Raw genomic sequence first — 56,882 nt, 5'->3', positions numbered from 1 at the left:
ATAGGACAGGTCCCAGCGCTTCGGGACCTCCATCGGCCGGTACGCAGCGGGATCGACAGAGCAGTAAAGCGGCCGCGCCGCCGGGCTGCCATAGTCGCGCTCGATCCGGCGCAGCGTCGGCCCGCCGGTGAAGGAGAGATAAAGGTCGAATCCTGGGATCACTGCCGGCGAGAGATATTCGAAGTCACCGCGCGCCAGCTTGGCGAGGGTTACCGGCGTATCGATGTCGTAAAAGGCCGTGACGCCGCGGCCATGGCGCTGGACGTAGCGAGCGACCTCTACGCCGTCGGGCACGTAGGATCCAACGATCACCGCATCGGCGCGGAGGATTTCGCCGTTCCAGCGATTCAGGTCATCGAGGCTTGCATAATATTCGAGGCGGCAGAAATCCGGATCGACGAGATCGCGGTTGACACCCGAATACCAGGGCATTTCGCGCTCCAGGAACAGCACGTCGTGTCCGCGCGCAGCGAAAGCGGCGAGCAGCGCGCGGAAGGTGGTGGCATGACCATTGCCCCAGGACGAGCCGAGGCTGAGGCCGAGAACGACGAGCTTCATGCGGCCTCCCGCGTACGCGCTTGAAGGGACTGGAAGATGCGGTGCGCCTGCTCGCCGCGAAGCGCGTAGGTGTGCTCGGCGATTACGCGGCGGAGCGCCGCCTCGCCGATCGCTCTGGCGCGCTCGGGGGTGAGGGCGGCAAGGTGCTCGGCGACATCCTGGCCGTCGCGGGCAACGAGCACTTCCTCGTCGGGGGTGAGGAACAGCTCGATGCCTTCCCAGGCATCAGTGATCAGGCAGGCCGCGGCGCCGGCTGCCTCGAACACGCGGGTGGCCGGCGAGAAGCCGATATCCGCCATCGAATCGCGCGCGACGTTGAGCACGGCCTTGGGCGTGCAGTTGAAGGCATTGTGGTCGGCGGTGCCAACGTGACCGACCGCCCGAACGTTCTCGGGCATCGCCTTGTCGTGCCAGCCATTGCCGCCGAGCAGAAAGGTCTTGCCGGGCACGGCTGCGGCGGGGCGCAGGAAGAACTCCTCGATCCGTGCCTCGCGGTCGGGCAGCCGATTGGCGAGCAGCCCGAGATCGGCGGCGAAGCGCGGATCGGGGGGGGCGGGATGGTGTGTCTCCGGATCGAGCGCGTTGTAGACCGGAATGCACCGCGCCGCGCCGAAGCCCTCATATGCGTCGATCACCGGCGGCCCGCCGCCATAAGTGAGCACCATGTCGAGATCGGCGAGTGCGCAGCGAACCGGATGCGAGAGATCGCCGCGCATCTCCTCCAGCGTCGCGGCCGCGTCGACATCCCAGAAGACGCGCAACGCATCGGCGCGGGAGTGCGCGATAATGCCCTCCAGCAACTCGCGGTCGAATACACCGACGCCGCTGGCTTTGACGACGATATCCGCATTGCGGGCTTCGGTGAGCACGCCACGCAGCCCCGCCTCGGTCGCGGGATACACCACCGACCGCGCATATTCCGGCGGCCCGATGTCGCGGTGCTGCTGGCGCTCGAAGGCATCCGGCTCGTAGAAGGCTATGTCGTAGCCGTGGCCGGCCAGCGCCTTGAGGATGCCGCGATAATAGGTCGCCGCGCCGTTCCAATAGGACGACAACAGGCTCGATCCGTAGAAGGCGATCTTCATGCGGCGTTCCTCGCGGCTTGCGGTTGGGTCAGGCTCGCGACGATTTCGAGCAGTTCGTCCACACGGTGCGCGCAGCTGTGGCGGTCGCGGATGGTCTCCAGTCCGCTGGCGACCAGGGATGCGCGCAGATCCGGATCGCGGCGGATCGCGGCCAAATGGCGCTGCATCTCCTCGCCGTCGCGGGCGATCAGATAATCCTCACCGGGGCGGAAGAGTCCTTCCGCATCCTCCCAGGGAGCCGAGACCAATGGGATGCCGCAGGCCAGCGCTTCGAACACCCGGATCGTCGGTATGCCCGGCAGGATCGTCGCATAATAACGCCGCGGCACATGCACGGTGGCGAGGTGACGCGCGAATATTTCGGGCGCGGCGGCGTTGGGCGCCCAGCCATGATAATGCGCACCGTAGCGGGCGAGCATCGACTTCGCCTCGTCTGGATAGCGAACGCCGTAGATATCGAGCAGCATTCGCGCATCCCGCGCCGGGCGGAACATGAACTGCTCGAGTTCCTCGGTGCGCTCGCCATCGCCCCAATTGCCGATCCAGACGAGGCCGTTGCGCTCGCCTTCCTGTTCGGGAGGATGGAAGCGCCGCAGATCGGCTGCCTCATGCCAGGTCCAGACGCGTCCGCCCCAGCCCCAGCCGCGATAGACTTCCGTCAGCGCCTCGCCGAATGCCAGCACGCCGTCGTAGCTCGAAAGGTCATAGGCCTGCATCGCCTCGGGCTCGCTCACCGCGCGGTGGTGCGTGTCGTGGAAGAGCAAGGTGAAAGGCGCGCCGAGCCGGCGGAGCCCGCCGAGCTTGGCAATGAGATACGGCTCGTTCCATTCGTGCACGATCACCAGATCGGCGCCCTCGACCATCTTTTCGAGCAGGCACATCGGCGTGTAGGCTGCCGAGTGGAGCTCGGGATAGGAACGGCGCCACGGTTCGAGGCCCGCGTCGCCATGGTCCGCGAGCAGATTGGCCAGGCTCCAGGAGCCTTGCGGCTCCCAGACCTGAATGTCGTGCCCGCGTGCGACCAGCTCGCTCAGCACGCCGCGCAGGAAATGCGCATTGCCATGATTCCAGCAGGAGGCCAGCGAATGCGTGAAATATACGATCCTCACGCCGCCACCCGCCGGCCGGGAATGCCGTTCGCCAGTGCCCGGGCGTAGAGTCCCAGCATCGCGTCCGCCATCGTGCCCGGCGCGTATCGCTCCGCGCGCGCGCGTGCCGCATCGCCCATCTGGAGCCGCAGCGCGCAATCGCCGATCAGCGTCTCGATCGCTTCGGCATATCCGGCCTCGTCATCGCCGGCCACGAACAACGCCGCGCCGTTCCATAGCTCGCGGAAAGTGGGGATGTCCGACAGGACGAGCGCGCAGCCCGCCGCAGCGGCCTCGAGGATCGCGAGGCCGAACGGCTCGAAGGACGCCGCGGAGACGAACACCGGGCGCGCCGCCAGATGGCCGGCGAGTTCCTGCGCGTCGAGCTCGCCCAGCAGATGGAGGTTTTCCAAGGCGACGGTCTCGCCATGCGGGCCCGTAGTGGCGCCGGCGGCGTGGAAGGGGATCGCGAGCCGGCCGGCGACGCGGTCGAGCAGGGCGGCGCGCTTGACCTGGTCCCACAGCCGCCCGACCGTCAGCACGCAATCCTGCACCGGCGGGTGGTTGGGCGATATCAATGGTGTCCGCCCGTTATGCACCACCAGAGGGGTTTGCCCGAGCCCATAATGACGCGCGACCGTACGCGCATAACAAGTGCTCGGGGCGACCACTAGATCAGCGGCACGCAAGCCCTCCCCCGTCAACGTGCGATGCCAACGAAAAGCGGGGTCCAGCGGCACGCCCGGCCGCGCCGCCTGCCACCAGGTCGAGACGCAGCCATGCGTGACCGATATCACCGGCACCGCCAGCGGTGCGGCGGCGCCGAGCGTCGGCATATTGAGTTGGACGAGGTCGACATGCTCGTCCTGCGCCAGTTCGGCGATTCGCGCGCCCGCCGCCAGCACCGGCGCCGGACCGTCGCACAGCCAGTCGAGCGGAAGCCCAGTCTCGACCAGCCGCGCATGCGGGATCGCGCGCATCTCCGCCCGCTGCGCCGCGCCCGGTGACGGGCCGAGCACGGCGACGATCGTATCGACATCGCGCTCGCCCAACGCGCGCGACAGATCGAGGCAATATTGCCAGACGCCGCCCACGGAATCCACGGTCAGCAGCACCCGCATCGGAGCTTGCTTCACAGCGCTGCCGCCATGCGGAGCGGGATTACGCGCGCTTCGTCGTCGGGCAGCGGCAATTGTCGCTCGGCCGCGAGCCAGCGCGCCAGAGCTCCCACGCCGGCGCGCCACGGCACCTGCACGTCCAAGCCCAGCGCCATGCGCCCGGCCCGCGCGTCCGCCACGAAATAGCGCTGGTCGCCCGCTCGCCACTCGGCGAAGTGCACTTCCGGGCGTTTGCCGGTGATGTCGGCGATATGGCCCAGCAAGGTGTTGAGGCTCACGGCATTGGCCGGGCCGCCGCCCAGATTGAAGGCGCGGCCGGAGATACGGTCGATCCGCTGCCACGCCGCGACATAGGCCTCGACCGCGTTGCGCACGTCCAGAATGTCGCGTACCTGGTGCCCGTCGCCGTAAAGCGTGATCGGCTTGCCCTCGAGGGCCTGGATCAGGAAGTGGGCGACCCAGCCTTGGTCTTCGGTGCCCATCTGGCGCTGCCCATAGATGCAGCTCATCCGCAGCACCGCCGTCGGCACGCCGAAGCTACGGGCATAATCGAGGACGTACTGGTCGGCGGCGCCCTTCGAGCAGCCATAAGGCGTGTGAAAGTCGAGCGGGCGGTGCTCCCCGATGCCGTGCGCGCGCAGCGCCGCGTTGACGGGCTGGTAGCCATTGTCGGTCAGCGAGAAATCCAGGTCGGCGAGGTCGCCATAGACCTTGTTGGTCGAGGCGAAGATCACCGGCGGCGGAGTCTCGGACCGGCGCGCCGCTTCGAGCAGGTTGAGCGTGCCCGCGACGTTGATCTCGAAATCCTCGCGCGGCTCGTGAAGGCTGGTGGTAACCGCGACCTGCGCGGCGAGGTGGAACACCGCCTTGGCGCCGCGCGCCGCCTCCGCGAGCAGCGCGCCGTCGCGAATGTCTGCGACCACCGAGCGGATGCGGGCGCCGTGGCGGCTCTTGAGCCAGCCAAGGTTGCGCTCGACGCCCGGGCGGGTGAGCGCGTCGTACACGAGCACCTCATGCCCTTCCGAAGCGAGCCGGTCGGCGAGGTTCGAGCCGATGAAGCCGGCGCCTCCGGTGATCAGGATGGGGCGGCTGGCGGCTCCGATCATGCGACCAGCCCCCGCGCTTCGAGCTCCGCCCGGGCATGCTCGACGCGGTCGTCGGCGGTCTGCCGCTCGACCCATTCCGCAAGCTCGGCCAGTCCTTCGGCGAAATTCGCGCGGGCGCTGAAGCCTAATTGCTCCTCGGCCAGCGAAGTGTCGCAGAAGCAGTGGCGAATATCGCCGACACGGGCCTTACCCATGATTTCGGGAGCGATATGGTTCTTGCCCATCGCGCGGGCCAGCCCCTCGGCGACTTCTGTCACCGTCCGCTCCTCGCCTGATCCGACGTTGAAGGTGCCGCCCGCCGCCTGGGGCAACTCCAGCGCCTCGGCGAAGGCGCGGGCAACATCGCCGACATGGACGAAGTCGCGCTTCTGCTCGCCATCCTCGAAGATCAGCGGCGCCTGTCCGTTGAGAAGTCGCGAGGCGAAGATCGCGAGGACGCCGGTATAGGGATTGGAGAGCGCCTGGCCGGGGCCATAGACGTTGAACAGGCGCAGGCACACGCTCTCGATGCCGTAAGGAGCGCCCATGATGTGGGTGGTGCGCTCCTGGACATATTTGTTGAGTGCATAGATCGAGGCGAGGCTGGGCCGCTTCCACTCCGGTGTGGGCAGCGGCGCGAGGGCATGGCCGGCGAGATCGACGGGGTTCCACACCTTCTGTCCGTCGCGCACAATTCCGCGCTCGGCATTCTCGACGAACTGACCCGACATGTCGCGGTACAGGCCCTCACCATAGATCGACATCGAAGAGGCGGTGACCACGCGGCGCACCGGATGATCGATCAGCCGCTCGAACAGCACGGCGGTGCCGACGTCGTTGACCGAGGTATAGCGCTCGACTTCGTACATCGACTGGCCGACGCCGACTTCGGCGGCGAGATGGACGACGCTGTCCACCCCCTGGAGCGCGCGGGCGACGGCGTCCCCGTCGCGGACGTCAGCGACGATTAGCTCGGCATCGACGTCCAGCCCCTCGGGACGCTCGCTATCGCCGTGAACCTGGGGGAGCAGGCTGTCGAGGATGCGGACGCGGTGGCCGCGGTGCAACAGTTCGGTAGTGACCCGCCGGCCGATGAAACCCGCACCGCCAGTGATCAATACATGTTCGGGCATCGGCTATAATTCCCCGCATTATACTATGTTAATATGTATCGATACTTATATGGAACAGTATCGCTTCGCGCGCATTCGGTTCATGAGCGTAAGGAACACCTTCTTCTTCATCTTGTTCCGAGCCTAAATTATAATAAACATAGGTTAGTTATTAGTTTAATCTATGTTTATCTGGAACTAATTCACGTAAACCATCGTTACGCCAGCATCTATGTTGATGCTTGCAAGTAAAGGCCATTGGGCATGAGCGTGCGCCTGCACCTGGTGCGGCATTGCCCGCATGGCGATGTCGGGCGGGTTCTCAGCGGGCGCTGCGCCGGATCGCCGCTCACCGATGCGGGCCTAGCCAAGGCCCACCGGCTGGCGGCGGAACTGGCGCGAAGCGAGCAGATCGCGGCGATTCAGTCGAGTTCCCGGCTCCGCGCGGTGCAGACCGCGGAGGCAATCGCGGACGCCACCGGCGCGTCGGTGGAGATCATCGGGGCACTCGATGAGATCGACTTCGGCGACTGGACCGGCCGCAGCTTCGCCGATCTCGACGGCGATCCGCAATGGCGTGCATGGAACGAAATCCGCGCGTCCGCTCGTCCACCGGGCGGAGAGTCTATGGCCGAGGCTGTCACCCGCGCGGTCGCTCATATCGAGGCCCTCACGCGGCGCGACTGGGCGGGCGCGGTGGTGTGCGTCAGCCATTGCGACGTGATCCGCGGCGTGATCGCCCATTATCTGGGGCTCGGCCTCGACAATCTGCTCCGCTTCGATGTCGAGCCCGGCTCCCTGAGCACCTTGATAGTCGGAGCCTGGGGTGGCCGGCTGGTAGCCCTGAACAAGGAAGTTGCATGACCAATATCGGCGCGCGGCTCGACCGCACCCGGGACCTGAAGCGGCGGATCGAGGCGCTGGGACCGTGGTTCCAGAATATCCAGATCCACGGCGTGCCCACCGCGCCCGATCATTTCCTGGGCGATTATCCCGCCTTCAAGTTCGCGCGCTTCGCCGATGCGCTGCCCAAGGATCTGGCGGGCAAATCCGTCCTCGATATCGGCTGCAATGCCGGCTTCTACAGCTTTGAGATGAAGCGGCGTGGCGCGGGCGAAGTCGTCGGCATCGACAGCGACGAGCGCTATCTGGAGCAGGCCCGCTTCGTCGCCTCCGAACTGGGCTATGCAGACGTCGAATTCCGCAATCTCTCGGTCTATGACGTCGGCGCGCTCGGGCGGAAGTTCGATGTCGTGATCTTCATGGGCGTGCTCTACCACCTCCGCCATCCGCTGCTCGCACTGGATCTGATCCGCGAACATGTCGCGAGCAACCTGATGCTCTTCCAGACGATGCAGCAGGGATCGAACGACGTGTTGCTCGTCCCCGAGGACCACCCCTTCCACGTCGCCGGCACCACCCAGGCCCCAGCCTATTTCGACAATCCCGCGTATCCGAAGATGCATTTCGTCGAGCGCGAGTTCGCGCACGACTGGACCAACTGGTGGGCGCCGAACAAGGCGTGCAGCCAGGCGATGCTGCGCGCCGCCGGCTTTACAATCGAGGCGCAACCCGAGGACGAAGTCTATCTCTGCCGCGTCGCGCCGGTGCCCTATGCCGGCTGGGGCATCCCCAATGCGGTCTATCCGGCAAAGGAGGATACCAAATGATCGAAGCCGCGATGATCTGGAACGAGCCCAACAACAAATCGCATTGGGATCCAACGGTGGACCCGGATTGGGCCTTGTTCGGCGAGCATGTGATCCGCGCGGGCAACGCGATCCGCACGATCAATCCAAAGGTCACTCGCGTGCTCGGCGGCATGTCTCCGATCGATCCGCACTGGCTGCGCCGGATGGAGGCGCATGGCGCCCTCGACGCGGTCGATGCGGTCGCGGTCCATGGCTTTCCCCTCGATTGGAACCTGTGGCCGCTCGCCGCCTGGCCGGACAAGATCGCCGAGATCAAGGCAGTGACCGACAAGCCCGTCTGGGTGACCGAGGTGGGCGTCAGCTCGTTCGGCGCGGAGGAGGTTCAGGCGTTCGGGCTGGAGCGCACCGCATCGCTGCTGAAAGGGCTGGTGCCGCGCGTCTTCTGGTATTCGCTGTTCGACTTGCCGCAGAGCTGGGGGGCGGAAACGCGCCACCGCGAGGCCGAAGGCTCGTCTTATTACCGCCATTTCTACCTCGGCCTGATCCGCGAGGACGGCACGCCGAAGCCCGCGCTCGACATCTATGCGAACCGCGCCGACGAGATCGGCCTGATGCAGTGGTTCCACTTTCATGATCCGCGGCTTGACGAGGCTGTCGAATGGATGAAGCGGCTCGGAACGCGCCGCATCCGCACCGGCCTTTCTTGGGCGGACAGCTTCCGTCCCGGCGCACTCGACTGGTTCGACCGGCAGATGGAGGCGCTCGCCGACTTCGACGTGACCGTCACCTTCTGCTTCACCCCGGCGCATCTCGGCATCGAACCGCACCACACCAGCGCCGCGCGCGAGCCGCAGGCCTTTGCCGATTTCTGCGCCTGGATGATCGATCGCTATGCCCCCGGCGCTTACTCTTCACCAGTGGCCGCGCCGCAAATTCCACAGGACGCGGATCTCGCCGCCCCCGAATTGACTTGGAACCTGAACCGCGACGAGCGTCTCGCCGCCGAGCGGAGTGCCGCCTGATGCTCTCCCCCCACCAGCGCGGAATCAACGCCGCCATCGTCGGCATCGGCAATTGCGCCAGTTCGCTCGTCCAGGGCCTCGAACATTATCGCGAGGGCGCAAACGACACAGTGGGGCTGATGCACTGGGAGTTGGGCGGCTACCAGCCGAGCGACATCCGTGTCGTCGCCGCCTGGGATATCGACAGGCGCAAGGTGGGGAAGGATGTGGCGGAGGCGATTTTCGCCAAGCCAAACTGCACCGCCATATTCTGCCCGAAAATCGAGCACACCGGAACCAGGGTACGAATGGGGCGTGTCCTCGATGGTGTCGCGGACCATATGGCGGACTATCCCGATCACCGAACATTCCTGCCGGCGGAAGCCGAGGAAACCACGCGCGAGGAAGTGATCGCGGCGCTCCGCGAGACCAATGCTGACGTGCTGATGAATTACCTGCCCGTCGGCTCGCAGGCTGCGAGCGAATTCTATGCCGAATGCGCGCTCGAGGCCGGCGTAGCCTTCGTCAACAACATCCCGGTCTTCATCGCCAGCAACCCCGAATGGGCGGAGCGCTTCCGCGCCGCGGGAGTGCCCATCATCGGCGACGACATCAAGGCCCAGCTAGGTGCGACGATCGTCCACCGCGTACTGACCGACCTGTTCAAGAAGCGCGGCGTCAAGCTGGACCGGACCTATCAGCTCAACACCGGCGGCAATACCGACTTCCTCAACATGCTCGAGCGCAGCCGGCTCAAGTCGAAGAAGGAATCCAAGACCGAAGCCGTGCAATCGGTCGCCGAGCGCCGGATCGAGGACGAGAACATCCATGTCGGCCCGTCGGACTACGTCGCCTGGCAGAACGACAACAAGGTGTGCTTCCTGCGCATGGAGGGGCAATTGTTCGGCGGCGTGCCGATGAACCTCGAGCTCCGCCTGTCGGTCGAGGACAGCCCAAATTCCGCGGGCGTCGCAATCGACATGATCCGTTGCGCCAAGCTCGCCAAAGACCGCGGCCTCGCTGGCCCGATCAACCCCGCCGCCGCGTTCTTTTGCAAGCACCCGCCCGAGCAGATGCCGGACGATCAGGCCTACGCGGCCCTCGAAACCTTCATCCAGGGTTAGGCCACGCGAATGTCAGCGATCCAGCCCCTCCTCGCGGCGCCGCGCGTCCAGCGCGTCGAGCACCTCCACCGGCTCGATATCCTTCTCGATCTCGCGAAGCTGCGGGTCGTCGGTCGGGATATCGAGCTTGTCGGCGATCTTCTGAACGAGGCCCGCGAGCTTGGTGAGTTCGTGCTCGGCGAGCAGATTGACGTGCAGGTCGAGATCGGCGCGACGGTCCGCAGCGGCGGCCATGCGATTTTGGCTGATCAGCACGAAGGTGGAGAGGAAGATGGCCTCGACCGATGCCTCCATCGCCAGCACCACGAATGTCGGATCGAACGGGCGCAGGATCGGCAGCCAGCCAACGTTCACGGCGATCCACAGGCTGTAGGCCACCAAGTGGATGACCACAAAGGTCATCGATCCGGTGAAGCGGGTGATCCGGTCGGCGGCCCGCTCGCTGAGCGGCGCCTCGCAGGCATCGGCGCGTTGGCGGGAAGTGAGCTCCGCGATGTTGTCGCGCAGCGTGGCGGCCATTTCATTCGCAGCCATGAGGGTCTCCATTGAGTAACTGCCAAACCTCTGGGGACGCATTGGTTTCCACGAAATCATCCTCGATGCGCGCGGCGGTGCTGGCCGGGCCGGGTGAGATGCGGATCGCTCAGGCCCCGGTGCCCGAGCCGGGGCCGGGCGAAGTGCGTATCCGGCTTGAAGGATGCGGCATCTGCGCCTCCAATCTGGAGCCGTGGGCCGGGCAGGAATGGATGACCTATCCCGGCGAGGCCGGCGGACTCGGGCATGAAGGCTGGGGCATTATAGATGCGGTGGGTCCGGAGGTCACGGGCCTGGCTCTTGGCGACCGTGTTGCCGCGCTTTCGTATCGCAGCTTCGCCGAACGGGACGTCGCCCGCGCCGACATGGTGGCAAAGCTTCCGCCCGAGCTCGACGGCAAGCCGTTCCCGGGTGAGCCGCTGGGATGCGCGTTCAACATCTTACGCCGCAGCGATATTCGAGCGGGGCAGACGGTAGCGATCATCGGCATCGGCTTCCTCGGCGCGGTGCTGACCAGGCTCGCCGCCGACGCAGGCGCCCGAGTGATCGCGATCTCGCGGCGGCAGGAATCGCTCGATCTGGCACGCTCTTACGGGGCTGCCGAGACGATCCCGATGCATGACCATTGGGCGATCATCGAGCAGGTCAAGGCGCTCACCGGGGACGCGATGTGCGAGCGCGTGATCGAGGCGGTCGGCAAGCAATGGCCGCTCGATCTCGCGGGCGAGCTGGTGGGCTTCGGCGGCAGGCTGGTGGTGGCCGGCTATCACCAGGATGGGCCGCGTCAGGTCAATATGCAGAACTGGAACTGGAAGGGGATCGACGTGATCAACGCGCACGAGCGCGATCCGGCGGTGCAGATGCAGGGGCTGCGCGAGGCGATCGATGCGGTCGCCAGCGGCGGGCTGGATCCGGCGCCGCTCTACACGCACCGTTACCCGCTCGAACGGCTTGGCGAGGGGCTCGACGCGACGCGCGACAAGCCGGGCAATTTCGTCAAGGCGCTGGTGATGCTCGCATGAAGCCGCGCGTGGGGTTCCTCGGCACCGGCTGGATCGGGCGGCACCGAATGCAGGCAATGCTCGCCACCGGCGCGATCGAGGCCGCGGCGATTTGCGATCCATCGGACGAATGCCTTGCCGCAGCCAAGGGCATCGCGCCGGATGCGCGCGAAGTGCCCGATCTCGCCGCCATGCTCCAGCTCGGCCTCGACGGCGTGGTCATCGCCACCCCCAGCGCTATGCACGCGGAGCAGACGGTGCGCGCGCTGGTCAGCGGCGCGGCGGTGTTCTGCCAGAAACCGCTGGGCCGCAGCGCCGACGAAGTCCGCGCGGCGATCGGCGCGGCGCGCGCGGCCAACAGGCTGCTGGGAGTCGATCTTTCCTATCGGCATACCGAGGGAATGCAGGCGATCGCAGAGTTGGTTCGTTCGGGCGCCCTGGGGCGGATTTTCGCGATCGATCTGGTCTTCCACAACGCATACGGGCCGGACAAACCGTGGTTCTACGATCCGGCGCTTTCGGGCGGCGGCTGCGTGATCGACCTGGGCGTGCATCTGGTGGATCTGGCGCTGTGGACCCTCGACTTCCCCAAGGTGCGCAAGGTCTCCGCATCGCTCCTCGCCCAGGGTGCGCCGCTTGGTCACGGGCAGGTCGAGGATTACGCTACCGCCGCGTTCGAAGCCGGCGGCGCCCAGGTCCGGCTAGCCTGCTCCTGGCGGTTGCATGCAGGGGTCGAAGCCCAGATCGAGGCGGTATTCCATGGCAGCGAGGGCGGCGCGGCGCTCCGCAATGTGAGCGGCTCCTTTTACGACTTCACCGCCGATCGCTTTTCCGGAACCTCGACCGAGCGCCTGACCGCGCCGCCTGACGAATGGGGTGCGCGCGCCGCTGCCGCCTGGGCCAGGCAACTCGCCCTATCGCCCGGCTTCGACCGCCAAGCCGAGCAATTCGCAGCATCCGCCGAGGTGCTCGATCGCATCTATGGGCGCTGAAGCGCGTCGTTCGAGCAGGCCGTGAGGAGCGGGCCCAGCACAGCGGCGACCTTGTGGCTCTTGAAGGGCTTCTCCACGCGCGGCACGTCGGCGAAACGCGTCGGCAGCGCCCATTGGTCATAGCCGGTGGCGAAGGCGAAGGGCACTCCGCGATCCTGCAGCGCCTCGGCTACCGGAAAGATCAGGTCGCCGCGCAGGTTCACGTCGAGCACCGCGGCGTCGATCGGATCTCCGCCGGCAATGAAAGTCTGCGCGTCCTCGACGCTGGCGATCGGGCCCAGCACCTGCGCGCCCGCTTCGCTGAGCGCATAGGACAAGTCGTCCGCCAGCAGATATTCGTCCTCGACGATAAGGATGCGGCATCCCCGCAGGCTCTGCTCAGGCATCGGACTTCTCCATCTGGATGTCTTCGGACGGCACGGCCACTTCGATCGTGCAATGCACGCCGTCGGCCTCGAAAGCATAGCTGGTGCGTGCGCCCAGCTGATAGGGCAGCGCACGCTCAATCAACTCGCGGCCATAGCCGCCACCGCGCGGGCCTTCATCTGCTCCGGGTATATCAGCTACGCCACTCTCGCGCCAGTCGATCCACAGCGCGCGCTCGGCGGCTCCTTCGTCTTTCAGGCCCCATTCGACGCGCAGATGTCCCTGGCGTTCCGAAAGCGCTCCATATTTCACGGCGTTGGTGGCCAGCTCGTGCAGCGCGAGCGCCAGCGTCTGGACCGTTGCCGAGCGGAGCCCCACGCCCCCCGGCCCGCGCAACGAAACCTGCTGGCCATTGCCCGTGCCATCCAGCTCGACGTGCGTGGAAAGCTCTTCGCGGATCAGGGCGTCGAAGGCTACCCGCAGGCCGCCCTCGCGCCGCGACAACAGCCCCTGGACCCGCGCCAATGTCTGGAGCCGGTCATCGATGCAGCGTTTGAAATCCTCCAGCGTCTCCGCCCCCCTGAGCGTTCGCATCGTCACAGACTGGACGATCGCCATCAAGTTGCGCGTGCGGTGCTGAAGCTCGCCGACAAGCACCCCCTGCTGCTGCTGAAGCTGGAGGATATCATCGACATCGGTTGAGGTGCCGAGCCATTCGGCGATCTGGCCTTGCTCGTCCCGCACCGGTTCCGCGCGCGTGCGAAAATGCCGGTAACGCTCCTCGGCCGCATGGAATATCCGCCCTTCGATTTCGAGCGCGCCACTGTCCTGCGCCAGCTTCCAGGCAGCGCGCGCAGTCTCGCGATCGTCGGGATGGAAAGAGCGGAGCCAGCCCATGTCGCGCGCGGCCTCTTCGCTCTGGCCGGTATATTCGGTCCATTGCGGGCTGCACCACGTCCATTTGCCGGCCTCGACGGCGCGCCACACCAATTGGGGCATGCCCTCGATCAGCGTGCGGAAGCGCACTTCGCTCTGCTGGAGCGCTTCCATCGCCATGCGCTGGTCGTGGATGTCGGTGCCGGCCGCGAACCACAGCAGAATCCTGCCGCCTTCGTCGCGCAGCGGCTCGGCGCGCATCAGGAACCAGCGATAGTTGCCCGCCGAATCGCACAGCCGATGCTCGTGCTGATAGGGCTTGCCGCTGCTCACGGCCGCCGACCAGGACGTCCGCGACAGCGCACGGTCTTCGGGATGAATCGCCTCCAGCCATCCGAAACCGAGGGGTTCGTCGCCGCCCTGCCCAGTGAAATCGAACCAGCGCTGGTTGAACCAGGTCGCCTCGCCGCGCCGGTCGGCGCGCCAGAGCAGATCAGGGACCAGATCGGCGACCGTGCGGAACGAGGCTTCGGCGGAACGCAGGCTGGCATTGATCTCGCGGATCTCTCGGGTCCGCTCCTCGACGCGGAGATCGAGCTCCTGGTTCGTCTGGTGCAGGCTGGTGTTCGCCACTTCGAGTTCTTCGGTAAGCACCTGAAGTTCCTCGAAGGCGACGCGAAGTTCCTCTTCGGTCTGGCTCTGGCGCGATGCGGCCGCGTCGATTTCCTTCCCCGCATCGACAGTATGACGCGAGAAGGATTTGCTGTCCTGCAATTGGCGCGCAAGCTCGCTCACGCGGCGAAGCAAGCGATCGCGATCTTCCACCAGGGCGGTGTTTTCTTCGAGCGCGGTTTCGAGCGCCGCGCGAAGCTGCTCGTTCTCGTCGATTAATTCGGCGGCGAGTCTTGCCGATGTTCCCGCTGGTTCGCTCATTATTTCCCTGTTCGTCAGCGGACTAACGCAGATCATCGCGAATCGGTGCTAAAATATATCAAGACCCTCGCATCCTTGCACCGGAAGGATCGTTACGGCGGGGTAAGGAGTAGCTCATGGCGCTGAAGGACATCATCGTGGTCGGCGCATCCGCCGGAGGAGTCGATGCGCTCCAGCGTCTGTGCGCAGCTCTCCCCGCCGATTTTCCGGCCCCGATCTTCATCGCACAGCATCTGTCGCCTTCGGCTCGCAGCGTGCTGCCGCAACTGCTCGACCGCGTCGGCCCGCTCCGCGCGCTGGCGCCTGTCGATGGGCAGACGATCGAGCCGGGGCACATCTATGTCGCCGCGCCGGACCGCCATCTGCTGTTGCGCGACGGCAAGGTGCTGATGCGGCGCGGACCGGTTGAAAACCGCACTCGGCCCGCGGTGAACGCATTGTTCCGCTCGGCGGCGCTGCATTATGGCGCCCGTGTGATCGGCGTGGTGCTGACCGGCCTGCTCGACGACGGCACCGATGGGCTGATCGCGATCAAGGCGGCGGGCGGCACATCGGTCGTCCAGCACCCGGACGATGCCGAATGGCCCTCCATGCCGCGCAATGCATTGAAGCGCGATCACGTCGATCAGGCCCTGCCGCTGGCCGATCTTCCGGCGCTGTTGATGCAGTTGGTGCGAGAGGAAGCCGGCCCTAGCCTGCCCCTGCCCCAGGAATATCGGGTCGAGGATCAGATCGCCGCACAGGAGTTCGCCGTCATGGAACCAGAAATCATCACGCCGGGCCAACCCAGCCACATCTCCTGCCCCGATTGCGGAGGCGTGCTCAACCAGATCAAGGCGGAGGACGAAATCCGCTTCCGCTGCCAGGTGGGCCATGCCTACACGCCGCTGGGGCTCGCCGCCGCGCAGAATGACGAGCTGGAGCGCGCGCTTGGCATCGCGGTGCGCACTCACCGCGATCGCATCCGGCTATTCGGGCAGATGAGCGACAGCGCGGTGGCGCGCGGGCTCACCCTCGCCACCAGGAGGTGGAAGGAGGCATCGAAGGATTCGGAGCAGCTTGTCGCCGTGCTGGAGGAGGCGATGGCGAGCTTGCGCAAGCCCGTGAGCGACGGCGAAGGGTAGGATCGGTCGGCGCAACCGTTGCGAATTCAGTGCGCGATGGGAAAAACGCCTATTCCATCGAGCCGAGGAGCTTGCGGGAATGGGCGATAGCCGCGGCGGTTCGCGCTATGCGGCATTCCAACGCGGGCAGTGCGGCCAGCGTCCAGCGCAGCAATTGATCGGCACTCTGCACCATCGCGAGCTCCCATAAGGTGCCTGCCTTTTACAAAGGCTTCGCTTAACAGTGGGTTGGATGACGGTTCTGCTCGTGTTCATGCCGCATTGGAAAGCTGTTGGCGGTCGCTGGTGTCATGGACTACGGCGACCAGGATCGGTGGCACTTCATCGGCGAAATACTGCATGCAGATCTCGGCGGGATATTCGCGGCCATCGGCGGCGGCGATCATCGTCTCGAACACGATTTCCTTCACTTCTCCGCGCAGCAGCGGATCGATGAGCTCCCGTACGTCGTCCGCCGCGATGCCCGGGACCACATCCGGGAACGTCATCTGGGTGAGCTGGCCGGCGCTATAGCCAAGCTTCTTCTGCGCGCCTTCGTTGGTCAGCGTGAAGCGCAGGGTCGCGGGATCGAGAAAATAGATCTCGTTGAGCGCCTGCCCCATCACGCGGCCGAGATAGCGGACATATTCCTCGCTCGATCGCTCGTCGCTCAAATCCTGGAGCACCAGGACGAGTCCGTGGCCGTCCGAATTCTCGTCCCGCAACGCCGAGATCCGGATTCGGCACAGGATGCGCCGCCCGCGGCGGTCCACGCCTTCGAGCACCTTCTCGGCCAGCTCCTCCCGGCCGTTCTGCACCGCGGACATGATCTCGCGAAGCTTGTGCACCGGCAATCCGATGTCGAGCGCTTCGAAGCTGGTGCCGACGACTTCCTCGGCGCGCAGGCCCCAGGTGTTCTCGCTCCAGCGGTTCCAGCTCTGGATCGAATGCTTCTGGTCGAGAACGATGATCCCGCCGTTCATCGCGCGGAGCACCGATTCCAGATAGAGGCGGTAGCTCGATGCCTGCTCGGCCTGGATGCGCAATTCCTCGTTGACCGATTCCATCTCTTCGTTCGACGAGCGCGCCTCCTCGTTGAGCGTTTCCAGCTCCTCGTTGGTCGATTGCAGCTCCTCGTTGGTGGTCTCCAGCTCTTCGTTGGTCGACTGAAGCTCCTCGTTGGTGGTCTCCAGCTCTTCGTTCGCCGATTGCAGCTCCTCGATCGACTGTTCGAGATTTTCCTGCGACGCTTCCAGCTCGCGCTGGAGCGCGTGCATGCGGGTATAGTCGGTGAAGACCAGCAGCACCGCATGGACACTGCCGTCGGGGCGCTGGAGCGGGCGGATATCGATGGTGAGGCGCATCACCTCAGTCTGGTTGAGGCGGTATTCCTGATCCTCGAGCCGGATACCGCGGCGATTGCGGAAGGTTTCGTCGATCGGGCCGCGCAGCTCCATCGGTCGATAGGAGATGGGCAGATCCTGGAACGGGCGGCCGAGATCGGCTTCCCCCACGCCAAGCAGGTGCCGCGCCGGCGTGTTGGCGAGCGCGACCGAACCGGCGTCGTCCACCACGAGCAGCGCGGTGCCGGATTCGTTGACCACGGCATCGAGCAGCCGAAGGTCGGCGGCGATCGGCTCCCGCCGGGCAGTGCGCGCCGCGGCGAAGCTGCCGAGCGGGCGGCGCCATTCCTGCGGCACCTTCGCAAAGATGCGGTGCTTCATCTCCACGGGGCGGAACAGCGCCGATCGCGCGAGCTGGGTCTCGGCCTTGCCAAGGAACAGATAGCCATCGCGGTTGAGCGCGTAATGGAGGCGCGGGAGCACGACGCCCTGGGTCTCGGCTTCGAGATAGATCAGCAGATTGCGGCACGTCAGCAAGTCGATCCGGCTGATCGGCGCGTCATGGACGACATTGTGCCGGCCGAAGATCACGCACTTCCTCAGCTCACGCTCGAAGACATAATGGTTATTGGTGCGCTCGAAATATTTCTCGAGCAGCTCGGGCGGCACGCTCTCCACTTCACGCGGGCTATAGGTGGCGAGGCGGGCGATCTTGAGCGCTTCCTCGTCCAGGTCGGTCGCGTAGATCTTCACGCGGCGGCAGAATTCCTGGACGCCCATCTGCTCGGCGAGAAGCATTGCGATGGAATAGGGCTCCTCGCCGGAAGCGCAGCCGACGCTCCACACGCGGATCGTGCGGTCGTCCTCGCCATTGGCGAGCAGCGCGGGAATTACCTGGGTCTTCAGCACTTCCCAGGCGTCCGGGTCGCGGAAAAACGATGTCACGTTGATCAGCACCGTGTTGAGCAGGTCCTCGAACTCGCCGGGCTGTGCCTCCAGATGCGCGCGATATGCCGCGAAATCGTCGGCGCCGATCGCCTCCATCCGCAGGTTGATCCGCCGCCTCAGGCTCGTGCGCTTATAGCCGCGAAAGTCGAGGCCGCGGCTTTCCTGGATGTGGCGCAGGAGCGCTTCGAACTCGGGATCGGGGGCTATTTTCTCGGCCATCGCATCTCTCCGCCGCGGGGGCGGCACATCCAATCGCTTGCTACGCGCGGCGGCATCCAGCGTCCACTGGCGATCGCGCGCCGCGATGCGCTTGCCCGCCGGATTTTTTCTGCTCACTCTGGCACGAGAACGATGGTTCCCGCGTTCTTGGTGCACCATCGCTCCGGCGAAGGGGATTTTCGACGGATGGATAAAAGATTGCCACGGGCGGACAATCCCCGACAAAGCGCCTCGGCTGGCAACGAAACGCTGATGGCGGAGCTTCAGGCATCGCGTGATCGCGAGGCCGTGCTGCGCGGGGAGCTGCAACATCGCGTGCGCAACACACTCGCCATTGTCCGCTCGATCTTCTCCCGCACGGTCGAAGCCGGCGGATCGTTGGAACATGTCGCCGATCATTTCCGCGGCAGGCTGGAAGCGATCGCCCGCCACCAATTCTTCCCCTCGGCCGAGCCCCATGCCACTACCGATTTCGAGCAACTGGTGCGCGACGAGCTATTTGCATTTCGTTTCGGCGATGACGATCGGATCGAGGTCGAAGGGCCCGAGACGCGGCTGGCCCTCGATGCGGCTCGGCTGCTTGGGCTGGCAGTGCATGAACTCGTCACCAATTCGCTCAAGTTCGGTGCGTTATCGATCGAAAGCGGAAGAGCGCGCATCGCGGCGACCTGGTCCGTTTCCAAGCGAGGCCTGCGTTTCGAGTGGAGCGAAAGCGGGGTTCCCGCGCTTGTGGCCAAGCCGGCGCGGCGCGGATTCGGGCGCGAATTCATCGAGCAGGCCTTGCCATATCAGCTCGACGCCACGACCCTGTTTGAATTGCGGCCGGGCGGACTGTTTTGCGAGATCGAGTTCCCGCTGATATCCTCCAACGAAAACAAGCCCATCAGCAGAATTTGACGGACCCGAAAATGCCGATTGCGCGTTCAACAAAGATGAAGCCCAGACTCGATTCAGCCCAATCCGCGCGTGCCGCTGAACTTCGCCTCTCCAGGCTGGCGCGCCTCGATGACGACGAACTGCGGGCCGTTCGCCAGGCCGCGTCCTTTCCGCAGCGGCTGCCGGCCCATCGTGAACTGGTTGCGGAAGGCGCGCCGGCCGGCGAGCCGCATATCCTGCTAGAGGGGTGGATGGGCCGGATCCGCCACTTCTCCGATGGCCGCCGCCAGATTCTCAGCTTCATATTGCCGGGCGATCGCCTGGGGGTCGGTCAGCAAAACCAGCCCCGGGCTGCTGCGACGGTCACTGCGCTGACGCCCGTCCTGCTGTGCCGGGCCCCGCAGCCGCGCAGCGGTCGCGTGGGCGCCGGATTGGCCGAAGCCTATGCCATGAGTGCCGCGCTCGAAGAGCAATATATGTTGCGCCAGATCGCGCGGATCGGACGGCTGAGCGCCCATGAGCGCCTGATCGACTGGATGCTCGAGATGTACGACCGCCTCGAACTGGCCGGACTGGCTGAAGCCGACGCATTTCCGATGCCGCTTACGCAAGAAGCGCTTGCCGATGCCCTCGGGCTGACCAGCGTTCATGTGAACCGTACCCTGCAGTCGATGCGCCGCGAGCGCCTGATCGAGTTCCGTAGCGGCGTTATCCAGCTCTCCGATCCCCGGCAACTGGCGAACATGGTGGATTATCGGCCGCCGACTATGGCCGGTCTGAGCGCGCGCTGACCGCTTGGATCAGCCCGCCCGGCCTACACGCACCTTGCTGAAGTTGACGCCTACACACGCCGGGGCGAAGGTCGTGGCTAGTGGAAGATAGGCAATCCCTTGCGTCATGGCTCTACGCCAGTCGGAGCGTTCTGCCCGAGGATGAAGCTGACGTCGCCATTCGGCAAATCGTATCACATTCGAACAGAAGAAACGAAGGACTGGGGGATTATCGGTGCACTGGTTTTCACCGGCGCCCACGTGAAAGCGTCGGGATGGTCATGGTGAGCATCCTGGCTGACAACCGGCACAGATATCCGCACCATCTCCTCGGGCGCCACGGCCAACGCCCAATTCAGCGGCTGGGCGCTCGCGTTCTCCCCAGATGCAGTCCCCTTCGATCGCCTTATCGGGCTGGCGCAGCAAATGCCGGGCGGCGGCGGAGAGCGGCTGCTGATGGAGATGATCCGCCGCTTCTCCGCGGACGCCTCAGCCTAGCGCACCATAGCCGTCACATGGTCTTCAGCGTATCGCTGGCGCGCGGCCATCGAGAAGGCGTGCGGTTTCGATCGGTGCGGCGAACGAGGTTCCGGTTCCCGTGACAGCGCGGCCGTCCGCCGCCGCCGTAGGCACCTTAACACCCAACTGCCAGGCATAATTATAGCGCTGTTTTCCTGGCTCGGGCCGATTGGTGCCGCTCCACGGTTTCCCCGCCGCGTCGAGCGCGCCCACCAGAACCGCGTTTGGATAGGCTGCTCGCGCCGGGCCCAGATTGCCAGGGCGCCCCAACCCCTCATTGCCCGCAGCCATTACTACGCGAATGCCCTTCGCCGCCGCATCGCGGATTGCCGCGGTGATCTGCGGGTCCTTGTCGAGCGCGAGCGAGATGTTGATCGCATCCACGCCCAGGCCAATCGCGCGGCGGATCGCTGCAATCACCGGCGCGGCGCTGGGCTGGCATGGTGGGTTGGCCCCCGGCGGGCAGCCCGCGGGATCGTCGATACGTAGCGAGATGATGCCAACATCGCGGTGAACCGCGCGGGCAAGGATCGTGGCTACCATGGTTCCATGATCGAAGCGCGGATGAAAGGCGGGCCGGGCGGGATTGGTCGCCATGTCGTATTCGGCCACGAGCAGAGGCTCGAGCTCCGCCGTTTGCGCGACGCCGCTGTCGATGATCGCGACACGGAGCGGATGGCGATCCGGCGTGGCGGCCCCTGTCAGGAGCAATACGGCCAGCGGCAACAGCAGTGGTTTCAAGGACAGACCCCCCGGTCAGATCGAATGTGAAACAATTACTTTAACATATCTTGGCGTGTAGTTTGAATTTAAGATGAACGAAGGAACACCAAAGATTAGTACTCGTTTAACCACTCCCTCAGATACTTTAAGGAGACTAATCTATGTTCGGCAAACTTGCAATGGCCGGCGCGCTGGGCCTGCTCGCTGCGGGCGGCATCGCAATAGCGCAGAGTTCGACTGGCTCCGGTTCCTCGACCGGCACCACAGGCAGCGGTTCGATGAGCAACGGCGGCACTAGTGGGAGCGGCTCGATGAACGGGTCCACGGGCAACGGCACTACCGGCAGCGGCTCGATGAGTTCTGGCCAGACCGGCACGGGCAGCGGCACCACGGGCAGCGGTTCGATGTCGGGCCAGGGGGGCGATGCCGGCACCGGCGGCACGACGGGCGCGGGCGTGGCCGAGGCCGGAGAGCGCGGCTGAGCCAGAAGCCTGCACCCGACAGCGCCGCACCTCCACTCCTATCGGACGGCGCAACAATGACGAGTTCGGCCAAGCCCTCGGGACTGGCCGGGCTCGTTGTTACCAGCTTGGCGGTCGCGGCGCTGATCGGCTTCAGCGGCGATACGCCTGCGGCGACGACCACCACGCTCAGGGCCTCGCTTAGGGCGGGCAGTGTTGAGGCCAACATCGCGAGCGTTGTCGCGAAACACCCCGGCCTCGCAAGTGTATACCGCGAGCGTTCGTACCGGCCCATGTGGACTGCGGGTGCACCCGAACGCATCATCCAGACCTTGGCCGCCGCGGGTGCCGACGGGCTCGATCCCGCAAGCTACGGAATCGACCGCCTGAGAACGCTCCCCACCGACCCTGTCAGCGCCGCCGAGCGCGACGTGGCGCTGGCTCAGGCCTTTGCCGACTATGTCCGCGACCTCCGCACGCCAAGCCCGGGCTCGCGGATGACCTATGTCGATGCGGCGCTGGCGCCGGAAACTCGGCCCGCCGCAGTCCTTGCGGCCGCCGCGGCCGCGCCTTCGCTCTCGGCCCATCTTGAACGAGTGCAACGCATGCACCCGCTGTACGAGGGGCTTCGCGCGGCCCTGGCCGCCTATCGCACGCTCGGCGCGAATCCGTCGACACTAGCGGGCACCAGCTACGAACGCCTGCTTCTGGCGAACATGGACCGGCTCCGCGCACTCCCGGCCGATCCCGGGCGCCGCTATGCTCTGGTCGATACCGCGTCGGCGCGCCTGTGGATGTACGAGGACGGCGAGCCGCGCGACATGATGCGCGTAATCGTCGGCAAGCAGCGGCTGCCGACGCCCCAGCTCGCCGGGCTGATCCGCTTTGCGGTGCGCAACCCCTATTGGAACCTGCCGCCCGATCTGGTCCGCGCAAGGGCGGCTGAAGTGGTCCGCAACGGGCCAGGTATTATCGAACGCGAACGTCTCGAGCTACTTACAGACTGGAGCCCAACCGCCCGCATCCTCGATCCGCTCGAAATCGACTGGGCCGCCGTCGCGCAAGGGCGCCAGAAGTTGCGGATGCGTCAATTGCCGGGTCCCGACAACATGATGGGGCAGGTCAAGTTCATGCTGCCAAACCGGCTCGGCATCTATCTCCATGATACGCCGGATAAGGCCGCCTTCACCCGCGACGATCGCAGGCTCAGCTCGGGCTGCGTACGCCTGGAGGACGCCGCGCGCTTCGGGGAGTGGCTTTTCGGGAGAAGCCTGTTCGCAGGCTGGGCTGGCACCGAGGAGCGCGTTGACCTGCATCAAGCAGTTCCGGTCTATATCGTCTATCTTACTGCAATTCCACACCAGGCCGGGGTCGTGGTCCAACCGGATCGCTACGGACGCGACAAGGGGAAATAGCAGAAGGTTCAGTGCAGCATCGTGCCGAGGGACATCATCGGCGCAACCCTGACCATTAGCCCGTTCGTCAGCCTCCTCCCCCCGACAATACGTGAATGCGCGTCGGGAACGAATTGGACGACACGACATAGATTATAGCGCCTGCCCCAAGCCCCAGCCCCAGGCCCCAAGCCGCTGCCCTGGCCGGCTCGACAAGGCCGTAGGCGGAGGGTCGCGTCACGCCCGCGGCGGCGAGACCGAGGCGCGGTGGATCAGCGTGGAGGGGAAGAGCGACGGCTCTTCGCTTGCCAGGTCGTCGCCGAAATAGTCGGCCAGCAGCTTTAGCGCGGCCGAGCGCGCCATCGATATGATCGGCCAGTGCACCGTGGTCATCGGTGGCCAGATGTGGCGGGAGATCGCAGTGTCGTCGAAGCCGATGATCGAAAGGTCGTCCGGCACGGTCATTCCGCGCCGCCGCGCCGCGTGGAGAGTGGCCGCCCCCATCTCGTCGTTCGAAGCGAAGATCGCGGTTGGCCGGGGAGACAGGTCGAGCAAGCGATCGGCAGCAGCCAGCCCGGTATCGAAAGTATAATTGCCGTCCGCGATCAGGCTGCGCGGGAGCTTGATGCCAGCGGCGGCGAGCGCCTCCTCGAAACCCTTGCGCCGTTCGCGCGCCGAGCGGAATCCGTGCGGCCCGGCAATCAATCCGATCCGGCGGTGCCCCAGCGAAATCAGATGGTTGATCGCCGCCGTCACCACTTCGCAATCGTTCGAAGCGACCATATGCTCGGGCGTGTCGAGAGTCGCCGATCCCATCCGCACATAGCGAATCCCCAGATCGGTACAGAGCGTCGCCAGCATGTCGTTTTCGGATATAGGCGGCAGGATCATCACCCCGTGCGGGCGCTGGCGCTCAAGGAACGTGCGCACATCGGCCAGCATCGTCGATGATCCGCGATCGATCGGGCGGACGATCAACTCGAACTCGGTCTCGCGCATCGCCTCCAGCAGTCCGGCCTGCACGTTCATCACCATCTGGGCGTTGGGATTGTCGTGGATCAGCCCGATCAGGAAATTACGCCTCAGCGCCAGCGCGCGCGCCTGGACATTGGGGACATAGCCAAGGTTGGCTATCACTTCCTCGACCTTGGCCCGCGTCTCCGCATTCAGCAGCGGCGAGCGATTGATCACGCGGCTGACGGTCTTCTTGGAAACGCCGGCGATCCGCGCGACATCGTTGATCGTGGGCTTGCCGGTGCGTTGCATGCCGCCCGCTATAATGGCTTGCGGGCCATCATGATACTGTCTCGGAGACAATCATCGCTCAACTGCCCGGCTGGATATAGGGCACGCGGGCAAACAGCTCGCGCTCCCATTTGCGCGGATCGGCGATCACGCGGCTACTCACATCGAAGACCATCGTCGCACGGCCGGGCAGCGCATAGGGCGCCCATCCGGCCCTCCCCGTGCGCGCCAGCGATGCGAAGGCGCGCATCATGTGCCGGCTCAGCCTTTGCGCCGGCGGCCCGGTTCCGCTGATCGATTGCTCGGCATCGAGGGTGCCGAACACGAACGGAATGTCTCCCGTATGCGGCGCGCCACGCTCGGGCCTTAGCGGGGATTGAAAGTCGAACTGATAGACCCAGGTCGCCCTGGCGCCGGCCGCGGCGCGGGCATCCGCCTCGATCACCTGGCCCGGCCAACTGCGGCCCGCGGTGGTGGCGCGGTAAAAGATCTGCTCGGGCGTGGCGGCCGGAAAATGCGCGCGATATTCGCTGACGATCCATTCGGGCAGCAGGTCCACGCGCAATTCGGGCGCAATGCGCGCGGCCAGATTGTCCCAGCTCAGCCCTTTGAGGCGCTCCAACGGCACGAACGCGCGCGTCTCGTCACGCGTGTTGCCCAAAATCATCGGAATATGGTTGGATTGCGGATTGGCGTTGGGCCAAAAGGGATGGCGCGTGAGCCATTTCATGTCGAGCACCGGCCCGAAATAGACTCCGCCACCCAGAATCGGATCGGTCGCGTCGGTCGCCTCGATCAGCCGCTCCATCGGCATTTCCAGGAGCGGCTGGAGATTGTCATCCTTGACGCCTAGCCTGGCAAGATAGGCTTGCGCGCGCTTGTGCGCATTGAGCGGTCCGGAGGCAGTGACTTGCTGCCCGCTCATCGTCGCCGCCGAATGGAACAGGCCCCTGGCCGCAGGTATGCCCATCAGCGTGGCGATCTTCGCTCCGCCACCCGATTGGCCGAATACGAAGACCCGGCTCGGATCGCCGCCAAATGCCGCGATATTCGCCTTGATCCATTGAAGCGCCAGAATCAGGTCGAGTTGGCCCAGATTGCCGCTGTCGGCGAAGCGCGGGTCCATCCGCGCGAGATAAAGATAGCCGAATGCGTTGAGCCGATGGTTGACCGTGACGACGACGACATCCTCGGCAACCGCGAGCTTTCCGCCATGCGTCCAATCGTCGGTGACGCTGCCGTTCGAATAAGCGCCGCCATGGAAATAGACCATCACTGGGCGCTTCGCCTTGGGCCCGGCACCCGTCCAGATATTGAGGAACAGGCAGTCCTCGGACTTTGCCTCGGCATAGCCGCGCTGGGGCGCAAGCGGGCCGAACGCATCGGCGCGAACCGTTCCAGTGGCGCGCGGGATGGCAAGGGGGGCGCGGAAACGTTCGGCGCGACCGTAGCGGATGCCCTTGAAGGCCGCCACGCCACCTTCGCTTTGGCCCTGAAAGCGTCCTGCGGGCGCGTCGGCCACTGGGCTTGCCTGGAGCCCGCGCGCCTGGAGCGGAGCCGCCGCTAGCGCCATGCCGCCCGCCACCACAGAACGGCGAGATACCGGCGTCACCCGGTCACGCCGCTCATGAACTGACCCGCCGCATCCTCGATGCGCTGTAGCGCCTCGCCGGCGGCGGCGGCATCGCGCCCTGCCGCCTCGGCATCGCTGGCGAGGCCGCCGATGCGCGCGCTCATCGTGGAGATCAGGCTCGCGATTTCGCGCGAGGAGACCGCCGTCTGATCAATCGAGGCAAGGATCCCGGCGACGGTGGCGACCTGGCTCTCCATCGCCCCCGATATGTCGCGGACTCGCGCCAGCAGCTCGGATACCACCCCGAGAATCGCCTGATTGGTCTGCGCGACCACGCTGCCGGCCTCCTGCGCCTGGCGAATCGTGGCGGTGATGCCGCCGGTCGCGGACGCCGCCTGCTCCGCCAGGCTACGGACTTCCTGCGCGACAACGGCAAAGCCTCGCCCGCTTTCTCCCGCCCGCGCCGCTTCGATGCTGGCGTTGAGCGCGAGCAGCTTGGTTTGGGTCGCGATCCCGGCGATCAGCGTAATGACCGACTCGATCTGCGCAGTGTGATCCGCCAGCTTCGCGGCGTTCTCCGCCCCCTGCATCGCGATGGCATCGGCTCGGTCGGCGACTTCGGCCGCCGCCTGCGCATCGTCTCGCGCACGGTCATAGACTTCGATCAGGGCTCCAGCGCTTTCCGCCGAGGCTCCCATTGCCAAGGCCGCCTGGTCCGCCGCCGCCGCGACTTCGGTGGCGGGCGCGCGAAGCGACTGGAGCTCGGCCGCCGTCTGCCCGGTGAAGCGCGCGACCTCACGGCTGGCGCGGGCCGTGCCGGTAATTGCGTCGCGCAACTCGCTACGGGCGGCAGCGGCCTGGCGCTGGATTTCCTCCTGATTGCGGACGCGCGAGATCGCGCGCAAGCGGCTGACGATGATCTCGAATTCGATCACGGCTAGCTTTTGCGTACCTCGTGTGAGCCGCTCCAGTTGGGCGGGATCCCGGGTAAGCTCGAAGAACAGCGCGTGAATACGCGTCTGGGCGACCAGCATGGAGGCGGCGACTGTCGAAAAATCCAGATTGTTGCTCGATATCCTGTCAGCCTCGGCGACGATGGCATCCACCCATGCCTGATCGATGGGGCGGGCCAGCTTGGCGCGGGCATATTCGACTCGGCTGGCGACCAAATCGTCCGAGACTGCGCCTCCCGCCCGCCGCTCCAGCAAGTCGCGAGCCACCCCTGCGATATGTGCTTCGAGGAAGGTCCATACCTCGCCGAGCTCGCGCTCGAATACGGCGTCGATCGCATAGATCTCGCGCACCTTGCCGACATCGCGATGCGGCAAACCCGGGTCATCCGCTGAGCTTTTCTCCGCCATGGTCAACCCCCTCCTGCGGGACGATGGTTCGCCTCCGGTCGTTATCTGCGAACGTCGAGCCCGCCCTCCTCGAACGCCGCCAGATCGGCGCGCGTGAAAAGGCTGGCGTCGCCGGGCAGTGAATGCTTGAGGGCCGTAAGCGCCAGTCCCGCTTGCGCGGCGGCGGCGGCATCCCCCGTCTCGATCAATCCGTGCAGCACGCCCGCCGCGAAAGCATCGCCCGCCCCGATCCGATCGACGATGCCCGCGATCAGCGCCTCTTCGGTCTGATGCGCACCCGCGCGCGTATCGATCCGGGCGGCGACCCGGTGACTGTCGGCGTCCACTACGTGGCGCGCGGTCGAGGCGATCATCCGCAGCTTGGGGAACGCGGCGAAGGCAGCTTCGGCGGCTTCGCGGCGCCGGTCCGATCCGTCGCCCGAAAAGGCGCTGCCAAGCAGCAGAGAGATATCGCGGTGGTTGCCGAATAGGATGTCGGCATGGCCGATCAGCGTGGTCAGCACCGATTTCGGGTCGCTGTCCCACGCTTCCCAGAGCCGCGCGCGATAGTTGCCGTCGAACGATACCGGCACGCCGCGCGCGGTGGCGGCTTCGGCGGCGGCGATCGCGGCGGCAGCGGAATTAGGCCCGAGCGCCGGGGTGATGCCCGATAGATGGAGCCGCGTCGCCCCTTCCAGCGCGGCATCCCAATCCCATGCATGAGCAGCACGTTCAGCGAAAACCGAATGTGCGCGGTCGTAGACGACTTCGGAAGCGCGGAGCCCCGCTCCGGGGGTCAGGAAATAGAGGCCAAGCCTCCCCGGCTCGCTGGCCACGGTCGATGTATCGACGCCGCGTCGGCGCAACTCGCCGATAGCGGCCGCGCCCAGCGGATTGTCCGACACGGCGCTGACCATGCGAACCTTGTGGCCCAGGCAGGCCAGACCTGTCGCGACATTGGCTTCCGCGCCGGCGACATTCACTTCGAACTTGGGTGTCTGCAACAGCAGTTCGCGCCCGGGCGGGGAGAGCCGAAGCATCAGCTCTCCGAAAAATACTGCCGTCATCGCGCCAGCCAGCCGCCGTCCACGGCAAGGATATGCCCCTGGACATAGTCGGAAGCCGAAGATGCCAGGAACACCGCCGCGCCGCCCATGTCGTCTGGCCCGCCCCAACGTCCTGCCGGGATGCGTTCCATGATCGAGCGATTGCGCTGTTCGTCCGCCTGAAGCGCCGCGGTGTTGTTTGTGGCGATATAGCCGGGCGCGATCGCGTTCACGTTGATGCCCCTGGCGGCCCATTCGTTGGCGAGCAGCTTGGTGAGGCCGCCGATGCCCGATTTGGATGCGGTATAGCTCGCCACGCGTACGCCGCCCTGAAAGGTCAGCATCGATGCGATGTTGATGATCTTGCCATGGCCCTGGGGGATCATCTTCTTCGCCGCCGCCTGGCACAGGAAGAATACCGATTTGAGATTGGTATCGACTACCGCGTCCCAATCGTCCTCGGTGAAGTCGATGCTGTCGTTGCGGCGGATGATGCCCGCATTGTTCACCAGGATATGGATGCCGCCCAGCTTTTCCACGGCCTCGTCCACAACCCTGTTCACAGGCTCGATCGAAGACAGATCGGCCGAGACGATCTCTCCGCGACGGCCCAGGGCGCGCACCTTTTCGACCGTCTCCTCGGCGGGCGTGCGGCCGACGGCGGCGATATCCGCCCCCGCCGCTGCAAGCGCGAGCGCAATGCCCTGCCCGATGCCAGTGTTGGCGCCGGTGACGACCGCCACGCGGCCGCTCAGGTCGAAAGGTCCCGGCATCAGGCGAGCTGGCAGATGTCGAGGACGTTCATGTCGGTATAGTCCTGGTTCTCGCCGGCCATTGCCCAGATGAAGGCATAGGCCTTGGTCCCCGCACCCATATGGATCGACCAGGGGGGGCTGATCACCGCCTCTTCGTTTTTGAGCACCAGATGCCGCGTCGCTTCGCCCTCGCCCATATAATGGAAGACGCGGTCCTTCGCGGTGTCATCCAGCTCGAAGTAGAAATAGATCTCGCTGCGGCGCTCATGAATGTGCGGAGGCATGGTGTTCCAGACGCTGCCGGGCTTGAGCACCGTCAGGCCCATCACCAGCTGCGCGCTGTCGCACACGCCGGGGATCACGAGCTGGTAGATCGCGCGCTCGTTGGATTCCTCAAGGCTGCCACGGTCCAGCCTGTTGGCGTCGGCGATCGAAAGCTTGCGCGTTTCGAAGGCCTTATGCGCCGGACATGAGGCCAGGTAGAAGCGTGCGCCGTCGCCCATGAACAGCACTTCCCTGGCGCCCATGGTAACATAAAGGCAGTCCTTGTTGCCCAGCGTATAGCGGTCCCCATCGACTTCGACCGTGCCTTCCACGCCGCTCACGTTGACGATCGCCAGTTCGCGGCGCTCGAGGAACGGGTGGCCCGCTGCCGATGCCGGCTCGGTCTGGTCCGGAAGCTTCACGCTGCCGGTGCCCACCGCGACGCCGCCGATAACAAAGCGATCGGCATGCGTGTAGTTAAGCACGCATTCGCCCTCGCGGAACAATCCGTCGATCAGGTAACGGTCGCGCAGTTCCTCGTTCGAGACGCACTCCATCATATCGGGGTGCGTGGCGTAGTAAGTACGATCGAACATGGAATTCTCCGGTAGGGGTCAGGCCGCTTGCGCGGCCGGTTCGGTGACGGTCTGGTCGAGCTTATAGGCCTTGCGGACAAGGCCGTTGGTGAGTTCGTAAGCGAGTTCGGCGGCTTCCCAATCGAGCAACCGGCCCTCGGCTACAAGGCGCGCAAGGAAGGCGCAATCGACGCGCCGCGCCACATCGTGCCGCGCCGGGATCGAGAGGAAGGCGCGAGTATCGTCGTTGAAGCCCACGGTATTGTAGAAGCCCGCGGTTTCGGTGACCTGCTCGCGGAAACGGCGCATGCCCTCCGGCGAATCGTGGAACCACCAGCTCGGGCCCAGCTTCAGGCACGGATAATGGCCGGCAAGCGGCGCGAGTTCGCGTGCATAGACCGTCTCGTCGAGCGTGAAGAGAATGATCGAGAGATCCGCGCTGGTGCCGAAGCGGTCGAGCAGCGGCTTCAGCGCATGGACGTAATCGGTGCGCATCGGGATGTCGGCGCCCTTGTCGCGCCCATGGCTCGCGAAAAGCCCGCCATTGTGATTGCGGAAGCTGCCGGGATGGATCTGCATCACCATGCCGTCTTCGGCGCTCATCGCCGCCATTTCGGTGAGCATCTGCGCGCGAAACAGCTCGGCGTCAGCCGGCGTCCACGCATCGGTCAGGATCGTCTGGAACAGCCGCTCGGCCTCGTCCTTCGAAAGATCGGCGGTCAGCGCGGTCGGATGCCCATGATCGGTCGCCGTGGCGCCCGCCGCCCGGAAATCGGCCCGGCGCTTGCGATGGGCCGCCAGATAGCCCTGCCAGGAATAGACGTCCTCGCCGGTCTTGTCGGCGAAGATGCGCATCGCCCCGGCAAATTGCTCATGCTCCACATCGATCACGGCATCGGGGCGATAGGTCGTGACTACCCTGCCCTTCCAGCCGCTGGAATGGATCTCGTGATGCGGCGCCAGATCGTCCTGCGGCCCTTCGGTAGTCGCGAGGAATTCGATGCCGAAGCGATCGAACAAAGCCCGGGGCTTGAACGCCTCGCTCGCCAGCTTCTCGTTTATCCCGTCGTAATAGAAATCGGCGGTGGAGGCATCGAGGCTAACGTCGAAGCCGAACACTTCGTCAAACACATGGGACAGCCACATGCTCGAAGGTGTCCCGCGAAACAGGTGGAAATTCTCGGCGAACGTCCGCCACGCCTTCCGCGGATCGGTCGCGGGCATACCGCGCTTGTCGGGCACGCACAGATCGTCCAGCGCCACGCCCTGCGAATAGAGCATGCGGTACAGATAATGATCCGGCGAAAGCAGCAGCTCGGTGGCATTGGACCAATTGGCGTTGGTCGAAAACCAGGTCGGATCGGTATGACCGTGCGGGCTGATAATCGGCAGCCCCGCGACCTCGGCATATAGTGCCCGCGCGATGCCCCGCATGCGCTCTTCGGGCGGAAACAGCCGATCCGGATCGAGCTTTAGCGGGCGGGGCATGCGGCGTGGACCTCGCTTTAGACGGTTACCGGCGCGAGGCGCGGGCTGAGCAGATGAATGGCGAGCACCGCGATGAAATAGACCGTGGTGCAGGCCGCGAAGATCAGCGTGTAATTACCCGCTGTCGCATCGAGCACAAGGCCGGTCGACTTGGCCATGATCATTCCGCCCACGCCGCCCATGAAGCCGCCCAGCCCGATCACCGAACCCACCGCGCGCTTGGGAAACATGTCGGGCGGAATCGAAAGGATGTTGGACGAGAAAGCCTGATGCCCCGCAAGCGCAATCCCGATCAACACGATGGCGAGCCACATGTTCTGAAGGCCGCTGACGAACAGCAAGGGCAGTACGCAGCAGCCCGCGATGAGCATCGTCACCTTGCGCGCAAAATTGACCGTATACCCCTTGTGAATCAGCTTCGATGACAGCCAGCCGCCCGCGATGCTGCCCACGTCGGAGAGCAGATACATGATGATCATCGGCAGCAGGACGACTTTCAGGTCCACATTATAGGTGGAGGCGAAATATTTGGGTAGCCAGAACAGCATCAGGAACCAGACCGGATCGGTCAGGAACTTGCCGATGGCAAAAGCCCATGCCTCGCGCTTGGTGACGATGCGGCCCCAGCCCAGCCGCTCGATCTGCTCGGGTGGATCGTGTTCGATCCAGGCCAGTTCGGCCTCGCTCACTTTCCCGCGCTCGCGCGGGTTGCTGTAGACGCGGAGCCACAGCACGAGCAGGACGACGCCGAAGAGGCCGGTGTAGATAAAGGTTTCGCGCCAGCCCAGGCCAAGCCAGGTCATGAACAGCCACAAGGTTGGAGCGGTCAGGACCACGCCGATCGTCGTCGCGCTGTTCACCCAGCCGATGGCATAAGCGCGCTCCTTTTGCGGGAACCACTCGCTGCTGGCGCGGACCACCGAGGGGAAATGCCCCGCCTCGCCCGCGCCCAGCACGATCCGCGCAGCCATGAAAGACACGACCGAACCGGCGAAACCATGCGCCACATGGCCGATGGTCCAGATCGTGATGGCGATGGAATAGCCGATCTTCGGCCCGAAACGGTCGATCAGCCAGCCCATGACCAGGAAGCCGCACGCATAAGCGGCCTGAAACGCGGTGACGATGTTGCCATAGTCATTCTCGTTCCACTGCATCTCCTTGCCCAGGCTGGGAGCGAGCAGGCCGAGCATGGTGCGGTCGATATAGTTGATCGTCGTCGCCACGAAGAGGAGCGCCACGATCATCCAGCGTGACCGACCCGCGGGCGTTGCCTTGCCGTGGGCGGTAGCCGCCTCCCCCGTGCTCGCCATTAGCTACTCTCCCAAGTTTTCTTGCTGAAACCGGATTCTTGGTCAGGCCAGATCGCCTTACCTTAACGTGCATCCAACCGCGTAGCTATCCCCGAAGCGCGCTTCCACCGCCTGGCCCACGCGCACCGGATGTACACCGGTTATCGCTCCCGTCGATATCCATTGCCCTGCGGCAAGCGCAAGCCCGTGATCGCGCGATCTCTCAAAGAGGAAACGAACTGCGCCGAACGGCCCGTCGAGCATCCCCGCCGCGGTTCCCCTGCCCGCCACTACGCCGTCGATCGCCAAAGCTACCGGCCAATCGTGAAACTCCACGCCGCGCGCGATATCCGCGCCGATCACCAGCCCGTTATTGTTGCCGAAGTCCGAAATGGTGACCGCGGGGCCATGGTCGTTGATGCCGGGAAAGGGCGAACTGGCGACTTCGATGCCCACCCGGATCTCATCGACGAACCGGGCCACGTCCCCATTGGTCCATTCGCGGTCGAAGCTCCCCGGCAAAGCGCCCAGGCGCAGCAGATATTCGGCCTCCGCCGCTCCGAATCCTTCCGGGAACATCGGCATGGCGGGAATTTCGCCCGAATGCGCTTCGACGATGCTCCCCGCGAAGATCGGCCCGGCAAGGCGGTCGCTGCCAAAGGCGGCGACAAGACCGTCCGGGATGCGCCCGACTTTCCAGCCCGCGATGTTTTGGTCCGTCATGGCAATGGCGCACGCCTGGATGCCATATGCCTCATCAAGCGATTGGGGCACCGATCCGGGGTAGTCGGGCAAGGGCGCACCCGTGCGGCGCGCATCGACAAAGGCCCGCGCGATGGCTTCCGCCGATTCCCGTGTTTCGATCAACCCGACTTCCTTATATCCCACGCCTGCACCCTCATACATCGCCGCAGCCACCGTCGCGGAATGCTTTCGCACCGCGCCGGCTGCCATCGAAACCGAGGATCGGCTTCCCCTCACATCCCTCCAGCCCGCTTGGCCCACTGGCCCGCTCGACTGGTAAGGCCAAACGAATGCTACCGGTGTCACGCATATCCGTCAACGCGCTACATCGAGAGGATGCCCCGGATTCCTACTCTCGCGCACCTGAAAGTGCCCTGACGGCAAACGGCCCAGCTTCAGTGGGCCGACGGCAGCGCACCCAAGTCCGGCCGTCCGAAATCGCTTTGACAGCGCCATGAGCGGCCGCAGGGATACCGGGTAGGTGCGTGTGACGCCTTGCTGGGGCGACGTTACGAAATCTCAGAGCCTTTCCTATGGCAGTAGCGCCTGGAATGCCTTCTCATGACACTCTCCACTACTCGGTGGCGGCCGCTTGCCGCCGGATGCCGAACAGCGCGATTGCCGCTATGGCCGAGCCAAAGCTCATAAGGATCGCGACGCTGTCGAGCATGTAGCCCGCAGCGAACAATAACCCCGCCAGTGCGGGCGCCAGCGCCGATCCGCCGCGCCCAACACCGATGACGAAGCCGGTCGCGGTCGCGCGCAACCGAGTCGGGAAAACGCGGGCGAGCAGCGCATACAGCCCGACCACGCCGGCATTGGTGAAGAAGCCCGCGGCCGTTGCGACCATCGACAAACCCCGCAGATCGGTCTGCGCCCGGCCGAACGCGATGACCAAAGCGACCGACGCGATCATCGCGCCGATCGTCAGCGCGAGCAGCCGCACCCGCGCGGTGAGCAATCCCAGCAGCAGCGAGCCGGTAGCGCCGCCTACGCTTGCCCACACCAGCACGCCCGCAGCCGCGGCGGGCGCGAAACCCATATCGACGACGATCTTCGGGATCCATTTCAGGATGAAGTAGAAGGTCATGATGTGCATCAGATAAGCGACGGTTAGCAGCAATGTGGCGCGCGCCATGCCGGGCGCGAACAGTTCGGCGGCTGCGGCGGCGCGCGGCTTCGCCTCGGGCTCGGGCAGCCCATCCACGGGAGGGTGCCCCATCCGCGCGAGCGTCTTGTTGACGCGCTCGAGCGCATTCGCCGGGCGCCGATGCGTCAGGAACGAGATCGATTCAGGCGCAAAGAACAACACCAGTGGAATGAAGCAGGCTGTCGCCACCGCGCCGAAGACAAACACGGATTGCCAGCCATACATGCCCAGCAGTACCGCAGAGATCGATCCGCCGATGATCGTGCCGATCGGATAGCCGCCTGCCATCAGCACCACCGCGAGCGCGCGGCGCTTGCCATTGGCGGCCTCGGCGACTGCGGCGTTGGTCGCGGCCAGCATGCCTCCGATGCCGAGTCCGGTAAGCACCCGCCATGCCGAGAGCGTAACCAAATCGCGCGAAGTCGCCGCGCCCGTCATCCCGATCGTCATCAGCACCAGACAGCCGAGGATCGTCGCGCGCCGCCCCGCGCGGTCTGCCACTCCGCCCAGGATCAGCGAGCCGACCGCCATGCCGATCAATTCCATCGAGAGGACGAGGCCCAAGGCGGCGCGGTCGATCCCCCAAGCCTTGGCAATTCCGGGCGACGCGAAGCTGATCGAAAGCACGTCGAAGCCATCCAGCGCGTTGAGCCCGATCATCACGGCGACGACGCCCCACTGGAATCTCGACATTGGCGCGCGGTCGATCAGCGCCCGGGGGTCTTCGCTTGCCATTTCACCCTCTTCCGCATTTTTCCCGTTTGATGCGCAATTTTGTTATGCGGCGCAACAATCTCAGCGGTGAATCCGCCGCAGCAATTCCATCAGCACCCCAAGCTCCTTGGGGCTGAAGCGCTTCGTCAGCCATTGCTCGTGCTCGGCGATGGCGCCTTGCGCCTTTTTTAGCAGCGCGCGGCCTTCGCCGGTCAGTGCCAGCGCGACACGACGGGCATCGGTCAGCCCCTTGGCTCGCTCGAGCAGCCCGCGCTTTTCCAGCGCATGGACGATCGCCATCGTCGTCGCGCGGTCCATGTCGAGCGCTCGCGCCAGATCGGTTTGCGCGATGCCTGGATGATCCCCCGCCAGCCACAGCACCGAGACCTGCTTCTGTGTCAGCGCGAGATCGGCGAAGCGCTCGCCGAAATGCCGCTGCACTGCGCCGTGGGCCAGCCGAATGTTGAGGCCGAGAATGTCCTCCAGCGGCCCCAGGCCGACCGGAAGTTCAGCCCGCGGCATCGGCAGCGATCAAACGGTTGATGATCGCCCGCGCGCGGACGGCGCCCAAGTCTATCGAATAGCCGCGTAGCTTCATGTGGGGATTGGCATCGATCGATTTCTGCTGCGCCTCCAGCACTTCGACATCCTCGTCAAAAACCTGTCCCTGCTGCGCCTTGAAGCGCGCAGTGAACCCGGCATCGTCGATATCGAAGTTGCGCGCCATCCCCCAGAAATAATGCGTCGCGGTCTCGCTCTCGGGCGTCATCGCATCGACGACGAAGCCGCGCACGCCCTGATCATGCTGCTCGGGCGTCGCGCCGGCCTCGACAGGCGCCACACCGACATCGATCAGCACATTGCTGGGAAGCAGAAAATGGCAGATCTGCCAGCGATCGACCGGCCCGTCGGCCTTCAGCGCGTCGCGCCAGAAGGGCGGGGGATCGATTCCAGCCATCCAGCGCCGCACGCGCACATCCTCGCCTTCCACTTCGGTCTCGATCGGGGTCTCGTTGATCTCGGGCTGCCCGATCGATCCCTGGTGCACATAGGTTTCGTGGCTGAGGTCCATGAGGTTGTCGATCATCAGCCGGTAATCGCAGCGGACATGATTATATCCGCCGTCGAAGGTCCAGCCCGGCGTGCTGCATGGCCAGAAATCGGGGATCAATGCGGTATCGGCTTTCGCCGCGTCGCCGATCCAGATCCAGACGAAGCGGTGCCGCTCGGCCACGGGATAGATCTTGGCGCAGATGGCCTTTGGCACCCGCTCGTTCTTGATCGGCATCTCGGTTGCGTATCCATCGGGGCCGATAAGGAGTCCGTGGTAACGGCAACGCACCGAGTCGCCTTCCTTATACCCCATCGACAGCGGCAATAGCCGGTGCGGGCAGGCGTCGCGCATCGCGACCACGCTGCGGTCGAGCTTGCGATAGAGCATTACGGGCTCGCCGCAGATCGTGCGCGCCAGCGGCGCGCGATCGACTTCGCTATCCCAGGCGGCGACATACCAGCGGTTGGGAATCCAGGTCATGCACGCTCTCCTTGCCCGCTTGCGATCGGGCCCAGATGATTGTATGCAATACATACAAATAGAGTCAATATTGTAAGTGTTGCATATAAATGTGGCCCGAGGAGAGGACTATGGGACAAAGCCCCCCTTCGCGCCGACATGTCGGCAGCTTCCTGCGCCCCAATGCTGATCGATGCGGCTTCTCATCGACGGTGCACGGCAACGACATCGCCATGGAGCAGCAGTCGGCCAAGATGCGGCTGGTGATCGACGTCGCCAAGGATGTCTGGGGCGAGCTCTGATCTCTCCGGGGGGGTGACGGTCGAAGCTAGGCCAGTTCCTCGCCCGGGAGAGTCTCGGTATCGATCTGTGCCTGCATCGGCGCGGTGTAGCGCGCCCCGCGGATCGTCCCGTCGAAGATCGCGCCGACCCGCTCCACCACCCGCGTATCCAGCACGATCGCGGCAGCGCCCACGTCTTCCTCGAGATGCGCCACGCTCCGCGTCCCCGGTATCGGCACGACATGCTCGCCGCGCGCCAGCACCCAGGCGAGCGCGAGTTGGGCCGGCGTGTGCCCCAGCTCCGCCGCCAGCGCCGCGAACGCCCGCACCGCCACCAGATTGTGCGACAGGTTCGGCTCGGTGAAGCGCGGCATGCGTTCGCGGATATCGCCAGGCACATAGTCCGCCTCACGCACCGCTCCGGCCAGCATTCCGCGCGCCACCGGTGAGAAGGCGACGAAGCCGATCCCCAGCTCGCGGCATGTCTCCAGAACAGCGACTTCCGGATTTCGCACCATCGGCGAATATTCGGTCTGCACTGCGGCGATCGGATGCACGGCGTGCGCGCGGCGGATCGTCGCGCTGGACATTTCGCTGAGGCCGATCGCGCCGATCTTGCCGGCTTCCTTGGCCCGCACCAATGCACCGACCGATTCCTCCACCGGCACGTTCCGGTCGAGCCGGTGCATATAGTAGAGATCGATGTGATCGGTGCCCAGGCGCACCAAGGCGGCATCGAGCGTCTTGGCAATCGCCCCCGGTGAGCCGTTCAGGCAGCGCTCGCCATCGACCATATCGAGCCCGCATTTGCTCGCCAGCGCGAACTCCCGGCGGCGATGCATTATAGCGCTGCCGATCAGCCGCTCGTTACCGCCATTGCCGTATAACGCGGCGGTATCGAAGAAGGTCATGCCAAGATCGAGTGCCCGGTTGAGCAGCTTGGCGCCATCGTCGGGGGTGGGCGGCACGCCATAAGCGTGGCTCAAATTCATGCAGCCCAGCCCGATGGCCGAGACGGAGAGCGGACCCAATCGGCGGACGGGCAACATGGTCAGAGCGGCAATCCCAAATATTCGACAATGGCGAGCTGCATGGCACGCGATTGCGCCACCTAGTCAAGCTCGGCCTGCTGCATGCGGCTCGACCGGGCGATCTTAGGGAAAGCGGTGCATCAGCTTGGTGAGATGCCAGCTGAAGCGCTCCGCCTTACAAATGCCGATCTGGGCGACCTCATCCGTCGTCGATCCGCTCATGCGCGTCGGCCTGGCCGCGCTTCCAGTATCCGGCGGCCTTCGTCCACTGCTTGGGATGACCGCGGGTGTCCGTCAGATAGGTTCGTGCGGCCCGCGCGACCGAACTTTCCGCTGCGATCCATACGAAGCCCTCGCCTTCCGGAAGCACGTAACTCTCCAATGCCGCGACCAGTATCGAGGCGTCGCTCTCCCCGGGGCAGCGCTCGACCCAATATGGCGTCCACACGGCCCGCGTAGATATCTGCTGCGCATCCTCCGGCCCTTTGACCAGCACGAAGCTGCTCACCGGCACGCCGGGGCGGAGATCCTCCAGCCGCCGGCCGATGGCTGGAAGCGCCGTCTCGTCCCCGACCAGTAGATACCAGTCGAAATCGTCGGGAATCACCATCGATCCACGGGGGCCGCCGATCTCGATCGTATCGCCCACGCGCGCCGACGTCGCCCACGCGGTCGCCGGCCCCGCATCGTGAATCGCGAAGTCGATATCCATCGTGCCGCGCGCGGTGTCGAAGCGGCGCGGCGTGAAATCACGCATGCACGGCCGCCCGCCTTCGGCCAGCGCATCGCCTGTCGGGAAGAACAGCTTGATATGGTCGTCGCACGAGGCGCTGACGAAATCGCCGAAGTCAGGGCAGGTGAAGCTGAGGCGGAGCATATGCGGGCTCAGCCGCTCGATCGCGGCCACCGTCAGGGTGCGACGTCGCGTCTCGTGGCGGATTCGGGTCGATTGGTGTCGTTCCACTTTTTTTCCTGTCATTGTCGATGCCTGTGGTTCGGCAATGCCGAGGCGGCGTCGCATGAGATCGAGCCGCCCCACCTAAAGCCGCTCGATCTTCTGCGCTGTCTCGTCGATCAGCGCGACCGCGGCATGGAGGCGATCATCGTCGAGGCCGCTGCCGAGCTTGTGCTGCAAGACATTGCGCAGATTGTGCATCGCGCGTCGGATAGGCGCCGAGTCCGTCTTCTGCTGCAGGTCGCCAAGCGCCGCGAGCCGGGCGAGCAGGCCGGCGACTTCGGCCGAACGCTCTTCGAGATGCGCGACGCCTTCCGGCGTGATCGCGAAGAGCTTGCGCGTGCCGTCGGCGGCGTGCTCACCGATCAGACCCATCTCGCCGAGCAGCGTCAATGTCGGGTAGACGATGCCCGGGCTGGGTGCGTAAGCGCCGCCGGTCAGTTCCTCGATCGCGCGAATAAGGTCGTAGCCGTGCCGCGGCGTCTCCGCAATCAGCTTGAGCAGGACGAGGCGCAGCTCGCCGCCGTCGAAGATCCGCCGCCGCCCGCCACGGCCGTGCCCCGGCCCGCCGCCGCCCCTGGCGCCGCGGCCATCCTGGCCCAATCGCCCAGCCCCCCGCATGCCAGCGCGACCGCGCAAGTGGCCTTTGCCCTTTAGCGTTTCAGTATTGAACATATATATCCTTGGTTCATTGTGACGCACTCAAGATATATCTTTTATCACTCTTTGCAAGATCTTTTTTGAGATTGCCTCGGGGATTGGTTGGGCGACTTACGGGGTGGGCTTCCTCGGGTGGCCGTTCGCGGGCCCGGAAGCATCGTGTCCTGTGACGACCGCCGGACCGGCTCTCCACACTCATCCTACGCCTCCTGCGCGCACGACCCGCTGGTCGATCACGCCGAACAGCACACCGCCGTCGGGGCCGCGCGCCTCCATCCGCACGCGGTCGCCGAAGCGCATGAAGGGAGTTTTCGGCGCGCCTTCGTCGAGCATTTCGATCCCCCGCCGTTCCGCGATGCAGGACGAGCCGACGACTCGATAATCGGAGTTGGAGACGGTGCCCGATCCAATGATCGTGCCCGCCGGAAGCGACCGGCTGTGCGCCGCGTGGGCGATCAACTCGTGGAAGCCGAACGTCATCGCATCGCCCTTCGCGGCGCCGAAGCGCACACCATTGAGATCGACAGTCAGCGACAAGGCCACTCGCCCGTCCTGCCAGGCTTCGCCGAGCGCATCCGGAGTCACCGCGAACGGCGCCGCGCTGCATGCGGGCTTGGCCTGGATCCAGCCGAAGCCGGTTTTCATTTCCACCGGCGCGATCACGCGCAGCGACCAGTCGTTGATCTGGACGATCAGGCGGATTCGGGCCATCGCTTCGTCGGCCGAAACACCCATCGGGACCGCATCGGTGATGACTCCGAACTCGCCTTCGAAATCGATACCCTCATCCTCCGAGGGGAGGGGTACATCGTCGATCGGACCGAGGAAGCGGTCTGACAAGCCTTGGTACATTAACGGCAGGCTGGTCTCGATCGGCGGCAGCTTGAACGCGGTCTGCATCAGCGCGCCGTGGCTGGAAAAGGCGGATCCATCGAGCCACTGCCAGGCCCGCGGCAGCGGCGCACGGCATTGGGCAGGATCGAGCGGGTTCCCTTCACCGTCCGCCAGCCGCGTCGCGAGGGCGCGAAGCTCGGGCTCCATGTTCGCCCAATCCTCCAGCGCCGCCTGCAACGTAGGAGCGGGCGCCGCGAGGAAGCGGGCGCCGTCGGGAGAGACGACGACGAGCTGTCCGTCCGAACCGCCGGAGGCGATGGTCGCGAGTTTCATGGCTAAACCCCTTGTGCGTCGAGAATCTGCAATGCGGCCGCGACCGCCTGCGCCCGATGAAGCCGCCGGCTCCGAAGCCGCCCGCCGGCGAGAGCAGGGACGCGACCGCGCCTGCCATCTCGGCCGCGTCACCGGGCCGGCGCATCGCGTCATTGCCATGCGCCGTTCCAAAAAAAGGGCCGGTCATTCCTCGAAGATTGCGACGGCGCGGGTCCAGCCGGCCGACGCTCCCTTGATCTTGGCGGGGAAACAGCTGACCGTGAAGCCCGTTGGCGGCAGTACCTCGAGATTGCCCAGCTTCTCGAGGTGGCAATAACCGATATCGCGCCCGGCCTTGTGCCCTTCCCAGATCAGGCTCGTATCGCCCGTTTCCCGTACCCGCTCGGCCGTGTAGCTGAACGGGGCATCCCAGGACCAGGCGTCGGTGCCGGTCACGCGCACCCCGCGCGACGTGAGGTACATCGTCGCCTCATAACCGATACCGCATCCTGCCGCGAGGAAGGCGGGGCCGCCATACGCAGCGCCAGCGGCGGTGTTGACGAGGACGATGTCCAGAGGCTGGAGATCATGCCCGATCCGCGCCAGCTCGGCGGCAATCTCGCCTGCGGTTACGACATGCCCATTGGGCAGATGGCGAAAGTCCAGCTTGACCCCGGGGCGGAAGCACCAGTCGAGCGGCACCTCGTCGATGGTGATTGCCCGCTCGCCGCCGTTCATCGTGGGATGGTAATGCCACGGCGCGTCCAGATGCGTGCCGTTATGCGTCGTCAGCGTGATCGTTTCGGACGCTGCGAAGCCCGCTCCGCCTGTCACCTGCTCCGCCGTCACCCCCGGGAAGAACTGGTTCAGTTCCGGCATCGTGTCGGCATGGTTCTGGTAGGTGATCGAAGGCCGCATGAAAGGCGGATCGGCCACCGTTTCATTGTCGAGCGTCACCGAAAGGTCGACGAAGCGGCGGGTCATGGCCGGACGGGCTCCGCCGCCGTGCGGCCGCCCAGCGTTTCCGCGAACCAGTCCGCGATATATTCGCGGCCGAAGCTCATATTGTCGGCGCCGACATGCTCGACCCCGCCCTCGCGCGCGGTGAATATCTTCAGCTCCGCGCGAGGGCTGTTGGTCAGTTGCGCGTGGCTCTTATGCGCATAATCGAGCGCGATCTGGCGATCGTTCTCGCCATGCGTCACCAGGAACGGCACCCGGATCCGGTCGAGCACGCCTTCCAGAGTCATGCCCTTCGATTTTTCCAGGAAATCATCATGATCCTTCGCGCCGAAAACCCACCAGACATGGCTCCAATAATGCGGCACCGGATTTTCGCCTTCGCGCCGCATCCTTTTCTGCTGCACCTCCGCCCAGTCATGATTAGCGCCCCACACCGCGCCGCTCGCGAAGCGCGGCTCGAATGCGACGGCGCGCGGCGCATAATGGCCACCGAGCGAGATGCCGGTCATGCCGATGCGCTTGGCATCGACGTCCGGCTGCGCCTCAAGCCAATCGACCCAAGCCGACGCCCAGCGCTCGGCCTCGGCGACGGCCGGCAGCCCCTGAAGACGGAGCGCTTCCCCCGTGCCGGGCTGGTCCACGCACAATGTCGAAATGCCGCGCTTCGCCAGGGCATGCGGCAGCCAGGAGACCCAAAGCAGTTCCTTGGTGCTGTCCAGCCCGTTGCAATAGATCACCGCAGGCTGCGGCCCTTCGCCCGGCGCACGGGTCCACAAGGCCGACAGCGTCTTGCCCTCGTAGGGGATCTCGACCCGTTCGACGACATCATCGGCGAAGCCCGTGCCGCGCTGGAAGGAATCCAGCGCCTTGTCATAGGTTTCGGTTCGCCCCGGATGCCCGTGGCCCTGCATTCGCTCGGCCATCTGGTAATAGAGCGCGGCGCGTTTCAATTTGTCGCCGGCCGAGAACAGCCGACCCTTTCCCTCATCCTCCGCGGCGAGCCCCGTCAATTTGTCGGCCATCTTGACCCACTCGGCCATGAACGCGCCGGTGCCGGCATCCTCACCGCGCTCCGCCGCATCCCTGATGGGCGCGCACATGTCGATGATCTCGCCGATCTTGGCGCCGCTTTCGAGCGCTATCGAAACGCTCAAATTCCAGACATAATTGGGAAAATAGTCGAACAAAGCCACCGGTCAGACCTCGACCGGCTGAAACAGGCCCTTGTCCGCCTCGGGATGAGGCATGGTCTGCGGCCCGCCGACGCCGGTCTCCCACTGGTCCATCACGCCCGGTCCCGGCTCATGCACCTTGGGCTGGTGCGTCGCGTCGTCCACCGCTTCGAGTTCGGACGTATATTCGACCGCGAAGCCGCTCGGCGTCGTGAAATAGCTGAAGGTGTTGTTGCCGGCGGTATGCCGGCCGGGGCCCCAGCGGATATCCGTGCCTTTCTTGCGCAGGCTGGCGATCCCCCGCATCATGTCGTCCACCGTCAGCATGTCGTAGGCGACATGGTTGAGGCAGGGCGGCCCGGGTAGGAAGGCGATGCGGTGATGCCACTCGTTGCACCGCAGGAAACTCATAAAGTCGCCCAGCCAATCCGACAGGCGAAAGCCGAGCACTTCGATAAAGAATTGAGTCGCCGCTTTATGGTCAGGCGAGTGGAAGACGATGTGGCTGATCTTCTGCGGAACTGCGTCCCAGCGCAGCATCGGCCGTGACGTGCCGCGCGTGACATCGCTCGAGATTTCGAACGAAAGCCCGTCCGGCGAGAAGAAGCGGAAGCCGTAGCCGCCGCCGAAGCCGGTCAGCTCGCGCGGCGGGAAGATGATGCGCGCTCCGGCCGCGTTCACCTTATCGAACAGCGCATCGACATCGGCCCGCGTATCGGCCTGGAGCCCGACCACGTCGATCCGCTTTTCCTCCGATTGGCGAAGGCGAACGACGTACAGCTCATCGCTTCCTTCTGCGGCGAAATAGACCATTCCGTCGGATCCGTCGGACTCGCCTACTTCCTTCAAGCCCCAGCAATCGCGGTAGAAGGCGCGCTCGGCGTCAACGTCGGGCGTGCCGTAGCCGACGAAGCGGATTTCGGTCACTCGGCTCATGGTTGAACTCCCGGTAATAAAACATAGTGACGCAGCCGCCGAAAAATCGGCGGCCACGCCATTGAGCAAGCGAACGTCTCCGCCAGGGTCATAAGACGCGTGGAGCAGTCTTCATCGTTCTAACGCTGTTTCACCATGTAGATGTCGGCCACGTCGAACATCTCCATCTTGAAAGGCATCAGCGCGGACGCGTATATTTTGCGTGCGGCGAAATCGATTACCAGCGCGACATGGCCGATACGGCCGGGCACCATCCAGTGCACCAGCACCTGGTTTTCGCGCAGGGTCCGCGCGAAATAGGGGAGCGAAACGGGAATGGCATATTCCGGCTTGTACGCGGGCGAATCCAGCATCTCGAACGTCACCTGATCCGTGGTGAAGGTCAGCCGGTATTCGCGCCCCGAGGTGTAGCGGTATTCCAGCGTCATCCCGTGCATGATCGAATTGTCGGCGCCGGCAACGACATCGGCAGGCGGCGGGCCATCGATCGGCTTAAGATGATAGGGGACGTGCGCTTCGGCGGTCTGGGGTTCCTGGCTCATGCTTGGTTTCCTTGTGGAGTGATCAGTCTGTCATAGTCGTCGAATGGCGCGCGGAGGGCCGGGACTTCGGGCAGCCGCGGCAGCCCGACGGCGCTGACGGCGTCGATCTCGTCCTGGTGATGGTGCTTCGCGGCGAGGGTCAGGATCGAATGGCTGCGTCCTTCATCGGACACGATCAGCCTCGGCCGTCCGTCGGTGTAGACGAGTTCGCCACGCGCCGCGCAGGTCGCGCACTCGGCGTGGTTCATGTGCGGCACGATGAGATCGCAATGGCAGACCGGGCACACGCCGGGCTCGCCATGATACGTGGCATCGGCAAAGCTCTTGCCCACCTCGGCGGCGACGTGGCGTCCGATGGCGGCGGCGCGCTCCATGGCGTCGTGGTCGAACAATATTGTGCCTGGCAGCGCGGCGCCCATGAACTGCACTTGGTCAATCACAGCGATGTGCATGGGGAAGGTGGCCGTGTGCATCAGCGGCAATCCGAAAGTCACCCAGTCGAGCGAGGTGGCGCCGCCGACCGAGATCAGTCCAGCGACGCGCGGCTTGAGCAATCGGTCATCGATAACCGTTGTATTGTAGCGGGGATCCTCCCCCTGTTTGCCGGCCTTCATGCGCAGCACCGCGGCGACATCGACCCGCGGTCCAAGCGCGCGATCGACCATCAGTTTCAATGCCACGGCCGGGCTGCGCGCGGTGACCGGAGCGGCAATGATGAGCGCATCGCTTTCGAGCAGCGCATCGGTCAGCCACGGCCGGTCATCCGGAGTCCCGGGCGGCAGAGTGCCGGGTCTGCCCGCGGGAAATGCCAGTGTCGTGACGCGGATAAGCTGGGCCTCGTGCCCCGCCGCTTCCGCCGACATCAGTGCCGCCTTCAAGAGAAGTTCGGAATTGCCGCCTGGGCTGCCGCAGTTGAGGCCAACGATCTTCATCAGCCGACCCGCCGCGCGGGTTCGGTCGAATTCACCGCCGCGATCCCCATCGGGCCGCCGAGCGGGCCGGAGACGGGAAGCGGGCCGGCCACCACGTCCGCCTGGATCTCATTGCGTTCGGGTTTGGGTATCGGCGTACAGGCGACGTGCGGCAGGACGTTCTCGACGAACATACGATAGTTCCGATCCCACAGGTCAGGGTTGTAGGCGCCGAAGCCGAAGCGCGTATGCACCATTTCGAAGCCGGCCGCTGCATGCGCGTTCAGCGTGTCGATCACCGTTTGTGGACTACCAGCCACCATCCAGCCGCGAACGATCGTCTCGTTCGCCTTTTCCACGGGCGTGCCAGGGCGATCAGCGATCGAATCGGCATGCATTTGAGCGTAAGGCCGCTTGTCGTCGCGGCGGTCGATCAGCGGGTGGAATGGCGTCATCCGCGACATCTGCTCCCACGCCGCCTCATCGCTGTCAGCGACGACGAACTGGTGATGGACCATCGACTTGCGAGTGCGATCGGCGATCGTCGCTGCATCGTGGCCGCCCTCGGCCAGCCCCTCGCGGAACAGCGCAAGCTTGGCGGCGGCATCGTCAAGCGGGCACGGCCCCAGGAACAATATGTTCCCTTCGACCCCCGCCTGGCGGACCAACGGGTCGGTATTGGTGCCGATCGCGAGGTGCGGGTGCGGCGCGCGGTAGGAGATCGGCATCAGCCGTCCGTGCACCCCGCCCTTCACCCACGGCCCGTCGAAGGCGAGCGGCCCGTCATCCGGCCGATGCCCCCACAGCGCCTTCAGCGCCGCCATCTTCTCGGCGAAGATGGGCCGCTGCTGCTTGGGATCCAGGCCGAAATTCTCGAAATCGGGCGAAAATCCGATGCGGCCCGCGCTCATCCCCGCAATGAACCGCCCTTCGAGCAGCTGGTCGAGCGCATTCAGATCCTCGGCCAGCCGGATCGGATTATGGTAGGGCAGCGGCAGGACGGTCGTGGCGAACCAGGCGTCGCCAAGCACCGGCGACAGCCGCGCGCCCATCAGCAGCGGATTGCAATAGGGTTCATAGTTGTTGAAGTGCTGCTCGCCAAAGGTGATCATGGAGAAACCGTCGCTGGCGGCGGTTTCGGCGCCTCTCAGGCACCAGTCGATCAATGGCTTGTCGTCGCGGGCCCCGCGCGCGAATGGACCCATGAAGATCGCGATATGCATGTTGCTGTGTTCCTTCCCTACAGCTTGAACAGCGCCTGAGCGTTGTAGTCGAGGATCGCGCTCTTCTCGTCGGCGGAGAGGTACGGGTTGGTCTCCAGATAAGTGACCGCCTCGGTCAGGCTCCCGAAGATTTCGTCCGAACCGAGCAGTAGCCGGTCGGTGCCGTAACTCTTCTGCACGAGAAGCATTGCTTCGGGGATGTCCTGGACCGACGTGTCGTACCAGAATTTGCGAAACGGCTTCATCGGGTCGTCGAGCGTGATCGGCGAGTGATCCATCCACTCGTAGAAATTCGCCGCGACCGCACCCGACGCGCGCGTCGTGAGCCCGCGGACAAGGTTCCGCTTGGTCCGCTCCCACACATAGGGAAGATGACCGCCACACACCGCGAAGATGAATTCGATGTCCGGAAAGCGCATGGACAGGCCGGAATATACGATCCGCTGCGCGGTGATCTGGAGCTGTGCCAGCGATCCCGACGCCAGCGACAGGTTATAGTCGGCCATGCCTGGATGCGTGCAGCTATGCGCGCCCACCGGGTGAATATAGGCCTTCGCCTTGCGGCGGTTGAGTTCCGCCCAGAACGGTTCGAACTCCGGGTCGTCGAGCGGCCGGCTCTGGAAGAAACAGGGAAAGCAGATCCCTTCGAAGCGCAGTTCATCGAGGCATCGGACGGCTTCGGCGATCGCCTCGTCGACATAGGGCAGCGGCACCCAGCCGAACGCGCGGAAGCGCCCTCCGCTGCTGGTAACCGTATCTGCGTAGATGTCGTTGATCAGCCGCGCGCCCTCGACCGCGCCCGCCAGGTTGGGAACCTGGGTCTCAAGGCCGACCGCCGACAGGATCTGGTGGTCGCAACGATTGTCATCGAGAGTCTTCAATCGTCCGCTCAGATCCTCGGACTGCCCCGATCCGCGCGCGTGGTTCAAGCCGAGTGTGACCAACTTATCGGTATAGGATGTCGGAAAATAATGGGCGTGCACGTCGATGCGCATCGCTAGGCCTCCCCCGGTTTCTTGTTGTCCGACATGTCCGATATCCATCGCCAATTGCCCAATGAGAACGGGCAATGCTTCCATGCAGGGACTTTATCGGAAGCTTTCACGGGCGAGTTTGGGGCCCGCCAAAGCGATGGTAATGAGCCATCACTAGATGCGAGCAGCGCGGCCATTCGGCTTCGAGCCGACTCCGCAAAACCTTGGCTCGTCGGGAAGCCAGCGCCCGAGGCGGCGCCCGCAAAGGTCACCGTTGCCCGCAAGGCTGAAACAGTGACTGAAGTTGGTGTGATATCGCTGTCGTACGTCGGCTATCGCCACCACATCCGACGTAACATTGCATGATCGCGATCGATCATGGCGTGTTTCAGCACGCCCAAGACATGCAACGCCAATGCGGCGAACAGCGCGAGTTTGAAAACGACCGTGTGCAAAATCCCGCCGGCCATTACCCAGGGGCGCGCAGCCGTCGCCGGCAAGGCCGGATCGAAAGGCACAATCTGAGGCAAAGGCCCGATGCCCCACAGCGCGACGGGCCTACCCACGGCTTGCGACAACAACATGCCGGTCAGCGGCATCGCAAACATCATCACCAGGAGAAGCTTGTGGACTACCGACGCCAGACGGCGCTCCCATATGGCGAGCCGCGCGGCTGGCGGGGGCGGCGGCGAGCGCCGTATCCACAGCACGCGCGCGAAGGCCAGCAGCAATACGGTCAAGCCAATCGACTTGTGGAACGCGATCACCGCGTCACGCGTCGGATGCCCCCGGGGCCAGTTGTCGAGCGTGAGGCCTAGCACCACAGCCGCGATCACGAGGGCCGCGATGCTCCAGTGGAACGCCTGGGACAGGCGCCCGTAACGCTCCGTGTCGTTGCCAACGCCGTGCGCCTGGATAACCGTTGACGTCGCCATGATCTACCTTTCTTGATCGATCCACATCGTCAGGTCGGGGCACGCCCGCGCCCCGACCTTTTATGCTTCTCTCTTGAGCAGAAGCGGCTTGATCTGCCGCACGGGAGTATCCGCCGCTTTGATAAGTCCAATGCGGCGATCTTGCCGAGATCGCCTCTAAAAATGGAAGCCCAGGTTTAGGCCGTAAGTCCGGGGCGGGTTGAGTACGCTGAAGAATATCCCGGTCGCTTGATTGGGGGCTGCGCCTTGCGTGACCGTTGCCTTGTCTTCCAGATTGCGAACGAACGCCTTGACGCTCCACCGGCCTTCCGGCGCTTCATAGCCGAGTGAAAAATCGGTGCGCGTATAGCCTTCCTGATATTGTGACGGGAGCTTAGTGTACCAGATGAACTTGCCGTCGCGATATTGGGTTCGCGCAGTCGCGATGATGCGGGCGTCATTCTCCAGCGGAAATATATGGGTGTACCCCGCGCCGATGGTCCATTTATTGACGGCGGGCAGCTGGACGCCAGCATAGCTCGTGATCGCGCCGGTAAACGGGTTGGCGACGTCGAAGCTGCGATATCGGCCATCATTGTACAGCACGTTGAGATCGAGCGTCCCATAGTCGAAGACGCGCCAGGTCAGATCAGCCTCGATACCGCGGAGCCGCGCGCCCCGGGCATTGTCAGTCCGTATCGACAAGGGGCAGGCGGTGCGAATCCCGGCGCCGGAGCAGGCCGATGAACCGTCGTTGATGTACCCCAGCGAATTGAACTGATAGTTTTTGTAGTCGAGCCAGAAGCCTTCGACGTTCAATTGAAGCCGGTTGTTAAAGAACCGATTTTTGATCCCGATTACATAGCTTTTGACCTGTTCGGGATCGTAGCGGTAACGATTGGGGCCGGCTTCAACACCCAGGTTAAACCCCCCTGCGTGAGAGGCCGTCGAAAAGTGCCCATAGAGCATCGACTGCGGGGCGACATCTACCTCAAGCCCGGCCCGGTAGCTCGTGTCGTCGAACGCCGCAAAACCTTGCGATGGGTAGGTCCGCCTCAATCCCGCGGGGAAACTGTAGACCGAGGTCACGGTCCCGTTCAGTGCGGCCTTGGATTCGTGGGTAAAGCGGATCCCCCCGGTCACGCGAAACCAGTCGGTGAGTGAAAACGTCGCCTGACCAAAGCCCGCATAACTTTCGTTGACGGTGTCAGGATCGGCGATTTCCGTCTGGAGCTGGATCAGAGTTGGTCGGGCAAGGCAGATGCCGGCGACGGGGGCCGTTGCACAAGTGATGGTCGGAACGGGGATCGCCTGGTTGTTACTCGCAACTATGCCGGAATTGATCTGGTGCTCTCGCAGATAAAAGCCTCCGATCACCCATTTGAGCGGTCCGGTGTTATTCCGACTGGAAGAAAGGCGAACTTCGGAAGTGTACTGGTCCGCATCGGTCAGCAAAAACGTCCGGCCGACTTCATTGCGCTGAAGCGTGTCGATGTCGGTGTGCCGATAGCCGGCGATCCCGGTAAGTTGGGCAAACCCTAGATCCGTCTCGATCGTTACATTGGCGCCGTAAAACTGGTTGTCGATATAGCCGTCGCCAGTGATCTGGTCGATTCCGAACGGATATGTGCAGAGCAAACGTGCCGGGACACCGCCGGGCGTCGGGGCGCCGGTCACCTGTGCGCGGCAAAAAGTGCCTGCGGTGGGCCCGGGGACCGCCTGCGGAGGCGCCGCCGCCTGCAGCACTGCGTTCACGCGGGGATCGGACGGGCCGACAAATGGATCGTCGGGGACCACGAACCGGGTGGTCAACGAAGTGTTTCCGGCACTCGGCCCGATCGGGATGTAGCCAGGCCCCATCCCTCCTTGCGCTGCATAGTCGACCGATGCGAACACCGAGACAAGGCTCGATGGTTCCCATACAAGGCTCGCGCGTCCGGATTTTACATTCCTGTCGTTGTGGCCGTCGCTCAAATACCCCGTATTATAGTCCGATTGGCCAGCAAGGCGGAGCGCCGCGTTGGAGCCAAGTGGCAGGTTCACCGCTGCGGTTGCACGCACCGCGTCATAGTTGCCGACCTCGATCTCTCCATCTAACGACCTTATGCCGATCTTCGGACGATTGGTGATGAGGTTTACTGCGCCACCTGTGGCATTCCGGCCATAAAGTGTCCCTTGCGGGCCCTTGACGACTTCGACACGAGCCACATCAAAAAATGTCGCGCTGATGCCGGCGGACCGTGAATAATAGATGCCATCGACGCTGAACGCGATCGCGGGATCGGCGGTCGGTGTAAAGGTCCGTGACCCGACCCCACGAATGAAAATTGCTGAATTCGAGCCGTTGGATTCGACATTCAAACCAGTCACCAGCTTGCTCAAATCCTGCGCGGAGGAGACGCCGGCGCGAGTTAGCGCTTCGCTGTCCAGCGCGGTGATCATCTGCGGCGTACTTTGCAAGGTGGTCTCGAACTTGGTCGCGGTGACGATGATGTCCGCCAGGCCGGACTCCTCCGCTTCCTGGCTCTCCACGGGCTGATTGGTTACCGGCGGTGCGCTTTGCGCATATGCGGTGCTGCTGATCGCCATGGCGCTTGCGCCGATCAAAACCGAACGAATCATATGGTCCCTCCCCTATAGCGCGGGCGCATTCGCCCTTCGCAGTCGCAGCCAGTCTTGGCTCAAAACCACTGCTCCGTGATTATGCGTGCGCGGGCGAATGAAAAACGCCTATGGCGGCATAAGCAGCAATTGAATCGACGCCGGGCGCTGAGCGTCTCGGGCAACGCTCCCATGAAGGCGGACTTTATCCGGAGCTTTCTCTGGACAAGTTGGTGCCTGCCCTAAGCGACGGTAATGTGCCCATGACCAGATACGATTGGCGCTGCGTTTCTGACGCAGGTCAGGTGGCAACGAGTCGCTGCAAGCGCGACCGCATGGGGAGGCACGAGATGGCGACAACAGTAACGACCCCGCAGGTGACGAGCGGGCGCGCCTATGCTGGTTATGTCCTGTTCCTGTTGATCCTCGTCAACATGATGAACTCCGTCGATAGGGCCGTGGTCAATATTCTGGCCGAGCCGATCAAGAGGGACTTGGGCTTCAGCGATACGCAGATCGGCTTGATTGGGGGCCTGGGCTTCGCGCTCGTTTATGGCTTGCTTGGAATCCCGATCGCCCGCTTCGCAGATCGCGGTAACCGCAAAATCCTGCTCGCCACCGGGCTCGCGGCATGGTCGGCGATGACCATCGTCACTGGCCGGGCTACCGGCTTTTGGTCGATGCTGCTTGCGCGGTTCGGCGTCGGGGCGGGCGAGGCGACCTGCTATCCTTCTTCCTTGTCACTGATCGCCGATTATTTCCGACCGGCGCAGCGGCCGCGCGCCATCGCGCTGTTCCAGATCGGCCTTCATTTAGGCTTCATCGTGGGTGCAGCGGTGGCCAGCTTGGTCGCTGAGCGCCATGGCTGGCGGGCGGCGTTTACAGTGCTCGGTCTGCCCGGCATCGTGTTGGCCGGGATCATGCTACTGACCCTCCGCGAACCTACGCGCGGGGGACTGGACGGGCCCAGCGCATCCCGCGGCAAGGACGCGGGATTCGCCGAGACGATCCGTCTGCTGTTTGCGGATCGCCCGTTCCTGTTGCTGGCGCTCGCCGGGACCTTCATGTCACTGGGCACCGCGTCGATGGCGAACTGGGGCGCGCCCTACATGATGCGCTCGCACGGGATGACGCAGGTCGAGGTGGGGGTGATACTCGGGCCGGCAATGGGCGGCGGCGGCCTGGTGGGTACTCTCATCGGCGGCATACTTGGCACGATGGTGGCCAAACGGGACGCGCGGCCCTACGCGCCATTGCTGGTCATGCTCTTCACGGCGCTTCCCGCCATTCCTGCGATCACGTTGTTCCTGCTTGCCCCGACCGTGCCGCTTGCGGTCGTCGGCGGACTATTCGGCGGCGTGCTGACCTCGATGCATTATGGATCGCTGATCGCGGTAGCACTCGGCCGCATACCGTCTGGGCGCCGGGGCATGGCGAGTTCGATCCTGATCCTGGGCCAGACGGTAATCGGATTCGGCATGGGGCCCCTGATCGTCGGTGCGATCAGTGACGCGCTGAGCGGCGGCCTCGGCTCTGAATCGCTACGCTACGCAATGCTGTTGGCTCCGCTCGCGATTCTGACCGGTTGGTCGCTGACCTTCCTTACGTGGCGCAGGCTCAATGCGTTTCAGACTGTCCCGGCCTAACCGGAGCGCGGACGCCCCCTCCCCCCTTTTGAGGAGCCATCATGACAATTGGCACACGGGTCGCCGATTACCCGATCGATCCGAATTTCCTGCGCCGTTGGAGCCCGCGGGCCTTTGACGGCTCGGCCCTGACACGTGAGGAGCTGCTGCCCTTGTTCGAGGCTGCCCGCTGGGCGCCCTCATCGTTCAACGCACAACCGTGGCGCTTCCTTTATGCGGTGCGCGGTTCGGCCGAATGGGATCGGTTCCTCGATCTGCTCCTGCCCTTCAACCAAGTGTGGGCGCGGCAGGCCGGGGCCCTCGTGCTTATATTGTCCGATACGAAGATGGTGCCCCCTCAGGGCGGCGATCCCTTCCCGTCGCACAGCCATAGTTTCGATGCAGGCGCGGCCTGGGCGCTGCTTGCGCTGCAAGCGCACGCCAATGGTTTGTATAGCCATGGCATGACCGGGGTCGATTTCGCCGCTGCGCGAGAAACATTGAACGTGCCTGAGCGCTTTCGCATCGAGGCGGCAATCGCGATCGGCCGGATAGGCGATGCGGACACGCTGCCCGAGCCGCTACGCGCGCGCGAGAAGCCGAGTCCGCGCCGCCCCGTTGAGGGCAGCGCCGCAGCCGGCGCCTTTCCGGACAGTTGGTGAAGCGAAACGGCAAGGGCCGGAATAGGTAGGAATTTACCAGGCTGCTCCGCACGGCCGCCGCGGATAACGAATTCGAACATTTGGTGGTCGCCTTCGCATCGAGGAACAGACTCGTCTCGCGCCCACGATGTGCCGCGGATCAGCCCTCCGTTCGGTGCGCGACCACGGCGCGCAGTTGCTCCATCAGCCAGCACATCATCGGCTCCTTCGCGCGATAATTTTGCCACTGCGCCACAAATTCCATTCCGGGTATTTCGACCGGCGCGGGCAGCACCACGACTGGAAGCATCGTCGCGCAGAGCTTGGCATAGCTCGTCAGCGTGGTTGCAATCAGGTCCGTGCCGATGATGGCGTGGGGCATCGCGGCGTAGCTGCTGGCTCGCGCTACTATCTCCAGTCCTTCCGAAAGGCGATGTAGCGTCTGCCCGACGGGGTGAACGAGCCGCTCGTTAGGCTGGCTGATGCCGATATGCCGACCGCGCAGAAAATCGCTTTCCGATATCCCCCCGGCGTGGCGACCGTCCCTCCACACCATGCAGCTCATCGTTTCCGAGAACAATCGTTCCTTTGCGAACTCGGGAGAGGCGAACGCCTCGCCGACGATGGCGATGTCCAGCGGCCGCTCGAACAGGGTCGCCACCGGCTGATAACCGAATGGCAGTGACAGAAGCCGCATCAGCGGCGCTTCTTTGCACATTCGGGTGAGCAGCGGTCCCAGGATAATGAGCTCGAGGACGTCGGGAACGACAATGCTGACTGTTCTCTCGTCGCACGCCGGGTCAAAATCGGGACTGAAGTCAAACACCTCGCGCGAGGCTTGGATGAGCTGGCGGACTCGTGGCCGTAGAGCCAGCGCAAGCTCCGTAAAGCGGGTGTCGCCACCGCCGCGGTGCACAACTAGCTCGTCGCCGAAAATGCCTCGCAGTTTCTTCAGTGACACGCTCATCGCGGGTTGCGTGAGGTGACTCTTGCGCGCCGCGTCGGTGAGGGTGACGCTGTTGAGGATCGCATCCAGGGCGAAAAGCAGGTTGAGGTTGAAACGGTCCAGCGCGGGAACTCCCTTGCTACGTCCATGCCACTACATGTTGACCAACGCAAACAGCCGTCTCGCTTAGCGAGGCTTATTCCTCGGACCCTATCGGTTTCCGGCGGAGCTGGCGGCTATCCCGGAGCGGCTACGGACGCTTTGCGACTGGAGCCCCCCATCGCGCCATCCAAGCTTCTCGCGGATCTGCTCGACGATAGTTCTGCTGCCGTCCGTGAGCGGCAGGCACACCTCAGAGCGCTTCGCACCGAACGGACTCGGGTAGAAGGCGCGATCCAGAACATGTTCGACTTTATCGAACAGGGTATCGTCAGCCCTCGCGATACCGATTTCGCCGCCCGACTAGCCGGCCAACGTGCCCGCCGTGCCACCTTGAACAGGAGATTCTGCTCGTCGAGCGACAACTGTCCGCCGCCGACCGGCAGGTGACGTCCGATGCGATCGATCGGCTCGGCGAGGTCATCCTTCGCAAGCTGCGATCGAATGATCCCACCGCTCGACAAGGCTACGCTCGCCGGTTCATCGCCAAGGTGGTGGTAGCGCCCGACTTGATCACCATTACGGGACCTATCAAGCCACTGGCTATCGCTGCCAACGGTGATCCCGATCAGCGAGCACCAATGGTGCCCTCTCTTGATCGGGAGTGGTGCCCCTGGCCGGACTCGAACCAGCACGCCTTGCGGCACTCGATTTTGAGTCGAGCGCGTCTACCAATTTCACCACAGGGGCAGCGCCGGATTCGCTAGACGACCGCGCGTTAAGGAGCAAGAGAGGTTAGGCTCCTCGATATTAACTTACGTACCCTCAAGATCAGACCATTCGGGCCGCTTGAGCTCCTCGCCAGCCAGCATTGCCCGCACCAACTCTAGGCGGTCACCCAGGAACTCGACGAGTAAATCGCGCTCTTCCACGGTCGCGGTTCGCCCTTCAATCTCTACAGCGGTGCTTTCAAATATGAGGCGGGTAGCAACCAGTTGTCCGTTTAGCGCGACAAGGTGGCGCGCAGCTGACCTGCTACCTTGGTCATCAAGCTCATAAACGGGGAAGCGACTGATCTCGTCGATCACTCCGCCAAATACAGCGGCAGCTCCTCGTAGGGTCAGCGAGACAGGTAGAAATTTAGGAGTCGTCCGATGATAACTCTCAAAGATTTCATACCCGTTTTGAAGCAAGCGGACGGCTGCCTTTCTCAGCTGACGCTTACGGTGCCAAATCGGCATAAACGCAGTGAAATAAGTTACCACGAGAGCTAGCATCGCGCCGAAGAACTGCGCCCAGCCCGCAAGTTTGTCGTGGCCTTCGAACCACAAAACGAGGTCGTCCATCTTGCTCATCCCTCAGCTCCGTGGTGCCTGCCGCCTGTAACTCAGCGCCTCCGCCACATGGATGCGTCCCACGCCTTCCGCTCCCGCGAGATCGGCGATCGTGCGCGCGACGCGGAGCACGCGGGTATAGCCTCGGGCCGAGAGACGCATCGCTTCGGCGGCCTGCGCCAGCAGCTTGCGGCCGGCTTCGTCCGGCACCGGTAGCGCGTCGCCTTCGGCTTCGGCGTTGGTGCGGGCCTTGGTGGCCGAATAGCGCCGCTGCTGGGTGAGGCGGGCTTCGGCGACCCGCGCCGCGACTTCCTTCGATCCTTCCGCCGGCGGGGGCAGCACGAGATCAGCGGCGGTGACGGGCTGGACCTCCACATGAAGGTCGATGCGATCGAGCAAGGGACCCGAGACCTTGGCCTGGTAATCGGCAGCACATCTGGGCGCGCGGGCGCAGGCAAGCGCCGGATCTCCCAGATGTCCGCAGCGGCATGGGTTCATCGCGGCGATCAGCTGAACGCGGGCCGGGAATGTGACGTGCGCATTGGCGCGGGCCACGCTGACCACCCCGGCCTCCAATGGCTGGCGCAGCGAATCGAGCACCGCGCGCTGGAATTCTGGCAGTTCGTCGAGGAACAGGACGCCCAGATGCGCGAGACTGACTTCGCCCGGCTTCACCTTCAGCCCGCCCCCGGTGAGCGCGGCCATCGAGGCGCTATGGTGCGGCGAGCGGAACGGCCGCGTGCGGGTGAGCCGCCCGCCCATCAGCGTGCCCGCGACCGATGCGACCATCGAAACCTCGAGCGCCTCGGCGGCATCGAGCGGCGGCAGGATGCCGGGAAGGCACGAGGCGAGCAGCGACTTGCCCGCACCCGGCGGTCCGCTCATCAGCATGTTATGGCCGCCCGCCGCCGCGATCTCGAGCGCGCGCTTGGCGGTCTCCTGGCCCTTCACCTGAGCGAGATCGGGGCCGTGATCCGGCGCGTCGGCCTCACCCGGCGGGGGAGCCGCGATGAGCTGGTTGCCCTTGAAGTGATTGAGCAGCGCGATCAGGTCGGGCGCGGCGATGACTTCCACTTGCCCAGCCCATGCGGCTTCGGGGCCTTGTGCGACGGGGCAGACCAGCCCCTTGCCGATCTCCGAAGCATGGAGCGCGGCCAGCAGCACTCCGGGCGAAGGGGCGATGCGGCCGTCCAGCGCGAGTTCGCCGACGACGACATAGCCCGCAAGCGTCTCGGCATCGACGACGCCCATCGCTCCCAGCAGCGCCAGCGCGATCGGCAGATCGAAATGCGAACCTTCCTTGGGAAGATCGGCGGGCGAGAGATTCAGCACGATATGCTTGGGCGGA

Annotated in this window: 54 protein-coding genes and 1 tRNA gene (2 of these 55 only partly in view); 14 read left to right on the top strand and 41 right to left on the bottom strand. The window is 64.6% G+C overall.

Going from position 1 to position 56,882, the window contains the following annotated elements:
- The 6 genes in view from VF617_RS16110 to VF617_RS16085 are tightly spaced (at most 11 nt apart) and all read right to left on the bottom strand, a layout consistent with a single transcriptional unit that may run on beyond the window.
- Positions 1-558 carry the start of a bifunctional glycosyltransferase/UDP-glucuronate decarboxylase gene (locus tag VF617_RS16110; protein ID WP_331015924.1) on the bottom strand. Its footprint begins 1,530 nt before the window's first position, so the window shows 558 of its 2,088 coding nt (coding positions 1-558); it begins with the start codon at positions 556-558; its stop codon lies off the left edge, out of view.
- Positions 555-1,643 (bottom strand): CgeB family protein, encoded by a 1,089-nt coding sequence (locus tag VF617_RS16105; protein ID WP_331015923.1) that lies wholly within the window; start codon positions 1,641-1,643, stop codon positions 555-557. The genes VF617_RS16110 and VF617_RS16105 overlap by 4 nt, the downstream gene beginning before the upstream one ends.
- A complete protein-coding gene (locus VF617_RS16100; RefSeq protein WP_331015922.1) occupies positions 1,640-2,752 on the bottom strand; it encodes a CgeB family protein in 1,113 nt (370 codons plus the stop codon). Before VF617_RS16100 ends, VF617_RS16105 begins: the two co-directional genes overlap by 4 nt.
- On the bottom strand, positions 2,749-3,852 hold the full coding sequence (locus tag VF617_RS16095; RefSeq protein WP_331015921.1) for a glycosyltransferase family 4 protein: 1,104 nt from the start codon (positions 3,850-3,852) through the stop codon (positions 2,749-2,751). The genes VF617_RS16100 and VF617_RS16095 overlap by 4 nt, the downstream gene beginning before the upstream one ends.
- An 11-nt stretch (positions 3,853-3,863) precedes the next feature.
- Entirely contained in the window at positions 3,864-4,955 is a 1,092-nt protein-coding gene (locus VF617_RS16090; protein ID WP_331015920.1) for an NAD-dependent epimerase/dehydratase family protein, read from the bottom strand.
- Positions 4,952-6,067 (bottom strand): NAD-dependent epimerase/dehydratase family protein, encoded by a 1,116-nt coding sequence (locus VF617_RS16085; protein ID WP_331015919.1) that lies wholly within the window; start codon positions 6,065-6,067, stop codon positions 4,952-4,954. The genes VF617_RS16090 and VF617_RS16085 overlap by 4 nt, the downstream gene beginning before the upstream one ends.
- Before the next feature lie 243 nt (positions 6,068-6,310).
- Here VF617_RS16085 and VF617_RS16080 point away from each other — a divergent pair, with 243 nt between their 5' ends.
- The 4 genes from VF617_RS16080 to VF617_RS16065 are packed head-to-tail and all read left to right on the top strand — an operon-like array spanning position 6,311 to position 9,823.
- A complete protein-coding gene (locus tag VF617_RS16080) occupies positions 6,311-6,910 on the top strand; it encodes a histidine phosphatase family protein (RefSeq protein WP_331015918.1) in 600 nt (199 codons plus the stop codon).
- On the top strand, positions 6,907-7,716 hold the full coding sequence (locus VF617_RS16075) for a TIGR04290 family methyltransferase (protein ID WP_331015917.1): 810 nt from the start codon (positions 6,907-6,909) through the stop codon (positions 7,714-7,716). Before VF617_RS16080 ends, VF617_RS16075 begins: the two co-directional genes overlap by 4 nt.
- Entirely contained in the window at positions 7,713-8,720 is a 1,008-nt protein-coding gene (locus tag VF617_RS16070; RefSeq protein WP_331015916.1) for a glycosyl hydrolase, read from the top strand. Before VF617_RS16075 ends, VF617_RS16070 begins: the two co-directional genes overlap by 4 nt.
- The gene (locus VF617_RS16065) at positions 8,720-9,823 is read left to right on the top strand and encodes an inositol-3-phosphate synthase (protein ID WP_331015915.1); all 1,104 of its coding nucleotides are present in this window, start codon (positions 8,720-8,722) and stop codon (positions 9,821-9,823) included. The genes VF617_RS16070 and VF617_RS16065 overlap by 1 nt, the downstream gene beginning before the upstream one ends.
- 12 nt (positions 9,824-9,835) lie before the next feature.
- On the opposite strand, the gene VF617_RS16060 is transcribed toward VF617_RS16065, so the two are convergent.
- Complete coding sequence (locus VF617_RS16060) at positions 9,836-10,357, bottom strand: DUF1003 domain-containing protein (RefSeq protein WP_331015914.1); 522 nt, start codon at positions 10,355-10,357, stop codon at positions 9,836-9,838.
- A 41-nt stretch (positions 10,358-10,398) separates the two neighbouring features.
- Between VF617_RS16060 and VF617_RS16055 the strand changes: the two genes are divergently transcribed.
- Both VF617_RS16055 and VF617_RS16050 read left to right on the top strand, forming a co-directional pair.
- The gene (locus VF617_RS16055) at positions 10,399-11,379 is read left to right on the top strand and encodes an MDR/zinc-dependent alcohol dehydrogenase-like family protein (protein ID WP_331015913.1); all 981 of its coding nucleotides are present in this window, start codon (positions 10,399-10,401) and stop codon (positions 11,377-11,379) included.
- A complete protein-coding gene (locus VF617_RS16050) occupies positions 11,376-12,350 on the top strand; it encodes a Gfo/Idh/MocA family oxidoreductase (protein WP_331015912.1) in 975 nt (324 codons plus the stop codon). Before VF617_RS16055 ends, VF617_RS16050 begins: the two co-directional genes overlap by 4 nt.
- Here VF617_RS16050 and VF617_RS16045 read toward each other — a convergent pair.
- Entirely contained in the window at positions 12,338-12,736 is a 399-nt protein-coding gene (locus tag VF617_RS16045) for a response regulator (protein ID WP_331015911.1), read from the bottom strand. The two genes, VF617_RS16050 and VF617_RS16045, sit on opposite strands and share 13 nt — an antisense overlap.
- The gene (locus tag VF617_RS16040) at positions 12,729-14,525 is read right to left on the bottom strand and encodes a PAS domain-containing protein (RefSeq protein ID WP_331015910.1); all 1,797 of its coding nucleotides are present in this window, start codon (positions 14,523-14,525) and stop codon (positions 12,729-12,731) included. The genes VF617_RS16045 and VF617_RS16040 overlap by 8 nt, the downstream gene beginning before the upstream one ends.
- Positions 14,526-14,641: 116 nt before the next feature.
- Between VF617_RS16040 and VF617_RS16035 the strand changes: the two genes are divergently transcribed.
- Positions 14,642-15,649: a chemotaxis protein CheB gene (locus tag VF617_RS16035; RefSeq protein WP_331015909.1), complete on the top strand. Its 1,008-nt coding sequence runs from the start codon at positions 14,642-14,644 to the stop codon at positions 15,647-15,649.
- A gap of 49 nt (positions 15,650-15,698) precedes the next feature.
- On the opposite strand, the gene VF617_RS16030 is transcribed toward VF617_RS16035, so the two are convergent.
- The gene (locus VF617_RS16030) at positions 15,699-15,824 is read right to left on the bottom strand and encodes a hypothetical protein (protein ID WP_331015908.1); all 126 of its coding nucleotides are present in this window, start codon (positions 15,822-15,824) and stop codon (positions 15,699-15,701) included.
- Positions 15,825-15,900: 76 nt separating this feature from the next.
- Positions 15,901-18,138, bottom strand: coding sequence for a CheR family methyltransferase (locus VF617_RS16025; RefSeq protein WP_331015907.1), 2,238 nt, complete (start codon positions 18,136-18,138; stop codon positions 15,901-15,903).
- A gap of 252 nt (positions 18,139-18,390) precedes the next feature.
- Here VF617_RS16025 and VF617_RS16020 point away from each other — a divergent pair, with 252 nt between their 5' ends.
- Complete coding sequence (locus tag VF617_RS16020) at positions 18,391-19,035, top strand: sensor histidine kinase (RefSeq protein ID WP_331015906.1); 645 nt, start codon at positions 18,391-18,393, stop codon at positions 19,033-19,035.
- A gap of 35 nt (positions 19,036-19,070) precedes the next feature.
- Positions 19,071-19,805, top strand: coding sequence for a Crp/Fnr family transcriptional regulator (locus tag VF617_RS16015; RefSeq protein ID WP_331015905.1), 735 nt, complete (start codon positions 19,071-19,073; stop codon positions 19,803-19,805).
- Positions 19,806-20,306: 501 nt separating this feature from the next.
- Here VF617_RS16015 and VF617_RS16010 read toward each other — a convergent pair.
- Complete coding sequence (locus VF617_RS16010) at positions 20,307-21,044, bottom strand: S8/S53 family peptidase (RefSeq protein WP_331015904.1); 738 nt, start codon at positions 21,042-21,044, stop codon at positions 20,307-20,309.
- A gap of 143 nt (positions 21,045-21,187) precedes the next feature.
- Here VF617_RS16010 and VF617_RS16005 point away from each other — a divergent pair, with 143 nt between their 5' ends.
- Both VF617_RS16005 and VF617_RS16000 read left to right on the top strand, forming a co-directional pair.
- On the top strand, positions 21,188-21,508 hold the full coding sequence (locus VF617_RS16005; RefSeq protein WP_331015903.1) for a hypothetical protein: 321 nt from the start codon (positions 21,188-21,190) through the stop codon (positions 21,506-21,508).
- Between the two features lie 56 nt (positions 21,509-21,564).
- Positions 21,565-22,902 carry a L,D-transpeptidase family protein gene (locus VF617_RS16000; protein ID WP_331015902.1) on the top strand — a complete coding sequence of 446 codons (1,338 nt, stop codon included), beginning with the start codon at positions 21,565-21,567 and terminating at the stop codon, positions 22,900-22,902.
- A gap of 216 nt (positions 22,903-23,118) precedes the next feature.
- Here the strand turns inward: VF617_RS16000 and VF617_RS15995 are convergent, their stop codons facing one another.
- From VF617_RS15995 to VF617_RS15940, 12 genes are all read right to left on the bottom strand, one after another.
- On the bottom strand, positions 23,119-24,147 hold the full coding sequence (locus tag VF617_RS15995) for a LacI family DNA-binding transcriptional regulator (protein WP_331015901.1): 1,029 nt from the start codon (positions 24,145-24,147) through the stop codon (positions 23,119-23,121).
- Positions 24,148-24,205: 58 nt separating this feature from the next.
- Positions 24,206-25,699 (bottom strand): carboxylesterase/lipase family protein, encoded by a 1,494-nt coding sequence (locus VF617_RS15990; protein WP_331015900.1) that lies wholly within the window; start codon positions 25,697-25,699, stop codon positions 24,206-24,208.
- Between the two features lie 35 nt (positions 25,700-25,734).
- On the bottom strand, positions 25,735-27,060 hold the full coding sequence (locus tag VF617_RS15985) for a methyl-accepting chemotaxis protein (protein ID WP_331015899.1): 1,326 nt from the start codon (positions 27,058-27,060) through the stop codon (positions 25,735-25,737).
- Between the two features lie 41 nt (positions 27,061-27,101).
- Positions 27,102-28,106: a sugar kinase gene (locus VF617_RS15980; protein ID WP_331015898.1), complete on the bottom strand. Its 1,005-nt coding sequence runs from the start codon at positions 28,104-28,106 to the stop codon at positions 27,102-27,104.
- Positions 28,103-28,858 carry a 2-dehydro-3-deoxy-D-gluconate 5-dehydrogenase KduD gene (gene kduD, locus VF617_RS15975; RefSeq protein ID WP_331015897.1) on the bottom strand — a complete coding sequence of 252 codons (756 nt, stop codon included), beginning with the start codon at positions 28,856-28,858 and terminating at the stop codon, positions 28,103-28,105. The genes VF617_RS15980 and kduD overlap by 4 nt, the downstream gene beginning before the upstream one ends.
- Positions 28,858-29,700: a 5-dehydro-4-deoxy-D-glucuronate isomerase gene (gene kduI, locus VF617_RS15970; protein ID WP_331015896.1), complete on the bottom strand. Its 843-nt coding sequence runs from the start codon at positions 29,698-29,700 to the stop codon at positions 28,858-28,860. Before kduI ends, kduD begins: the two co-directional genes overlap by 1 nt.
- A gap of 18 nt (positions 29,701-29,718) precedes the next feature.
- On the bottom strand, positions 29,719-31,167 hold the full coding sequence (gene uxaC / locus VF617_RS15965; RefSeq protein WP_331015895.1) for a glucuronate isomerase: 1,449 nt from the start codon (positions 31,165-31,167) through the stop codon (positions 29,719-29,721).
- 17 nt (positions 31,168-31,184) lie between these two features.
- The gene (locus VF617_RS15960; RefSeq protein WP_331015894.1) at positions 31,185-32,480 is read right to left on the bottom strand and encodes an MFS transporter; all 1,296 of its coding nucleotides are present in this window, start codon (positions 32,478-32,480) and stop codon (positions 31,185-31,187) included.
- A gap of 57 nt (positions 32,481-32,537) precedes the next feature.
- Positions 32,538-33,365, bottom strand: a complete 828-nt coding sequence (locus VF617_RS15955; RefSeq protein ID WP_414714076.1) for a 2-keto-4-pentenoate hydratase — start codon at positions 33,363-33,365, stop codon at positions 32,538-32,540.
- A gap of 412 nt (positions 33,366-33,777) precedes the next feature.
- The gene (locus VF617_RS15950) at positions 33,778-35,088 is read right to left on the bottom strand and encodes an MFS transporter (protein ID WP_331015892.1); all 1,311 of its coding nucleotides are present in this window, start codon (positions 35,086-35,088) and stop codon (positions 33,778-33,780) included.
- Between the two features lie 60 nt (positions 35,089-35,148).
- The gene (locus VF617_RS15945; RefSeq protein WP_331015891.1) at positions 35,149-35,589 is read right to left on the bottom strand and encodes a MarR family winged helix-turn-helix transcriptional regulator; all 441 of its coding nucleotides are present in this window, start codon (positions 35,587-35,589) and stop codon (positions 35,149-35,151) included.
- Entirely contained in the window at positions 35,576-36,601 is a 1,026-nt protein-coding gene (locus VF617_RS15940; RefSeq protein ID WP_331015890.1) for an aromatic ring-hydroxylating dioxygenase subunit alpha, read from the bottom strand. Before VF617_RS15940 ends, VF617_RS15945 begins: the two co-directional genes overlap by 14 nt.
- Positions 36,602-36,711: 110 nt before the next feature.
- On the opposite strand from VF617_RS15940, the gene VF617_RS15935 reads away from it, so the two are divergent.
- Positions 36,712-36,882: a hypothetical protein gene (locus tag VF617_RS15935; RefSeq protein WP_331015889.1), complete on the top strand. Its 171-nt coding sequence runs from the start codon at positions 36,712-36,714 to the stop codon at positions 36,880-36,882.
- A gap of 26 nt (positions 36,883-36,908) precedes the next feature.
- Here VF617_RS15935 and VF617_RS15930 read toward each other — a convergent pair whose 3' ends face one another.
- From VF617_RS15930 to VF617_RS15870, 13 genes are all read right to left on the bottom strand, one after another.
- Complete coding sequence (locus tag VF617_RS15930; protein ID WP_331015888.1) at positions 36,909-37,910, bottom strand: aldo/keto reductase; 1,002 nt, start codon at positions 37,908-37,910, stop codon at positions 36,909-36,911.
- Positions 37,911-38,091: 181 nt separating this feature from the next.
- Positions 38,092-38,856, bottom strand: coding sequence for a siderophore-interacting protein (locus VF617_RS15925; protein WP_331015887.1), 765 nt, complete (start codon positions 38,854-38,856; stop codon positions 38,092-38,094).
- Between the two features lie 75 nt (positions 38,857-38,931).
- Positions 38,932-39,522 carry a PadR family transcriptional regulator gene (locus VF617_RS15920; RefSeq protein ID WP_331015886.1) on the bottom strand — a complete coding sequence of 197 codons (591 nt, stop codon included), beginning with the start codon at positions 39,520-39,522 and terminating at the stop codon, positions 38,932-38,934.
- 180 nt (positions 39,523-39,702) lie between these two features.
- Complete coding sequence (locus tag VF617_RS15915; protein WP_331015885.1) at positions 39,703-40,674, bottom strand: fumarylacetoacetate hydrolase family protein; 972 nt, start codon at positions 40,672-40,674, stop codon at positions 39,703-39,705.
- A 183-nt stretch (positions 40,675-40,857) separates the two neighbouring features.
- A complete protein-coding gene (locus VF617_RS15910) occupies positions 40,858-41,637 on the bottom strand; it encodes a cyclase family protein (RefSeq protein ID WP_331015884.1) in 780 nt (259 codons plus the stop codon).
- Positions 41,634-42,809 (bottom strand): alpha/beta hydrolase family protein, encoded by a 1,176-nt coding sequence (locus VF617_RS15905; RefSeq protein ID WP_331015883.1) that lies wholly within the window; start codon positions 42,807-42,809, stop codon positions 41,634-41,636. Before VF617_RS15905 ends, VF617_RS15910 begins: the two co-directional genes overlap by 4 nt.
- Positions 42,810-42,812: 3 nt before the next feature.
- The gene (locus tag VF617_RS15900) at positions 42,813-43,724 is read right to left on the bottom strand and encodes a VOC family protein (RefSeq protein ID WP_331015882.1); all 912 of its coding nucleotides are present in this window, start codon (positions 43,722-43,724) and stop codon (positions 42,813-42,815) included.
- 119 nt (positions 43,725-43,843) lie between these two features.
- On the bottom strand, positions 43,844-44,266 hold the full coding sequence (locus VF617_RS15895) for a hypothetical protein (protein ID WP_331015881.1): 423 nt from the start codon (positions 44,264-44,266) through the stop codon (positions 43,844-43,846).
- Positions 44,263-45,198 (bottom strand): flavodoxin family protein, encoded by a 936-nt coding sequence (locus VF617_RS15890; protein WP_331015880.1) that lies wholly within the window; start codon positions 45,196-45,198, stop codon positions 44,263-44,265. Before VF617_RS15890 ends, VF617_RS15895 begins: the two co-directional genes overlap by 4 nt.
- Positions 45,198-46,400 (bottom strand): LLM class flavin-dependent oxidoreductase, encoded by a 1,203-nt coding sequence (locus VF617_RS15885; protein WP_331015879.1) that lies wholly within the window; start codon positions 46,398-46,400, stop codon positions 45,198-45,200. Before VF617_RS15885 ends, VF617_RS15890 begins: the two co-directional genes overlap by 1 nt.
- Before the next feature lie 17 nt (positions 46,401-46,417).
- Entirely contained in the window at positions 46,418-47,395 is a 978-nt protein-coding gene (locus VF617_RS15880; RefSeq protein ID WP_331015878.1) for an amidohydrolase family protein, read from the bottom strand.
- 311 nt (positions 47,396-47,706) lie between these two features.
- The gene (locus VF617_RS15875) at positions 47,707-48,309 is read right to left on the bottom strand and encodes a cytochrome b (RefSeq protein ID WP_331015877.1); all 603 of its coding nucleotides are present in this window, start codon (positions 48,307-48,309) and stop codon (positions 47,707-47,709) included.
- A 156-nt stretch (positions 48,310-48,465) separates the two neighbouring features.
- Positions 48,466-50,910: a TonB-dependent receptor gene (locus VF617_RS15870; protein WP_331015876.1), complete on the bottom strand. Its 2,445-nt coding sequence runs from the start codon at positions 50,908-50,910 to the stop codon at positions 48,466-48,468.
- A 329-nt stretch (positions 50,911-51,239) separates the two neighbouring features.
- Here VF617_RS15870 and VF617_RS15865 point away from each other — a divergent pair, with 329 nt between their 5' ends.
- Both VF617_RS15865 and VF617_RS15860 read left to right on the top strand, forming a co-directional pair.
- On the top strand, positions 51,240-52,535 hold the full coding sequence (locus VF617_RS15865; RefSeq protein WP_331015875.1) for an MFS transporter: 1,296 nt from the start codon (positions 51,240-51,242) through the stop codon (positions 52,533-52,535).
- 41 nt (positions 52,536-52,576) lie between these two features.
- Positions 52,577-53,176 (top strand): nitroreductase family protein, encoded by a 600-nt coding sequence (locus VF617_RS15860; protein WP_331015874.1) that lies wholly within the window; start codon positions 52,577-52,579, stop codon positions 53,174-53,176.
- A gap of 139 nt (positions 53,177-53,315) precedes the next feature.
- Here the strand turns inward: VF617_RS15860 and VF617_RS15855 are convergent, their stop codons facing one another.
- The 4 genes from VF617_RS15855 to VF617_RS15840 form a co-directional block, all read right to left on the bottom strand.
- Complete coding sequence (locus tag VF617_RS15855; protein WP_331015988.1) at positions 53,316-54,203, bottom strand: LysR family transcriptional regulator; 888 nt, start codon at positions 54,201-54,203, stop codon at positions 53,316-53,318.
- A 662-nt stretch (positions 54,204-54,865) separates the two neighbouring features.
- Positions 54,866-54,950: transfer RNA gene (locus VF617_RS15850), tRNA-Leu, on the bottom strand.
- Positions 54,951-55,015: 65 nt separating this feature from the next.
- Positions 55,016-55,555 carry a hypothetical protein gene (locus tag VF617_RS15845; protein WP_331015873.1) on the bottom strand — a complete coding sequence of 180 codons (540 nt, stop codon included), beginning with the start codon at positions 55,553-55,555 and terminating at the stop codon, positions 55,016-55,018.
- 3 nt (positions 55,556-55,558) lie between these two features.
- Positions 55,559-56,882, bottom strand: partial view of a YifB family Mg chelatase-like AAA ATPase gene (locus VF617_RS15840; protein WP_331015872.1) — the 3' portion only. 176 nt of this gene lie beyond the right edge of the window; 1,324 of the gene's 1,500 nt are visible here — the last part of the coding sequence; its start codon lies off the right edge, out of view; the stop codon is at positions 55,559-55,561.

Source organism: Sphingomonas sp. (genome assembly GCF_036388215.1).
Taxonomy (GTDB): Bacteria; Pseudomonadota; Alphaproteobacteria; order Sphingomonadales; family Sphingomonadaceae; genus Sphingomonas.
This window is presented reverse-complemented; position numbering and strand designations above follow the sequence as displayed.

Coding starts and splice junctions, on each gene's coding strand:
- VF617_RS16070 (WP_331015916.1), top strand. CDS start 7,713: ATGATCGAAGCCGCGATGATCTGGAACGAGCCCAACAACAAATCGCAT.
- VF617_RS16075 (WP_331015917.1), top strand. CDS start 6,907: ATGACCAATATCGGCGCGCGGCTCGACCGCACCCGGGACCTGAAGCGG.
- VF617_RS15885 (WP_331015879.1), bottom strand. CDS start 46,400: ATGCATATCGCGATCTTCATGGGTCCATTCGCGCGCGGGGCCCGCGAC.
- VF617_RS15895 (WP_331015881.1), bottom strand. CDS start 44,266: ATGAGCCAGGAACCCCAGACCGCCGAAGCGCACGTCCCCTATCATCTT.
- VF617_RS15955 (WP_414714076.1), bottom strand. CDS start 33,365: ATGTATGAGGGTGCAGGCGTGGGATATAAGGAAGTCGGGTTGATCGAA.
- VF617_RS15995 (WP_331015901.1), bottom strand. CDS start 24,147: ATGCAACGCACCGGCAAGCCCACGATCAACGATGTCGCGCGGATCGCC.
- VF617_RS16060 (WP_331015914.1), bottom strand. CDS start 10,357: ATGGCTGCGAATGAAATGGCCGCCACGCTGCGCGACAACATCGCGGAG.
- VF617_RS15980 (WP_331015898.1), bottom strand. CDS start 28,106: ATGACGGCAGTATTTTTCGGAGAGCTGATGCTTCGGCTCTCCCCGCCC.
- VF617_RS16040 (WP_331015910.1), bottom strand. CDS start 14,525: ATGAGCGAACCAGCGGGAACATCGGCAAGACTCGCCGCCGAATTAATC.
- VF617_RS16050 (WP_331015912.1), top strand. CDS start 11,376: ATGAAGCCGCGCGTGGGGTTCCTCGGCACCGGCTGGATCGGGCGGCAC.
- VF617_RS15935 (WP_331015889.1), top strand. CDS start 36,712: ATGGGACAAAGCCCCCCTTCGCGCCGACATGTCGGCAGCTTCCTGCGC.
- VF617_RS16030 (WP_331015908.1), bottom strand. CDS start 15,824: ATGGTGCAGAGTGCCGATCAATTGCTGCGCTGGACGCTGGCCGCACTG.
- VF617_RS15945 (WP_331015891.1), bottom strand. CDS start 35,589: ATGCCGCGGGCTGAACTTCCGGTCGGCCTGGGGCCGCTGGAGGACATT.
- VF617_RS15890 (WP_331015880.1), bottom strand. CDS start 45,198: ATGAAGATCGTTGGCCTCAACTGCGGCAGCCCAGGCGGCAATTCCGAA.
- VF617_RS16045 (WP_331015911.1), bottom strand. CDS start 12,736: ATGCCTGAGCAGAGCCTGCGGGGATGCCGCATCCTTATCGTCGAGGAC.
- VF617_RS16025 (WP_331015907.1), bottom strand. CDS start 18,138: ATGGCCGAGAAAATAGCCCCCGATCCCGAGTTCGAAGCGCTCCTGCGC.
- kduD (WP_331015897.1), bottom strand. CDS start 28,858: ATGCCGGGACCTTTCGACCTGAGCGGCCGCGTGGCGGTCGTCACCGGC.
- VF617_RS15910 (WP_331015884.1), bottom strand. CDS start 41,637: ATGACCCGCCGCTTCGTCGACCTTTCGGTGACGCTCGACAATGAAACG.
- VF617_RS15930 (WP_331015888.1), bottom strand. CDS start 37,910: ATGTTGCCCGTCCGCCGATTGGGTCCGCTCTCCGTCTCGGCCATCGGG.
- VF617_RS15960 (WP_331015894.1), bottom strand. CDS start 32,480: ATGGCGAGCACGGGGGAGGCGGCTACCGCCCACGGCAAGGCAACGCCC.
- VF617_RS15865 (WP_331015875.1), top strand. CDS start 51,240: ATGGCGACAACAGTAACGACCCCGCAGGTGACGAGCGGGCGCGCCTAT.
- VF617_RS15990 (WP_331015900.1), bottom strand. CDS start 25,699: ATGGCGCTAGCGGCGGCTCCGCTCCAGGCGCGCGGGCTCCAGGCAAGC.
- VF617_RS16035 (WP_331015909.1), top strand. CDS start 14,642: ATGGCGCTGAAGGACATCATCGTGGTCGGCGCATCCGCCGGAGGAGTC.
- VF617_RS16065 (WP_331015915.1), top strand. CDS start 8,720: ATGCTCTCCCCCCACCAGCGCGGAATCAACGCCGCCATCGTCGGCATC.
- VF617_RS15940 (WP_331015890.1), bottom strand. CDS start 36,601: ATGACCTGGATTCCCAACCGCTGGTATGTCGCCGCCTGGGATAGCGAA.
- VF617_RS15870 (WP_331015876.1), bottom strand. CDS start 50,910: ATGATTCGTTCGGTTTTGATCGGCGCAAGCGCCATGGCGATCAGCAGC.
- VF617_RS16015 (WP_331015905.1), top strand. CDS start 19,071: ATGAAGCCCAGACTCGATTCAGCCCAATCCGCGCGTGCCGCTGAACTT.
- VF617_RS15920 (WP_331015886.1), bottom strand. CDS start 39,522: ATGTTCAATACTGAAACGCTAAAGGGCAAAGGCCACTTGCGCGGTCGC.
- VF617_RS16105 (WP_331015923.1), bottom strand. CDS start 1,643: ATGAAGATCGCCTTCTACGGATCGAGCCTGTTGTCGTCCTATTGGAAC.
- VF617_RS16020 (WP_331015906.1), top strand. CDS start 18,391: ATGGCGGAGCTTCAGGCATCGCGTGATCGCGAGGCCGTGCTGCGCGGG.
- VF617_RS15915 (WP_331015885.1), bottom strand. CDS start 40,674: ATGAAACTCGCGACCATCGCCTCCGGCGGTTCGGACGGACAGCTCGTC.
- VF617_RS15950 (WP_331015892.1), bottom strand. CDS start 35,088: ATGGCAAGCGAAGACCCCCGGGCGCTGATCGACCGCGCGCCAATGTCG.
- VF617_RS16080 (WP_331015918.1), top strand. CDS start 6,311: ATGAGCGTGCGCCTGCACCTGGTGCGGCATTGCCCGCATGGCGATGTC.
- VF617_RS16005 (WP_331015903.1), top strand. CDS start 21,188: ATGTTCGGCAAACTTGCAATGGCCGGCGCGCTGGGCCTGCTCGCTGCG.
- VF617_RS16095 (WP_331015921.1), bottom strand. CDS start 3,852: ATGCGGGTGCTGCTGACCGTGGATTCCGTGGGCGGCGTCTGGCAATAT.
- VF617_RS15985 (WP_331015899.1), bottom strand. CDS start 27,060: ATGGCGGAGAAAAGCTCAGCGGATGACCCGGGTTTGCCGCATCGCGAT.
- VF617_RS15845 (WP_331015873.1), bottom strand. CDS start 55,555: ATGAGCAAGATGGACGACCTCGTTTTGTGGTTCGAAGGCCACGACAAA.
- VF617_RS16085 (WP_331015919.1), bottom strand. CDS start 6,067: ATGCCCGAACATGTATTGATCACTGGCGGTGCGGGTTTCATCGGCCGG.
- uxaC (WP_331015895.1), bottom strand. CDS start 31,167: ATGCCCCGCCCGCTAAAGCTCGATCCGGATCGGCTGTTTCCGCCCGAA.
- VF617_RS15860 (WP_331015874.1), top strand. CDS start 52,577: ATGACAATTGGCACACGGGTCGCCGATTACCCGATCGATCCGAATTTC.
- VF617_RS15900 (WP_331015882.1), bottom strand. CDS start 43,724: ATGAGCCGAGTGACCGAAATCCGCTTCGTCGGCTACGGCACGCCCGAC.
- VF617_RS15880 (WP_331015878.1), bottom strand. CDS start 47,395: ATGCGCATCGACGTGCACGCCCATTATTTTCCGACATCCTATACCGAT.
- VF617_RS16000 (WP_331015902.1), top strand. CDS start 21,565: ATGACGAGTTCGGCCAAGCCCTCGGGACTGGCCGGGCTCGTTGTTACC.
- VF617_RS16090 (WP_331015920.1), bottom strand. CDS start 4,955: ATGATCGGAGCCGCCAGCCGCCCCATCCTGATCACCGGAGGCGCCGGC.
- VF617_RS15875 (WP_331015877.1), bottom strand. CDS start 48,309: ATGGCGACGTCAACGGTTATCCAGGCGCACGGCGTTGGCAACGACACG.
- kduI (WP_331015896.1), bottom strand. CDS start 29,700: ATGTTCGATCGTACTTACTACGCCACGCACCCCGATATGATGGAGTGC.